The organism is Pseudomonas sp. NPDC087612, assembly GCF_044743505.1.
Taxonomy (GTDB): domain Bacteria; phylum Pseudomonadota; class Gammaproteobacteria; order Pseudomonadales; family Pseudomonadaceae; genus Aquipseudomonas.
Map to the genome: position 1 here is coordinate 501,725 of NZ_JBIUWO010000002.1, position 56,276 is coordinate 558,000.

Genomic DNA, 56,276 nt, shown 5'->3' on the forward strand with positions numbered 1-56,276 from the left:
GCGGGTTCTGCGGCGCCTGTGGCACGCACCTGTTGTACCGGCTGAAATCCGGCAATTTCGACGCGGTGTCGGTGGGTGTACTTGAGGGTGACACCGACTGGGTGTTCGATCTGCAGGTGTATGTCGACAAAAAGCCGGGCTACTACTGCTTCGCCAACCAGACTGAAGAAATGACCGCGGCGCAAGTTGAGGCCATGTTCAGCTAAGCGCCAGCAACCAGTCCTCGAACACCTGCGCCGCCGGCGAGCGCAGGGCCTGTTTGTCGTGCACCAGGTAGTCGGCTTGCCCGGTGTGCACGACAAACTCCGAGACCTGGCGGATCAGGCCGTTGTCGATCCGCTCGCGGGCCATGAACTCCCAGCCAAGGCCCACGCCCATCCCCTGCATCACCGCATCGAACACCAGGTTGACCTGGTTGAAGGTCACCGCATTGGCCGGCGCCTGGTAGCGCAAGCCCTGATGGCCGAACCAGTCCTGCCAGTCCAGGCAGTTCCAGGCCGAGGCATCCAGCTGGATCAACGGCAAGGCTTGCAACGCACTCAGTGACTGCACAGCGGGCAGGGCACGTTTGACGCTGGCGATCGGGTAGATGGCCTCATCGAACAACTTGCTGGCCTTGAGCGAGCTCCAGTGGCCATGGCCATAGAGAATGCCGAAGTCGTAATTGCCAATATCGCTTTCGCTGATTTCGTTGCTGGCATGAATGTTCACCGTCAGCTCCGGGTGCTGTTCGTTGAAGCGCAGCAGGCGCGGAAACAACCAGTACTGGGCCACCGCATGGGTGCAGATGACGCTGACGTTGCGGCTGCCGTGGCCGCTTTTAAGACGCAGCACATTGGCCAGCAGGCTTTCCAGCATGGGCTCGACGATGGCATTGAAGCCGTCGCCGGCCGCCGTCAATGCGATGCCCCGGGCGCGGCGCTCGAACAGCAGCGCGCCGAGGTGCTGTTCCAGCAGCTTGATCTGTTTGCTCACCGCGCTCTGGGTCAGGTACAGCTCGCTGGCCGCGCGGGTAAAGCTGCCGGTACGCACCACTGCCTCGAACGCGATCAGGGTGTCCAGGGGCGGCAGGTGACGGCTGAAGCGGCTCATGTGACGGTCCGGTCTGGGGAATGTCTGAATCATAAGGTCGATGCTTTCAGCGTGAAAGGTATTCCTGCAGGGAATGCCTGCATGCCGAATGATCTTTTGTCCGGGCGCTGTCCAGGCGTTAGCCTGCGCTCTTCTTAGATCAGGAGCAGGCGCGTGAAACGGGGTGTGGCGTATGCCGGGGTAGCCGGTGCGATGTGGGGGCTGGTATTGATGGTGCCGCAGCTGTTGCCGGAGTTCAGCCCGGTGCTGCTCAGCTGCGCGCGTTTCGTGCTGTTCGGCCTGGTGACCCTGGTGCTGGCGATTCCCATGCGCAAGGCCCTCGCACGCCTGACCCTGGGCGACCTGTGGATGATCGGGCGCCTGGCGCTGATCGGCAACCTGCTGTACTTCATCTGCCTGGTGGCGGCGATCCAGCGCCTGGGTGTAGCGCCGGCGTCGTTGATTGTCGGCGTACTGCCGCTGACCATCACCCTGTATGGCCGTCACGACAGCGGCGGGGTGGCGCTGCGCCAGTTGTTGCTGCCGCTGGGCCTGATCCTGGCCGGCATGCTGTGCATCAACCTGCAGACCTTTGCCCTTGAGCCGGGAGCGGTGGCCGACAAACTGGCCGGGGTGCTGTATGCCCTCGGCGCGCTGGCCTGCTGGACCTGGTACGCGGTGCACAACAGCCGTTACCTCAAGCAGTGCGGGCATTTCGACAGCCATCAATGGTCGGTGCTCAACGGGGTGATGACCGGCGTGTTGAGCCTGGTGCTGGTGGCGCTGCTGGCACTGTGGCAGCCGGCGCAGTTGCAGGTCGAGGCGGCGCCTGAGCGCTGGACGCTGTTCTGGCTGTACAGCCTGGGTTGCGCGGTGTTCGGCTCGTGGCTGGCGGCGCTGCTGTGGAATGCCGCGTCCAAGCGCATGCCAGTGACGTTGAGCGGCCAGTTGATCGTCTTCGAGACCCTGTTCGCTTTGCTCTACGCCTTCATCTGGCGTCAAAGCGGCCCGAGCCTGCTGGAGGGCCTGGCGATTGTCCTGGTGATCGGCGGCGTCTGCTGGTCGATGCGCCAGCACGAGCCGGGCAGGGTGGTGGTGACTGCCCAAGCTTGATCGCTGGCCTTGCAAAACCTCGCCAACCCTGCGAAAACGCTGGCCACCAAAGGTATATCCCGCTTCAACGAGGTCAAGCATGAGCAGCGAACTGCAAATCATCGATATCCAGCCAGGCGACGGCAAGGCCGTGGTCAAGGGCGCGCTGATCACCACCCAGTACACCGGCTGGCTCGCCGACGGCACGGAGTTCGACTCCTCCCACAGCCGCGGCAAGCCGTTTCAGTGCGTGATAGGCAGCGGCCGGGTGATCAAGGGCTGGGACCAGGGCCTGATGGGCATGCAGGTCGGCGGCAAACGCAAACTGCTGGTGCCGGCGCACCTGGGCTATGGCGAGCGCAGCATGGGCAAGATCCCGCCCAACTCCGACCTGACCTTCGAGATCGAGCTGCTCGAAGTCCTTACCCGCGACGATTGAGCGCCGTCGGTCTTAATTCAGCAACATCAAGGCGCTACAGTAGCTCTGGCTCAGGGCCGAGCGCTCAGGGATCGAACCAAATGGCATTCTTGCACTCTGAAGCATGCCCGATTCCACGGATGGAGCATCAGACAGGGATCCCCCCGCGGCTTCGGCCGCGGGGTGGCACAGGCGGGTCAGCCTCAACCCTTTTTGCTGTGAAGAGCCCTATGAAGTTGCCCTCCCTGTTCAAGCGTCACCGTCACGCTGCGTTGTCCCTTGCCCTGCTTGCCGGTGTCGGCCTGCTGGCCGTCGAGGCGCTGGAAAGCCGCGCAGCACCTGTGGACGGTGTGCAGACCCTGGTGTTCCTGCGTCATGCCGAAAAGCCCGGCGAGGGCCTGGGGCAGCTCAACTGCCAGGGCCTGAACCGCGCCCTGGACCTGGCCACCTTGCTGCCGGAGAAGTTCGGCAAGGCCGACTATGTGTTCGCGGCCAACCCGTCCCGGCACGTCGAAGAGGGCAGCAACGACGACGCCTACAGCTATATCCGCCCGCTGATGACCATCAGCCCCAGTGCCATCAAGCTCGGCCTGCCGGTGAACATCGACTTCGGCGCCAACGATACCGGCGATCTGGCCGACGAACTGCTGCAGGACAAGTACCGCAACGCCACCGTCTATACCGCCTGGTCCCACGGCTACCTGCCGGAACTGATCAACACCGTGGCCGGCAAGGCCCTCGGTGAAAAACGGGTGATCACCGACGACTGGGACGGCGAGGACTTCGACTCGATGTACGTACTGACCCTGACCTGGCACGACGGCAAGGCCAGCCTGCTCAGCCGCAACTACAAGCAGGGCCTGAACAACGGCGAGCACAGCTGCCCGAGCTGACACTCAGTTCAGCGCTTCGAACTGCCCCTTGGCCTCGCGCCATTCAAACACCTTGCCCAGGCAATAGCTGTTGGCTTCCAGCAGCACCTGGGTACTGCCGCCTTCAAGACGCACCTTGACGCTGTCGATACCCTGGCTGTAGCAACCGGGCAGGCCTACGTCGAGGGTTTGCACGCGCTTGCCGCTGGCCTTGTCGATGACCTCGATGGTCTTCACCCGGTCGTGGTCATCGGCCAGCGGAATCTGGAAATAGAAACGCTCGGTAGAGGCCGCCTGGGGCAGTGCCGCAGTGCCGGCAGGCCAGACCTGTTGATGACCGAAGTCCGCTACCAGGCGCAACTCCAGGGGAAGCTGCCGGGCATTGGCGTAGGCCGTCCAAGTGCCGAGTATCGGCTGGGTGGCGGCGTTGTCATCGGGGTTGTAGAACTTCAGCCGAGCGGTGGGCAGACCGGCGCCGTCCAGTTCGTCCATGAACAACTGGCGGCCGGCGTTGACCGAGCGCTTGAGGCGGATCGGCGTGCGGTAGCGGTCGTAAAAGTAGAAACCGTGCTTGTAGTCATTGGTTTTCTCGATCACCAGGGTGATCGCCTGCTTGCCCAGGGTGCCCTGGTAAACGGACTGGTAAGCCTGGGCGCCCAGGCTCAGGCCGAGCAACCCGGCGCCCAGCAGGCATTTGCCCAAGGTGTTCATTGGTTGCGCTCCCTGGCTTGTTGCTCGGTCTTGAGCTCATAGCGATTGCTGTCGGCTTGATACACGTAGTACTGCGGGTCTTGCCCTGCAGCACCGCCGCTGGCCAATTGCCCGACCGGGATGGCCTTGAAATCGGTCATACCGTCAGCGTTGAAGTCGGCAAAACTCAGGCTCGCAGTGCCCTGGAAAAACAGCGCCAGGTTATCGATGACCTGCACCGGCTGGCCGCTGGTGCGATCGAGGACAGTGATGCGATCGATGGTGCCGACATACTCGCCGGCGGCCTTGTGTGCATGCACGCGAAATAGCCGGCGGCCGTCCAGCGGCAGTTGCAGCAGTTCGCCCTGCCAGGACGAATCCTGACGGTCGCTGAAGCGGGTCACGCGCTTGAGCGCCAGCGCCTGTCGTTCGCGGTTGCGCAGATCAACCCGGGTGCCGGTCAGCTCGCGGTCGTGGCTGAAGGCAAACGGCTGAATCAGTAGCGCAGCGGACGGCAGCTCCGGGTTGTTGAAGATGTTGATCAACAGCGGCAAGCGATAGTCATGGGGCGTGCGCTCAAGCGGGATCAGCCACTGGCGCTGTTTATCAAGCCAGTAACCCTCGAGGGTCTTGTGCTGGGCGTCGTAGGTCAGGGCGACTTCAATGGCGGTGTCGCCCTGGGTGCCGCGATAGACGTGCACGGGCGGCACGGCCAGGACGGTGGCACTGGCGAACAGCGCGGCAAACGCAATGAAAAGTCGAACCATACTGCGATCCTTGCAAAGGTGGGGGCGCAAGGATGGGCTGCTTGTCAGCGCTTTTCAAGGCGAGACGCGCGGCTGACGTGGGCGATCTGTTCTTCGGCCCGTTCGCTGAACAGTTGCAAGAGGTCGTCGAGCGTGTGCGGCTGGCTTTCGTTGGCGCGGGTCAGGGCGTACAGGGTAATCGGCAAGGCCGGATCCAACGGCCGCACCAGCGTTTGCGCCGACCCTTGGGCGGTGAACGGATCGATCAAGGCCAGCCCGGCTCCGGATTCGACCATGGCCCGGGCCAGGGAGTAGGTCTGCACCCGGATGCTGGTGCGCGGCGCCGGCTCAAGGTTCTTCAGGTACTGGCCGACCTGGGCGGCCAGCGGGTCGCTGCTGCTCAGGCCGATCAAGGGCGCATCGGCCAGTTCTTCAACTGCCAGCGCCAAGCCCTGGCTGTCTGCGCTCCAGTAGCCTTTGGGGGCCAGTGCCACCAGCTTGCCGTGGGCCAGGGGCTGGACATTCAGGCCGGGGTGTTCGGGGTGGCGCAAGGTCAGGGCGACATCGATTTCGCGCATCAGCAACTGCTGCACCAGCTCGCGGCTGTGCAGGCTCGACAGTTCGCATTCGGACTGCGGGTGGCGCTCGGCCCATTGGCGGATCACCGGCGCAAACAACGCCAGGGCCAGCGCCGGCGTCGCCCCGATGCGCAGGCTCATGCCCGGTTGCCGGCGCAGGCTGGCGGCCAGGCGCCGCACCCCTTCAACGCTGTCGCTGACCTTGTCGACTTCGCGTTCCAGGGCCAGGGCCTCGGGGGTGATCTGCAACTTGCCGCGCACCCGCAGGAACAGCGGGAAACCCAGCTGCGCTTCGGCGTGTTGGAGTATTTTCGACACCGCCGGCTGGGTGACGTGCAGCAACTGCGCGGCGCCGCTGATGGAGCCAGTCTGGCGGATGGCCTGGAACACTTCGATATGACGCAAGCGCATGGGGTAGCCCATAACCTTTGTTTATGGTCTGCCCATTTTTATTCATTATCGTCAGGCTGTCACCGGGCCTAGTCTGAAGGCCTTCAGATTGGCGGATGAAAGCACATGGCACAGCGGGTAACGGTGATCGGCGGCGGCGTGATTGGTCTGGCAACGGCCTACGCGCTGGTGCGCGAAGGCTTTGCCGTCGATCTGGTCGAGGCACGCGAGGGCCTGGCGGGCGGCACCAGCTTTGCCAATGGTGGGCAGTTGTCGTATCGCTATGTCGCGCCGCTGGCCGATGCCGGGGTGCCGTTGCAGGCGCTGGGCTGGCTGCTGCGCAGCGAGTCACCGCTCAAGTTACGCCCGCGCCTGGACCTGGCGCAGTGGCGCTGGATGGGCGCGTTCATGGCGGCGTGTCGCAGTTCGGTCAATCGCACCAATGCCGCACATCTGCTGCGCCTGGCCTTGCACAGCCAGGGTACGCTCAAGCAATGGCGCGAGGACGATGGCCTGGACGGCTTTGCCTGGCGGCGCAATGGCAAGCTGGTGACCTTTCGTAATCGCGCAACCTTTGCCCATGCCCGCCAGCACCTGCTCGACCCGCAGGGCCAGCAGGTGCTGGATGCGCAGGAGATCCGCGCGCTGGAACCGGCCCTGGCCGATGCGCCGTTCATTGGCGGGGTGTTCACCGCGGATGAAGAGGTCGCCGATTGTCATCGTTTCTGCCTGGCCCTGGTCGAGCGCCTGCAGGCGTCGGGGCATTGCCGCCTGATGCTCGGGCAGGCAGTGACGCGCATCCGCCACAGTGGTGGGGTAGTGCAGGCGCTGGAGCTGGGCGAGCAGGTCGTGCCGGTGGAGCGCCTGGTGCTGTGCGCCGGGCACCGCAGCGCCAGCCTCGGCCTGCCGGGGCTGCAGTTGCCGATCTATCCGCTCAAGGGCTACAGCCTGACCGCACCGATCAAGGCCGGGCAGCGGGCGCCGCAGGTAAGCATCACCGACTACGACCGCAAAATCGTCTATGCCCGCCTCGATGACCAACTGCGCGTCGCCGCCATGGTCGACATCGTCGGCTTTGATGAATCGCTCGATCCGGCACGGCTGGCCAGCATGCGCCAGTTGGCCGGGGCGACCTTGCCCGATGCCGCCGACTACGCCCAGGCCCGCGAATGGGCCGGCATGCGCCCGGCCACCCCCAGCGGCGTACCGTTGCTCGGGGCCACGGCGTACCGCAACCTGTGGCTCAATCTTGGCCATGGCGCCCTGGGTTTCACCCTGGCCTGCGCCAGTGGCCAGCTGTTGGCCGAACTGATCGCGGGTCGCGCGCCGTCAATCGACCTGCACGGCCTGACCCCGCGGGCGGCCTGAACCGAACAAGAACAACAACCGCAAGGAGTGTCCCGATGTCGATTACCCGTTTGCACCGTCCTGCTCTGCTTGCCCTGTCATTGTGCTTCGCGCAGCCGCTGCTGGCGCAAACGCCGGCGCTCAGCGGCAGCCTGAAGAAAATCGCCGAATCCGGCAGCATCACCCTCGGCTATCGCGACTCGTCCATTCCGTTTTCTTATGTGGGCGACCACAGCGGCAAGCCCATGGGCTATTCGGTCGATCTTGCGGCTGAGATCGTCAAGCACCTGCAGGCCAAGCTGGCGGTGCCGCCGCTCAAGGTGCGCTACAACCTGGTGACTTCGCAGACGCGCATCCCGCTGGTGCAGAACGGCACGGTCGATCTGGAGTGCGGCACCACCGGGGTCACCGCCGAGCGGCAGAAGCAGGTGGATTTCTCCTATGGCTTTATTTTCGTCAAAGGCCAGTTGCTGACCAAAAAAGACAGCGGCATCCAGGGCCTGGATGACCTCAAGGGCAAGAATGTGGTCAGCACCGCCGGCACCACCAACGAGAAGTACCTGAAGAACTACAACCTGGAGCACCGGTTGGGGGCTTCGGTGATCAGTGCCAAGGACCACGGCGAGGCGTTCATGATGCTGCAGTCCGGGCGCGCGGCGGCGTTCTACATGGATGATGCGCTGCTGTACGGCGAGCGGGCCAAGGCGCGCAATCCGCACGACTGGGTGGTGGTGGGCGAGGCGCAATCGAAGGAGATCTACAGTTGCATGGTGCGCAAGGGCGATGACGGCTTGCTGGCGCTGGTCAATGAAGCGTTGGCGGATGTCTATCGCAGCGGGCGCATCGAGTCGATCTACAACCGCTGGTTCCAGCAGCCGATCCCGCCCAATGGCCTGAACCTGGAGTTTGCGATGACCAGTGAACTGAAGGGCCTGATTGCCAGGCCGTCGAGTGAGCCGGTGCAGTAGTTTCTGCGCTGTTATCAGGCCATCGGCGGCAAGCGCCGTTTCACCGGGGTCTTCTTGACGATCGCGGTGTTGGTCTCGGCGTGGCTGTTGAGCTTGTCCAGCACGGTATCGAGCTCTTCCATCGAGCGCACGTGCAGGCGCGCGATAAAGCAGTCATCGCCGGTGACCTTGTCGCACTCGGTGAACTCGGGGATGGCCATGATCTGCCGCTCCACTTCCTGCAGTTGCCCGGGCAGCGGCCGCACGCGGACGATGGCCTGTAGCTGGTAGCCGAAGCAGCGCGGGTCGATCTCTACCGTGTAGCCCTTGAGCACGCCACGCTCTTCAAGGCGGCGCAGGCGTTCGCTGACGCTCGGTGCTGACAGCCCGCTGAGCTGCGCCAGGGCCTTGAGCGAGCGCCGCGAGTCTTCCATCAGTGCCTTGATCAACAGTTGGTCGATATCGTCGGTCATACAGGCCTCGTTAGGCAAAATGCGAAAACTGCCTTGATAGTAAAGGTACAAGGTCAGTCTAGCCTGTTTTATCCACTGGAACGGTCGCCGCTGCCCTTGCCATAATTTGCCCATCGTCAAGGAGGTGAGTGATGGACAGTTCAATCCGCCGTGGGTCGTTCGAGATGGTCGCCGCGATGTTGATATCCGGGACCATTGGCTGGTTCGTGCTGGTGTCCGGGCAACCGGTACTGGATGTGGTGTTCTGGCGCTGTGTGTTCGGTGCTGGCACCTTGCTGCTGATCTGCCTGGCCATGGGCTTTCTCAAGCCCGGTATCCTGACCCTGGCCACCTTCGCCCTGGCGGTACTCAGCGGCGTGGCCATCGTCGGCAACTGGGTGCTGCTGTTTGCCTCCTACTCACGCGCCTCGATTGCAATCGGCACTGCGGTATACAACGTCCAGCCGTTCATGCTGGTGGGCCTGGCGGCGCTGTTTCTCGGTGAGAAAATCACCGCGCCCAAGCTGTTCTGGCTAGCGGTCTCCTTTGCCGGCATGCTGGCGATCGTCAGTGCCCATGGCAGCCAGGATGGCACTGGCAACGACTACCTGCTGGGCATCGCCCTGGCCCTGGGCGCGGCGTTTCTGTATGCCGTGGCGGCGCTGATCATCAAGCGCCTGAGCGGCACGCCGCCGCACCTGATCGCGCTGATCCAGGTGTGCACCGGCATCCTCCTGCTGGCGCCCTGGGCCAATACCAGTGGCCTGCCGGGCGACGTCGGTGCGCTGGCCAGCCTGGTGACCCTGGGCATCGTCCACACCGGGGTGATGTATGTGCTGCTGTACGGCGCGATCCAGAAGCTGCCGACTGCCTTGACCGGGGCGCTGTCGTTCATCTACCCGATCGCAGCGATTTTCGTCGACTGGTTCGCCTTTGGCCATCGCCTGGCGCCGCTGCAATGGCTGGGTGTGGCCGCGATCCTGCTGGCCGCGGCCGGCATGCAGCAAGGCTGGTGGTTCAAGCCTGCGCTCAAGGCCCCGGCGGTCAAGCCAGACTGACGGCTGCGCGATCGATCAGGGCGGCCACTTCGGCGGCCCTGGACACCAGCGAGGCATGGCTGGCCTCCAGGGTCAGCAGCTCCTTGGGCTGCAGGCGTTCTGCCATGAGTTTCTGGTTGTCCGGGTGGATCATCCGGTCCTGGGTCGAGAGCTGGTACCAGCTGGGTTTGTGCTTCCATGCGGGCTCACCGATGGTGTCACCGAAGGTGCTGGCCAGTGGCGCCTTCTGGGTCACGCTCATCACCAACCCTTCATCCTTACTCAGGTCCTGGCAAAAGCTTTCGTGCAGTTTGTCGGGTTTGATCCACAGGTAGCCATCGCCATCCGGTTGCAGGTTGGCTGCCGCTTGCGGCGGGTTCTTGGCGGTGATGGCGCCGGGGCTTTCGCCGCTGTCGGGGGCGAAGGCGGCGATGTACACAAGGCCGGCGACATTGGCCTGGTTGCCCATCTGGGTAATCACCGCACCGCCGTAGGAATGCCCGACCAGCAGCACCTTGCCGGGTATCGAGGCGACCATTTTGCGCGTGCGTTCAGCGTCATCGGCAAGCGAGGTCAAGGGCATCTCCACCGCATGCAGGTTGCGGTGGCCCAGGCGTGACAGTTCGAGGATGACCCGGCTCCAGTGGGCGGCGCCGCCCCAGAAACCATGGACCAGGACTATGGACGGAGTGTCGCTCATGATCGTTCTCCAGCACAGGGGTGGAATGCTAGTGTAGATGCTTGTGCTTGGCCCCGTTGCGGGGCGCCGCGCAACGCTGAAACGCAGACAGGGAGGTAGGCATGTTTTCCAGAATCAGTCTCGAGCAGTGGCGCGCGTTTGTCGCCACGGTCGAGTGCGGCGGCTATCTGCAAGCTGCCGAGCATTTGTTCAAGTCCCAGTCGGCGGTCAGCCATTCGGTCAATCGCATGGAGGCGCTGCTTGGCCAGGAGTTGTTCATCATTGAAGGTCGCAAGGCGGTGTTGACTTCCTTGGGCCAGGCGTTGCTGCCCCAGGCCAAGCATTTGCTCGGCGCGGCGCAAAAGCTTGAACAATTGGCCAACCAGTATCAGCCGGGGGTGCTCAGTGAGCTGGCGCTGGCGGTCGATGTATTGTTCCCGCTGGAGCTGCTGCAAGCAGGGTTGCAGGGGTTTTCGGCGACCTTCGAAAACTACCGGATTCGCCTGTACGAAACCGCGCTGTCCGGTGCGCGCGAACTGTTGGAAGACGGCAAGGTCGAGCTGGCGATCGCCAGCAGCCTTCCTGCCGGTTATGTGCACGAGTTGCTGCTGAACGTCAGGCTGGTTTGCGTGGTCGGCGCCGATCACCCGCTGGCCGCCAGCCGGGGCGAGCTGGGCCTGGCGGATTTGCATGCGCATCGGCAGGTGGTGATTCGTGACTCGGGCACCCGTTATCCGCAGAACAGCGGCTGGCTCGGCACCTCCCAGCGCTGGACGGTCAGCAGCCTGGCGGCGGCCTGTACCCTGGTCGAGCGCGGCATGGGGTTTGCCTGGCTGCCCGAGCACGCGATCATTGATGCGCTGGCTGCCGGGCGCTTGCATCGGCTGGCGTTGCAGCATCAGCGCCAGCGGGACGTGCCCTTGTACATCGGTTACCCCGAAGCACTGCGGCACAGTCCCGAGGTGCAGTTGCTGGTGCGGGTGATTGGTGAACACTGCCAGCAGTGCAACAGTCGTGCGCTCGCCTAGCCCTCGCTGTTGTCCAGGTTGGCGCGAATATCGCTGAAGACCTGGCGCAACTGCTCCAGGGTCATGCATTCAGACAAGCGAAAGCGCTCGGCGATCACCAGCGAAGGCACCGAACGCAAGTTCAGTTCACGGCCTTGCTGCAGGTCGCGCTCCAGCAAGGCAGGGGCGTCGTGTTCGAGGCTGTGGGCAAAAGCTTGCGGCTCGAAGCCGGCCTCTGCAGCGATGGCCAGTACAGTGGCCTTGTCACCGATATTGCGGTTCTTGACCAGGTGCGCCCACTGCAGGCGGTCGAACATCAGTTCGTGACCGGCATTGCCAGCCAGTGCGTGGGCCGCCTGGCAGGCGGTGGCGGCGAGCAGGCCGTTGGGGTATTCGAAGCTTTGCTCGCGCATGCCCGGGATATTGATGCGCTTTTCGTCCTCGGCGCGGGCGCAGGCCTGCCAGTGATCGAGGATGGTTTCCTTGGCCTGGGGCATCGAGCCGAAGCGCTGGATCATCGCCTCGCGGCTGCTTTGCAGGATGAAGCTGCGGTGCTGGATATCCAGCTCGAACTCAGCTTGCAACTGCTTGAGGCGCGGGGCCAGGACAAAGCACCAGGCGCAAACGACGTCGTGGAAGAACTCGATTTTCAGGGCAGGCATGGCAAGATTCCGTTAGTGAAGGTGCAGGCACTATCGGCAACGGCGTCGGGTAAAAAAAGCGACAAAAACCGGTCACATTCACCCATCGTGTTCATCAATGGCCGAACGGCCTGTTGTCACCGGCGGGGCAAGGTAGAATAGGCGGCTTTACCCGATTGAATCTGCCCATGACCTCTGTGATCGACACCCTCCAGCAGCACCTGCTCGCCGCCCTCGACCCGGCGCCGAGCGAAACCCGGCGCCTGTTCCATGGCCGCGGGCGCTGCTGGCCGGGGCTTGAGCAGATCACCGTGGACTGGCTGCAGGGGGTGTTGCTGGTGTCGCTGTTTCGCCAGCCGCCCGAGGGCCAGTTGCCGGCCCTGGAGCAGATGCTCCTGACGCTTGCCCAGGCGCCAGGCTGGTGCGGCCAGGCCATTCTGATTCAGCACCGCTACCTGCCGGACAGCCCAGGCCAGTGGCTGCTGGGTACCCCCAGCGAGCACTGGTTGATCGATGAGGACGGGTTGCGCTATCAGCTGGACCTGGGCCTCAAGCAGAACACCGGTCTGTTCCTCGACATGCGCTATGGTCGGCGCTGGGTGCGCGAGCAGGCGGCGGGCAAGCGCGTGCTCAACCTGTTCGCCTACACCTGCGGTTTTTCGCTGGCGGCGATTGCCGGTGGCGCCGAGCAGGTGGTCAACCTGGACATGGCGCGCTCGGCATTGAGCCGCGGGCGCGATAACCATCGGCTCAACGGCCATGACCTGGGCAAGGTGAGTTTTCTTGGCCATGAGCTGTTCAAGTCGTGGGGCAAGGTGCGCAAGTCCGGGCGCTATGACTTGATCATCATCGACCCGCCAAGCTTCCAGAAGGGCAGCTTTGTCCTGACCCAGGACTACCGCAAGATCCTGCGGCGCCTGCCGGAGTTGTTGAACGCCGGCGGCACGGTGCTGGCCTGCGTCAACGACCCGGCCGTTGGCCCGGACTTTCTCATCGAAGGCATGGCTGAGCAAGCACCGGAGCTGGCCTTCGTCGAACGTCTGGCCAACCCGCCGGAATTCCCCGATAGCGATCCGGCGGGTGGCTTGAAGGCGCTGGTGTTCAGGGCCCTTGTGTAGGAGCGGGCTTGCCCCGCGATGCGATGTGGCGGACAGAATGCTATCGCGGGGCAAGCCCGCTCCTACTTGGCTAAGCGCCGCCAGCCCAGCACCACACCGCTGACACTGAGCACCAGCCCGCCCAGGCTGAAGGCGATCATCCAGGCATCCCACAATGGCCGCCGTTGCAACAGCGGTAGCCAGTCCCAGCTGTGCAGCAACGAGAACAACCAGCGCGACACGCGCCGTGGCCGGTCCAGTACACCCAGCACTTCGCCGGTGTACAGGTCCAGGTGCAGCCAGGTCTGTTGCGGGTCTGCAAAGCGTACGCGCAACACTGGCAAACGCTTTTCCAGGTGGCCGAGCATGCTTTGCTCGGCCCGGGCGTAGTAGTAGAAGTCGTAGGCTTCAAGCTGCTCGCTGTGCATCTGGCCCTGGGGCAGGATCGCTTGTGCGGCGCGCTCCAGCACCTCCCGCGGCAGGCGTTCGAGCACCTGGCCGTCGGTCATCGACAGCACCCGTGTGCGCCCGGCGCCATCATGACCGACCAGGTACCCCGCACCCGCAATCAAGCGCCATTCCAGCTCACGGGCCTTGAAACCTTGCTGGTCGAACCGCGCCAGCGCCTCAGAGGCCGACAGCGGAAAAGCCGCCGCAGTCAATGGCCCGCCTTGATAGGCCGCAACGTTCAGCGGCACTGAACTGCTGAACAGCCGCCACGGGTTCATCGACATCAAGCCACTGAAGATCCAGGTGATCGCCAGCACGCCGAACAGCAAGCCGCCGATATGGTGCCAGCGGGCAAAGCCCCGGTAGGGCGAGCGCGAGCCACTGCGGTAGGGCTTGCGCAGGCGCCAGCGCAGGATCCCGATCACCGCGCCAAGCAGCGCCATCAGCGTACCGGCCAGCGACAGGCTGATCACCAGGTTGCTCCACAGGCCGTCGACGCCAATGCCGCGCAACGGATACAGCCAGTGCAGCCAGGCGCCGACCAGGTTCCAGCCGCGCTCCAGGGCGCTGGCATCGCGCACCACTTCGCCGGTATGGCCGGAGATGTACAGCAGGGTGCGTTCGCCATCGTCGAGCTGCACTCGTTGCAGCGGGCGCTCGGCGTCGAGGGCGCGCGAGTGGCTCCACAGGTCTTCGCTCACCACCCCGGCATAACGGGCTGTTGCCTGCGGATCGTATTGATGCGCACTGGCCAGGGCCTGTTCGCGATCGATCGCCTGCAGGCGCTGGCCCGTGCGGGCGTCTACCGCCACGCTGGCCCGGCCTGGATAGCTGAACAGGTAGCGCGGCGTGCCGGCCACCGTGCTCAGGCGGATGCTGGCCGGGGTGCGCTCGGCATCGGCACTGCGCAGGGCAGTGCCGAGGTCGACGCAGCAATCCTGAACGCGCAACTGCGGCAGGTGAGCGTAGTGCTCGCGCGGGGTCAGCTTGGGGTAGCCGACATACAGCATGACCATCCCCGAGAAGAACCACAGGGCCATGAACAGGCATAAGCCGATGCCCAGCCAGCGGTGCCACAGGTACAGGTAACGTTTCATCGGCGGCGTCCTAGAAGCGCGTCTGCACGGCCAGCTCCAGGGTGCGCGGGGCACCGAGGTAGAGCATGCTCGAGGAGGTCCAGCGGGCATACACCTCGTCGGTCAGGTTGCGCACCCGGGCCGTGATGCGCGTGTCGTCATCGACCTTGAAACCGACGAAGGCACCGAAGATCGTGTAGGCCGGCGCGTAGCGGGTGTTGGCCGCGTCGGCATACACCGAAGACACGTAGCGGCTGTCGGCACCGATTTGCCAGCTCGGGTCGATGTCGTAGGTCAGCCACAGGTTGGCGACCCGCTCGGGGATGTTGGTCGGGGTATTGCCCTTGCGCGAGATCGAGCGACCGCCGACGTTCTCGTTGAACTCGTCGTACTGGGCGTCGACGTAGGCAAAGTTGCCCTCGGCCAACAGCTTCGGTGTGACGTGCAGCGAGGCGGCCACTTCTACCCCGCGCGAGGTCTGCTTGCCCACCGGCTGGGTGACGCTGGGGTTGGCGGCATCGGCGGTGGCGAGGTTCTTGCGCTCGATCTGGTAGGCGGCAACGGTGGCGGCGCCGCGGCCATCGAGGAAACTGAACTTGCTGCCCACTTCCAGCTGCTTGCCGGTGCTCAGGTCGAAGTCGCGTACGGTGGCAAAACTGGCTGTGCTGAGCATGCCCGAGGGCGGGTCGGCGGCGGTGCTGTACTGCACATAGACGTTGGCCGCCGGGGTCAGCTCGTAGACCAGGCCGATGCGCCCGGTGGTGGGCTCGTAGCTGCGCTGGAAGTCCAGCGGGTTGTTGGCATCGACCGTGCGGTAGTTGTGCACATCGAGGTCGATATGGTCATAGCGCAAACCGGTGAGCAGCGACAGGCGCTCGGTCAGTTGCAGGCGGTTCTCGACGAACGCCGCCCAGGTGTCGACGGTGTTCTCGCGGTTCTTCTGAAAGCCCGGGACCATGCCCTTCAGGTCATAGAAATGCCCGGGTTCGAAGCTGGCCGGATCGACACTGTCGAAAATACCGGTGATCGAGCGCGGGTAGGTCATCTGCACGTTGTGGTTGTAGTCCAGGCCCGCCGACCACTGGCTGTTGAGGCCGAACAACTGGCCCTCGTGCAGCAATTCGAAGCGGTTGCCGTTGAGCTCCTGGTCATGGCGTTGCAGCAGCGCGTTGGAGCGGTTGACCCGGCTGTTGTCGGCGTTGTAGGCGTAGGTTTCGAGGTTACGAAAATCACGCTCGGTGTTGTAGTGGTAGAGGGTGTTGCGCAGCGAGGTGTTGTCGTTGAAGCGGTACTCGGTGATTGAGCGCAGCCAGCGCACGCGCTGCTCGTAGCGGCCGTCCTCGACGTTGTAGTTTTCGAAGCGGCGGCTCTCGTCGACCTTCATTTCGCCGCCCAGCGGGTTGAGCACCGGGCTGCCCCAATAGGGGCTGTCGACCGTTTCGTTCTGGTACTCCACGGCCAGGGTGTGGGACAGCTGGTCGTTGATGTCGGTGAGCAGCGAGAACGCCACGGTCCAGGCATCGCGCTCTTCGCGATCGACATAGCCGTTGCTCTTGCTGTGGCTGAAATCCAGGCGTGCGTAGTTGCGGATGCCATCGCCGTCGTTGAGCGCATGGTTGAAGCCGAACGAGGTCTCGCTGCTGTCGTAGGAGCCGTACTTGATCCTGCCTTCGTTGAAGTTCTCGTCGCGGCTGGCCAGTTTGCTGATGTAGTTGATCGAGCCGCCGACGGCGCCAGCGCCAAACAGGAAGCTCGACGGCCCGCCGACGGCTTCGACGCGGTCATAGATCCAGCTGTCGACCGGGCGCGCGGCAACCGAGTCGTACTGCACGCTGATGCCGTTGAACAGCTGGGTGATCTGCCCCCCGGAAAACCCCCGGTAAGCCACCGAGCCTGCCGAACCCGGTGGTGAGGCGGCGGTCATGCCGGGCACGCCGTTAAGCGCGTCCTGGGTGGTCTGCGCGCCGCGTTGCTCGATCTGCTGGCGGTTGACGATGCTCACCGAGGCCGGGGTTTCCCGCGGGGTGAGGCCAAGGCGCGAAGCGGTTTGCGACGGGGTGTCGAGCAGCACGCCGTCTTCGGCGTCGGCGCGGCTGTTGATACGCAGGTCGGGCAGGGTCAGCGGCGCCTCGGCCACAGCGTGGAAGGGCAACGCGCACAGCAGCGCCGCGCAACCGTAAAGGCGATAGGAGTAGGGCATGAATCACACTCTGGAAATTGAGCCAGCGGCCGCCTGCACCTGTCAGGCAGGCACAGCAAAAAACGGCCGGTTTCGGGCAGCCCAAGCGGCTGCCAGGAGGTTCAAGCCAGAAGCGGGGAGGCGCGGGGGTTGGCGGCCGGCCAGCAATATCGCGGCGGCGCCTTGCTGCGCAGTTCACGGTGATAGCGACGTACCCGGGTAACCGCCAGCAGCCAGCCGATGACCAGTACCAGGCCCAGGCAAACCACGGCGGCAGCGCACACCGGGCAGGTCTGCATGCTGTCCCAGCCGGCCACCGTCTGATCGCCGAAATCGCTTTTCAGCGTCGGCCCGGCGCTGCCCATGGCCGAGCAATAGGCGCCGCCGATACCGTTGAGTTGCAGGCCCATCATCTGCCCGTGACCGATACCGCAGGCGAACAGATTGAACAGGACACAGAAGTACAAGGTCCAGGCAATCAGCGGGCGGTCGGCGGGGGCGCGGTTCATGGCCGCGACTTTAGCACCGATGGCCGCTGGGGTTAAAGCAATCAGGCCGGTTCTTCAGCGACTTTTTGCGGTGGCGGATTGTATTGCGCAAAGCTCACGTCGTCGGTCTGGTCGACGCGCTTTTTCAGCCGTTCGTTGAAGGCGCGATTGACCGCATATTGCCCGCCGGAGCTGGTGCGAAACTGCGCGGTCAAAGTGATGCCGTTGAGGTTCATGCTGTCGACCCCGAACACCTGCAGCGGCCCTTGCAGGCTGTGGCGCAGCAGCGGGTCTTCGCTGATCGACTGGCCGACTTCGCGGATCAGTTTCAGCGCGCTGTCGACGTCGGTCTGGTAGCTGAACTGAACCGAGAAGAACGCATAGGCGAACTGCCGTGACTGGTTGGTGACCGCCTTGATCTGGCCGAACGGTACCGAGTGCACGAAGCCCTTGCCATCACGCAGGCGCAAGGTGCGGATGGTCAGGCTCTCGACCGTGCCGGCATGCCCGGAATCGAGCACCACCCAGTCGCCGATGGCGATGGTGTCTTCGATGAGGATGAACAGCCCGGTGATTACGTCCTGCACCAGTTGCTGGGAGCCGAAACCGATCGCCAGGCCGACCACCCCGGCGCCGGCCAGCAAGGGCGCGACGTTGATGCCCAGGTTGGCCATGGTGGTGATGGTGCAGATCACCACCAGGATGATCTTGATGGCATTGCGCAGCATCGGCAGGATGGTTCGCACCCGGGTGCTCGGCTGGCGCGACGAGCGCCGCCCCACCGTAGGCTTGAGGGCTTCCTGGATCGCCGTGTCGATCACCACCCACAACAACCAGGTGACCAGCAGGATCAGGCCGATGCTACTCAGTGAGTCACTGATCGCCCGGCCCAGGCTGTTGCGCAGGGCAAAATCGAGCACCGAAAAGCCCCAGATGCGCCCCAGCAGCTCGATGAAGGCCACTGCCATGGCGATGCGCAGCAGCGCGTGGGCAAGGTTGCGCAGCAGTTCCTTGTACGGACGCAGGCGTTGCCCGGGTTCGATGTCGTGGGCCTTGAACAGGTGCTGCAAGGTGGTGCTGAGAAACAGCGTGGCGATCAGCAAAATGGTGGTCAGCAAAGCGTTTTGCAGGGCCTTCTGGCTCTCTTCGCCGGCGCCGATCAGGGTGATGGCCGAGACCAGGATCATCATCAGGATCGGCAGGTACCAGAGCCAGGAAAAGATCCGCAGGGTTTCCTGCACGGCGCGGTGCTGCAAGCGCTCCTTGAGCGCGCGGTTGCGGATCAGGTGCGCCACCGGGCGGCGCAGGCGAATCACCAGGACGGCGAACGCCAGGGTCGCCAGCAGGCCGGTGATTACCGCCACGCTGCTGGTGATGTTGCCGCCCAGTTGCCGGGCGATCTGCGGGCTGGTCAGGGCATCGCTCCAGGCCGCCAGAAAGCCGATCATGAACAGCGGCCGAGGCGCCAGCTGGCGAATGATGCGCACCGCCGCGCGCTTGTGGCCGGTGTCGAACAGGGTGATCAGGCACAGGATGATCGAGGTCGAGAAGATACCGCTGCTGGTGGCATAGGCCAGGCTCAGGCCCAGGGCGCGGCCTACCGACGGCTCCAGGTAGTGGCTGACGTACAGCGTGGTCGGCAGGCTGGCCAGGGCCGGCAGGGTATAGGGCAGCAGGTAGCCGAGCAGTTTCTGCAGGCGCGGGCGTTGGCGCAGCGGGCGGCTGTTGTTGCTGCGATGGGCCAGCAGGCGGCCGAGGTTGCTGAGCACCGCGAAGGCGACCAGCCAGGTGATGCTCAGCAGGGCGAAATCGCCGAGCAGGTCGAGGCCATCGCGACCGGCGTGGCGGTTGACCAGTTGATCGACTTCATTGACGGCGCGGTCGGCGCGCAGGCGCCAGCTGTCGAACAGGTGGCTGTCGACATTCAGTTCCGAGCTGACATCGTCCAGGCCATCGGCAATGGCGCCGAGCAGGCCGCCCTGGACCACGGGTTCAGGTTCAGGTGTGGGTGCGGCGGGCGAAGGTTCGGCGGCGAACAGCTGGCTGCTCAACAGGCAACTGAACAGCAAGGTGAGTAAAGATCGGGTCACTGGGCACTCCTTGAGCCGTGGATGACGGAAAGGGTAGTCAATGAACTGATCAGCAAATGGGAGGGTAAGTTCGATAGGGGGTGAAGCAATCGCGGGTCAAGTCGAGGCGTCACCTCGACTGACCCGCGATGAGGCCATTACTGCCCGGTGTAGATCTGGTCGAAAATCCCGCCATCGTTGAAATGGGTTTTCTGCACGGTGCGCCAGTCACCGAAGGTCTTCTCGACCGAGAGGAAGTCGACTTTCGGGAAGCGGTCGGTGTACTTGGCCAGCACCGCTGGATCACGCGGACGCAGGTAGTTGTTGGCGGCGATTTCCTGGGCCTCAGGCGACCACAGGTATTTCAGGTATGCCTCGGCGGTGGCGCGGCTGCCTTTCTTCTCGACCACCTTGTCGACCACACTCACCGGTGGCTCGGCTTCGGCGGAGACGCTTGGGTAGATGACTTCGAACTGGTCACGACCGAACTCGCGGGCGATCATTTCGGCTTCGTTCTCGAAGGTCACCAGCACGTCGCCGATCTGGTTGGTCATGAAGGTGGTGGTGGCGGCGCGGCCACCGGTATCGAGCACTGGCGCCTGCTTGAACAGCTTGCCGACAAAGTCCTTGGCCTTGTTCTCGTCACCGCCGTTCTTCAGCACATAGCCCCAGGCCGAGAGGTAGGTGTAGCGGCCGTTACCGGAGGTTTTCGGGTTTGGCACAATGACCTGGACGCCGTCTTTGAGCAGGTCGGGCCAGTCTTTCAGGGCCTTGGGGTTGCCCTTGCGCACGATGAACACAGTGGCCGAGGTGAACGGCGCGCTGTTGTTCGGCAGGCGCGTGACCCAGTTGTCCGGCACCAGCTTGCCGTTGTCGGCCAGGGCATTGATGTCGGTGGCCATGTTCATGGTGATGACGTCAGCCGGCAGGCCGTCGATTACCGAACGGGCCTGCTTGCTCGAGCCACCGAACGACATCTGCACGGTGATCTTCTCTTTGTGCTCGGCTTCCCAGTGCTTCTGGAACGCGGCGTTGTAATCCTTGTAGAAGTCGCGCATCACGTCGTACGAGACGTTTAGCAGCGGCGCCGGAGCAGCCTGGGCCACGGAGCCGAAGGCGAGGCTTGCGGCCAGAAGCGAGGCACTGAAGAGTTTTTTCACTGCGCATTCCTTGTTCGAGTTAGCGTTAAAGGCATTATGCCAGCGACTATAACGGTTGGGCTTTAGGCGCTAAAAGATTAAAAAGTGCTTTGCTTATTCCATTTTTTTAAACAGCGCATTGCCGCAGCGCGAGCAGAACGCCGCGCCGTGCTCGTGGCTGTTTTTCCGGCACACCGGGCAGTCGTGCTGTAGCTGTTCGCCGCGCATGGCGTTGGCAAGCTCGGCGGTGAAAATCCCGGTGGGCACGGCGATGATCGAGTAACCGGTGATCATCACCATCGACGACAACACCTGGCCCAGCGGGGTTTTTGGCACGATGTCGCCAAAGCCGACCGTGGTCAGGGTGACGATCGCCCAGTAGATGCCCTTGGGGATGCTGGTAAAGCCATGCTCGGGACCTTCGACCACATACATCAGGGTGCCGAACACGGTGACCAGGGTCGAGACGCTGAGCAGGAACACGATGATCTTCTGCTTGCTGCCGCGCAGCGCCGCGAGCAGGTAATGGGCCTGCTTGAGGTAGGGGCTGAGCTTGAGCACGCGAAAGATCCGCAGCATACGTACGACGCGGATGATCAGCAGGTATTGGGCGTCGCTGTAGTACAGGGCGATGATCCCCGGGACGATCGCCAGCAGGTCGACCAGGCCATAAAAACTGAAGGCGTAGCGCAAGGGCTTGGGCGAGCAATACAAGCGGATCAGGTACTCGACCAGAAAGATCGCGGTAAAGCCCCACTCGACGGCCGCCAGCAACCCGGCATAACCCTGGTGCACCTCGTCGATGCTGTCGAGGATCACCGTTACCAGGCTGGCGAGAATGATCAGCAGGAGGATCTTGTCGAAGCGCCGGCCGGCCGTGGTGTCGGTTTGAAAGACGATGACGTAGAGCCGCTCGCGCCAGCTCGAAGGGGTGTCCATAGGCTCGTTCCAAAGGCAGATGGGCAGAGCCTAGGGGCTGCACCTCAGCTGTGCAAGCGACGCCGGCTGTGGGATGCCGGCAAGCGCAGCAGGCGGCCACCGGCGTGCAGCAGCCAGCAGGCGAGAATGAACGGCGCGGTCAGGCCGGCGACCGGCAGCAGGCTCACCGCTGGTTGCAGGGCAATTGCCAGGACGATGGCCAGCAGCGGCAGCCAGGGCCGCTGGCGTTCCTGGCTGAAGGCCAGGGCGGCGAGGGCGGCATTGAAACCGAACAGGCCGTTGTAGGCCGCCGTGGCTTCGCCACCGATCAACGCCACGCTGCCGCCGATGGCCGAGCCGAGCAGGGCCCAGACGGCGGCGTAGCGATTGGAGATCAGCAGGCCGAGGGTGATCAGCACGCCGGCCAGCGGCTGGTCGAGCAAGAAGATCTGCCCAAGGCCGCGGGCCAGGGCGAACAGCGGGTTGGCCTCGACACTGGTGCTGGTGGCGCTGGCGGGTTCGGCCATGGCCAGCGCCATCCAGCCAAGCAATACGAATGGCGCGGTGTAGGCGGGCAGCAGTTGCCTGGGGCCGCGCTTGAGCCACTGGTGCACGAGCATGCTGCTCAGGCCGCCAGCGGCGATGATCAGTGGCGGCAGAATCGCCGACCAGGGCAGGGCATAGCTGATCAGCAGGCCAATCAGCACGCCGTTGTAGCTGTACAGGCCGGCCTGGCGGTCAGTGCGGTTGTAGCCACGGCGCTGGGCAGTCAGCAGCCCGGCGAGGGCCCCGAGCAGCGCGCCGCCGACCAGGTCGGGCGCGGTCAGGGTGATAGCCAGCAGGCAGCACAGGCCACACAGCGGATTGCGCTGCAGCAGCACCTGGCTGAAGCCGTTGAGCAAGGCAGTGGCCCAGTCGGGGCACGGGTTGACGAAATTCTTGGTGTACATGGGGGCAGTCTGGGTTGATGTGGAGTGGGGAGCCTCTTTGGGCCGGGTTGTCCCACCTGGGGTTTGTGTTGCATTCATCGCGGGTCAAGCCAGCTCCCACAAACCTGTGGGAGCGGTCTACCTCAGATCAAGGTCTCGATCCGCAGCGTGTTAGTCGACCCCGGCTTGCCAAAAGGCACACCGGCAGTGATCAACAGCGTGTCGCCGCGGCTGGCCATGCCCTGGGCCTGGGCGATCTCCAGGGCGGTGGAGCAGATCTCGTCGACCTGGCGCAGGCGATCGTTGACCACCGAATGCACACCCCAGGCCACGCTCAGGCGTCGGGCGGTGGACAGGTTGGGCGTCAGGTTGAGGATCGGCGCCCGTGGCCGCTCGCGTGCGGCGCGCAGGGTCGAAGCCCCCGATTCGCTGTAGTTGACCAGCACCGCCACCGGCAGGATGCCGCTGATGCGGCGGATCGCGCAGCTGATGGCGTCCGACACGGTGGCTTCGGCTTTTGGCCGACCAACGTCGAGCTGGGCCTGGTAATCCGGGCCGTTCTCCACCTGGCGGATGATCTTGCTCATCATCTGCACCGCTTCCAGCGGGTAGTCGCCCGAAGCGGTTTCGGCCGAGAGCATCACCGCATCGGCGCCTTCGGCCACGGCGTTGGCGACGTCGGTGACTTCGGCGCGGGTCGGGGCCGGGGAGAAGCGCATCGATTCGAGCATCTGCGTGGCCACCACCACCGGTTTACCCAGTTCGCGGCAGGTGTTGATGATGCTCTTCTGGATCTGCGGCACGCTTTCGGCCGGCACTTCCACGCCCAGGTCGCCACGGGCAACCATGATCGCGTCGCTGAGCTCGGCAATGGCGCGCAGTTGGGTCACCGCCGAGGGCTTTTCGATCTTGGCCATCAGGTAGGCACGGTCACCGATCAGCTGGCGCGCTTCGACGATGTCTTCCGGGCGCTGCACGAACGACAGTGCCACCCAGTCCACGCCCAGCTCCAGGCCGAAGCTCAGGTCGCGGCGGTCCTTGGCGGTCAGCGGGCTGAGGTCGAGTACCGCTTGCGGCACGTTGACGCCCTTGCGGTCGGACAGCTCGCCGCCGTTGAGCACTTCGGTCTCGATTGCGTCGCTGTGCTTGGCGGTCACCCGCAGGCGCAGCTTGCCGTCGTCGAGCAGCAGGTCCATGCCCGGCTCCAGCGCAGCGATGATTTCCGGGTGCGGCAGGTTGACCCGCTCAAGCGTACCCGGGGTGCTGTCCAGGTCCAGGCGCAGGGCCTGGCCGCGTTGCAGCTGGACCTTGCCCTCGGCAAAACGGCCGACGCGCAGTTTAGGCCCCTGCAGGTCCATGAGGATGCCCAGCGGGTAGTTGAGCTGGCTCTCCACCTCGCGGATCCACTGGTAGCGCAGGGCGTGGTCTTCGTGCTCGCCGTGGCTGAAGTTCAGGCGAAAGATGTTCACCCCGGCCTCGACCAGTTGGCGGATGTCATCGATGCCCTTGATCGCAGGACCGAGGGTGGCAAGGATTTTGACTTTTTTATCAGGCGTCATGTCAGGCACTCTCGAGAATCAGGATGGCGCGAAAATCGTTGACGTTGGTCCGCGTCGGCTCGGTAACGATCAAGTCATCGAGCGCGGCGAAGTAGCCGTAGCCATTGTTGTTGTCCAGCTCGTCACTGGCCGACAGGCCCAGGGCCGCGGCGCGGGCGTAGCTGTCCGGGGTCATCAGTGCGCCGGCGTTGTCTTCGGAGCCGTCGATGCCATCGGTGTCACCGGCCAGGGCATAGACCCCGCGCAGGCCCTTGAGGCTTTCGGTCAGGCTCAGCAAAAACTCGGCGTTGCGCCCGCCACGGCCATTGCCGCGCACGGTCACGGTGGTTTCGCCACCGGAGAGGATCACGCAGGGTGGCGACAGCGGCTGGCCGTGCTGGACGATCTGCCGGGCGATGCCGGCATGGACCTTGGCCACCTCGCGCGACTCGCCTTCGAGGTCGCCAAGGATCAGCGGGCTGAAGCCGGCCTGGCGGGCTTTGACCGCTGCCGCTTCCAGCGACTGCTGGGGCCGGGCGATCAGCTGGAAGTGGCTGCGGGCCAGGGCCGGGTCGTCGGCCTTGACGGTCTCGGAGGCCGGGTTGTTGAGCCAGGCGGTGACCGCAGCAGGCGCTTCGATGTTGTAGCGCTTGAGGATCGCCAGGGCTTCGGCCGAGGTGCTCGGGTCGGCCACGGTGGGGCCGGAGGCAATGACCGTGGCCAGATCCCCGGGTACATCGGAAATCGCATAGGTATAGACGGTGGCCGGCCAGCAAGCCTTGGCCAGGCGCCCGCCCTTGATCGCCGAGAGGTGCTTGCGCACGCAGTTCATCTCGCCGATGGTGGCGCCGGATTTGAGCAGGGCCTTGTTGATCTGTTGCTTGTCGGCCAGGGTCAGGCCTTCGGCAGGCAGCGCCAGCAGCGCCGAACCACCGCCGGAGAGCAGGAAAATCACCCGGTCGTCAGCCGTGAGGTTGCTGACCATTTCCAGTACCCGCTTGGCCACGGCCAGGCCGGCGGCATCCGGGACCGGGTGGGCGGCTTCGACCACTTCGATTTTCGAGCAGCTGGCGCCATGGCCGTAGCGGGTAACCACCAGGCCGGAAACCGGGCCCTTCCAGGCGCGCTCGACGACTTCAGCCATGGCCGCGGCAGCCTTGCCGGCGCCGATGACGATGACGCGACCGCTGCGGTCGCTGGGCAGGTGGGCTTCAAGGACCTGGCGGGGATGCGCGGCATCGATGGCCGTGGCGAACAGCTCGCGCAGAAAGTGTTGCGGATCGACCGACATGGCAGGCTCCAATCTTATTGTTTTTCAGAATCAAAAACGCCCCTGGGCCCGCCTCCGTGCAGGCCGACCCAGGGGCGCTGAAAGCGGCAAGCTTCAAGCTCCAAGCCGCAAGATAAAGCGGATCGACGCGCGGCCTGCTTTTACTTGCAGCTTGAAGCTTGCAACTGGCCTCTTACTCTTCACCGCGGATCGAGAAGTTGGCCATGTGCTCAAGGCCCTTGATCAGCGCCGAGTGGTCCCAGTTGGCGCCGCCGATGGCCGCGCAGGTGCTGAACACTTGCTGGGCGTTGGCGGTGTTGGGCAGGTTGATGTTCAGTTCCTTGGCACCTTGCAGGGCCAGGTTCAGGTCTTTCTGGTGCAGGCTGATACGGAAGCCCGGGTCGAAGGTGCCCTTGATCATGCGCTCGCCATGCACTTCGAGGATTTTCGACGAAGCGAAGCCGCCCATCAGTGCTTCACGCACCTTGGCAGGGTCGGCGCCGTTCTTGGCGGCGAACAGCAGCGCTTCGGCCACCGCCTGGATGTTCAGGGCGACGATGATCTGGTTGGCGACCTTGGCGGTCTGGCCGTCGCCGCTGCCGCCGACGCGGGTGATGTTCTTGCCCATGACCTGGAACAGCGGCAGGGCGCGTTCGAAGGCGTTCGGGCAGCCGCCGACCATGATGCTCAGGGTCGCGGCCTTGGCACCGACTTCACCACCGGACACTGGCGCGTCGAGGTAGGTGGCGCCGGTGGCTTTGATCTTCTCGGCGAAGGCTTTGGTGGCGGTTGGCGAGATCGAGCTCATGTCGATCACCACCTTGTTCGGGCCGACGCCCTGGGCCACGCCGTTGTCGCCGAACAGCACTGCTTCAACCTGCGGGGTATCGGGGACCATGACGATGATGAATTCAGCTTCCTGGGCCACTTCTTTCGGGTTGGCCAGGGCTACGGCGCCGGCGGCGACCAGGTCGGCAGGCGCGGCGTCGTGGTGGGTCGAGAGGAACAGGCTGTGACCGGCTTTTTGCAGGTTCTGCGCCATTGGGCGGCCCATGATGCCGGTGCCGATAAATCCGATTTTAGCCATGAGAAATGCCTCTTGTAATTGTTGGATGCAGGGCACTGTAGGAGCGGGCTTGCCCCGCGATTCGATAGTGGCCGTACCGCCGCTATCGCGGGGCAAGCCCGCTCCTACAGGGAATCCTTAAATCGCGTTATGGGTCTTCAGCCAGCCAAGGCCCGCTTCGGTGGTGGTCAGCGGCTTGTATTCGCAGCCCACCCAGCCCTGGTAGCCGATACGGTCCAGGTGTTCGAAGAGGAAGCGATAGTTGATCTCGCCAGTGCCCGGCTCGTTGCGGCCGGGGTTGTCGGCCAGCTGGATGTGGTTGATCTTGGCCAGGTTGCTCTGCACGGTACGGGCAAGATCGCCCTCCATGATCTGCATGTGGTAGATGTCGTATTGCAGGTACAGGTTGCTGCTCGCCACCTCGGCCTGGATCTCCAGCGCCTGTTTGGTGGTGTTCAGGTAGAAGCCCGGGATGTCGCGGGTGTTGATCATTTCCATGACCAGCTTGATCCCGGCGGCCTGCAGCTTGTCGGCGGCAAACTTGAGGTTGTCGACGAAGGTCTTGCGCACCGTGGCGCAGTCCGGGCCTTGTGGACGGATGCCGGCCAGGCAGTTGACCTGGGTGTTGCCCAGCACCTGGGCGTAGGCGATGGCCAGATCGACACCGGCGCGGAATTCCTCGACACGGGCCGGGTCGCAGGCGATGCCGCGATCACCCTTGGCCCAGTCGCCGGCCGGCAGGTTGAACAGCACCTGGGTCAGGCCGTGGGCATCGAGCTGCTGCTTGATTTCAGCCGAGCTGAAGTCGTACGGGAACAGGTACTCGACACCGCTGAAGCCGGCGTCGGCAGCAGCCTTGAAACGGGCGAGGAAGTCCTGCTCGGTGAACAGCATGGACAGGTTGGCGGCGAAACGTGGCATGGTTGTCTCCTTGCAAAAAGGGGCCCTGTGCACCCGGCAGCAGGGCCTTCGCAGCGATCAGTCGAGCAGGGAAATCGCGGTTGGCGCGTCGTTGCCGACCAGGGCCAGGTCTTCGAATTCGTTGACCGCGTTGATTTCGGTGCCCATGGAAATGTTGGTCACGCGCTCGAGGATAACCTCGACCACCACCGGTACCCGGAACTCTTCAGCCAGCTTTTGCGCCTTGAGCAGGGCCGGGGCGATCTCGCCAGGCTCGGTCACGCGCAGGGCCTTGCAGCCCAGGCCTTCGACCACGGCGACGTGATCGACGCCATAACCGTTGAGTTCCGGCGCGTTGACGTTCTCGAACGCCAGCTGCACACAGTAATCCATCTCGAAGCCGCGCTGGGCTTGGCGGATCAGGCCCAGGTAGGAGTTGTTCACCAGCACGTGGACGTAGGGCAGGTTGAACTGCGCGCCCACTGCCAGCTCTTCGATCATGAACTGGAAGTCATAGTCGCCCGACAGTGCCACGACCTTGCGAGTCGGGTCGGCCTTGACCACGCCCAGCGCCGCAGGAATGGTCCAGCCCAGCGGGCCGGCCTGGCCGCAGTTGATCCAGTGGCGCGGCTTGTAGACGTGGAGGAACTGTGCGCCGGCGATCTGCGACAGACCGATGGTGCTGACGTAGCAGGTGTCCTTGCCGAACACCTGGTTCATTTCCTGGTAAACGCGCTGCGGCTTGACCGGCACGTTGTCGAAGTGGGTCTTGCGCTGCAGGCTCGACTTGCGCTGCTGGCAGTCTTCGAGCCAGGCGCTGCGGTCCTTGAGCTTGCCGGCGGCTTTCCACTCGCGGGCCACTTCCAGGAACACGTCCAGGGCGGCGCCAGCGTCGGAAACGATACCCAGGTCCGGGGTGAACACGCGGCCAATCTGGGTCGGCTCGATGTCGACGTGAATGAAGCGGCGGCCTTCGGTGTAGACGTCAACGGAACCGGTGTGACGGTTGGCCCAACGGTTGCCGATACCCAGCACCACGTCGGACTTGAGCATAGTGGCGTTGCCGTAGCGGTGCGAGGTCTGCAGGCCGACCATGCCGACCATCAGCGGGTGATCGTCAGGGATGATGCCCCAGCCCATCAGGGTCGGGATCACCGGGATGCCGGTCAGCTCGGCGAATTCCACCAGCTTGTCGCAGGCATCGGCGTTGATGATGCCGCCACCGGCAACCAGCAATGGACGCTCGGCAGTGTCGAGCATGGCCAGGGCTTTCTCGACCTGGACACGGTTGGCCGCAGGCTTTTGCACCGGCAGCGGCTGGTAGGCATCGATGTCGAATTCGATCTCGGCCATCTGCACGTCGAACGGCAGGTCGATCAGCACCGGGCCTGGGCGGCCGGAGCGCATTTCATAGAAGGCTTTCTGGAACGCATATGGCACCTGGCCGGGTTCCAGAACGGTGGTCGCCCACTTGGTCACCGGCTTGACGATGCTGGTGATGTCGACGGCCTGGAAATCTTCCTTGTGCATGCGGGCACGCGGCGCTTGGCCGGTGATGCACAGGATCGGGATGGAGTCGGCCGAGGCACTGTACAGGCCGGTGACCATGTCGGTGCCGGCAGGGCCGGAGGTGCCGATGCACACGCCGATGTTGCCGGCCTTGGTGCGGGTGTAACCCTCGGCCATGTGCGAGGCGCCTTCAACGTGACGAGCGAGGACGTGATCGATACCGCCGACTTTCTTCAGGGCCGAGTACAGGGGGTTGATGGCTGCACCCGGAATGCCAAACGCGGTTTCCACACCTTCGCGGCGCATCACCAGAACGGCTGCATCAATTGCTCTCATTTTGCTCATGGTTTTGTGCCTCTTTGATTTTGTAATTGTATACAAATGGCTTTTCACCAGAGTGTATTCACGCCAGGCGACTCTGGTCAATCCATTTTCATCGGCGATCGGCGCTTTCGTCGGGAAGCCTTTAAAAATGGCGTTTCGTCAGAATTGGTTCATCGCGTCGAAATTATTGTATACAAAAATATTCGCCATTGTGTTCTATTTGTTCTATTGATTTTTACACCTGCCCTCGGGCTTCTAACAACAAGAGGACCTTTCCATGAACGCTTTGACCCTGAAAGTCGCTGTCAGCCTGGTGAACGCTGCGCTGGTGGCCGGGCGCAAGATCTCCTCCGCGCCGCTGACCGTGGCGGTGCTGGACAGCGGCGGTCACCTGCTGGCCCTGCAGCGTGAAGACGGCGCCAGCCTGCTGCGCCCGCAAGTGGCGATGGGCAAGGCCTGGGGCGCAATTGCCCTGGGCAAGGGCTCGCGCCTGCTGGCGCTGGACGCGCAACAGCGCCCGGCGTTCTTCGCCGCGCTCAATGGCCTGGGTCAAAGCCCGGTGGTGCCGGCGCCGGGTGGGGTGCTGATTCGTAATCAGCAAGGCGTGGTGCTGGGAGCGATCGGTATCAGTGGCGATACGTCGGATATCGACGAGCAGTGCGCGATCAGTGCGATCGAGGAGGCGGGGTTGACGGCGGATGCCGGTGTAGCGGCTTAAGGCCTATCGCGGAACCTGTGGGAGCTGGCTTGCCAGCGATCGAGCGCAAAGCGCTCGCTGGCCTCATCGCTGGCAAGCCAGCTCCCACAGGGATCTCGGCAAATTTGCCTAAGCGTCCGGCTCACAGCCCTTGAGCACCAAACGAATGATGGTCTGCGCCGCCGCTTCATAATCGCTGTCATCGAGCTTGGCCTTGCCGGTGACCACCGAGATCTGCCAGTCGAAGTCGGCGTAGGTCTGGGTCGCGGCCCAGATGCTGAACATCAGGTGGTGCGGGTCGAGCGGGGCGATCTGGCCGCGGTCGATCCACGCCTGGATGCACTCGATGTTGTGCCGGGCCTGGTCGTTGAGCTGCTCGACCTGGCTCGGGCTCAGGTGCGGCGCGCCGTGCATGATCTCGCTGGCGAACACCTTGGAGGCGAACGGCAGATCGCGGGAGATGCGCACCTTGGAGCGGATGTAGGCGCTCAGCACTTCTTTGGGATCGCCGTCGGCATTGAACGGTGTCGACGCCTGCATGATCGGTTCGATGATGCTTTCCAGGACCTCGCGGTAGAGGTTTTCCTTGGACTTGAAGTAGTAATAGACGTTGGGCTTGGGCAGGCCGGCCTTGGCCGCGATGTCGCTGGTCTTGGTGGCAGCGAAGCCCTTGTCGGCAAACTCTTCACTGGCCGCGCGCAGGATCAGTTCTTTGTTGCGCTCGCGAATGCTGCTCATGGTTGACGCTGTTCCTCGTGTCTGGCCGCTGGCGGCACCCGGGCCTGGGAGGGCGGTTGCGCATGGTAGCACCGGGTTCGCAAGCGGCTCAAGGTGGCGACTTTGAGCTAGACTGTGGCCCTCTCAACCCGCTGGAATCAGGCAAACATGGCAGGAAGCAGTCTTCTGGTATTGATCGACGATATCGCCACGGTACTCGACGATGTCTCGGTAATGACCAAGGTCGCGGCAAAAAAGACCGCAGGGGTGCTGGGCGACGACCTGGCGCTCAATGCCCAGCAGGTTACCGGCGTGCGCGCCGAGCGGGAAATCCCGGTGGTCTGGGCGGTGGCCAAGGGCTCGTTCCTCAACAAACTGATCCTGGTGCCGGCGGCGCTGTTGATCAGCGCCTTCATCCCCTGGGCGGTGACGCCGCTGCTGATGGTTGGCGGTGCGTTCCTGTGCTTTGAAGGCTTCGAAAAGCTCGCGCACAAGTTCCTCCACAGCAAGGAGCAAGACCAGGCCGAGCATGCGGCGCTGACCGAGGCGGTGGCGGACCCGGCAGTCGACCTGGTGGCCTTCGAGCAAGGCAAGATCAAGGGCGCGGTGCGCACCGACTTCATCCTTTCGGCCGAGATCATCGCCATCACCCTGGGCGCGGTCGCCCATGCGCCGCTGACCCAGCAGATCATCGTGCTCTCGGGCATCGCCATTGTCATGACCATCGGTGTTTATGGCCTGGTGGCCGGCATCGTCAAGCTCGATGACCTGGGCCTGTGGCTGACCCAGAAGGCTTCCAGCGCCGCCAAGGCGATCGGCAACGGCATCCTGCGCGCGGCGCCTTACATGATGAAAAGCCTGTCGGTGATCGGCACGGCGGCGATGTTTCTGGTCGGTGGCGGGATTCTGGTGCACGGCGTGGCGCCGCTGCACCATGCCATTGAAGCCTTCAGCGCAGGCCGCGGCGGCGCCTTGACCGGCGCCTTGCTCAACGCCGGCGTCGGTATCGTTGCCGGCGCCGCGGTACTGGCGGTGGTGGCGGTCATCGGCAAGCTCTGGCGTGCTGCCAGAGCCTGATGCCGCGAGGTTCGATCAGTTCTTCAGTGCTGTGCGCTCGTTGGCTGCGGGCAGCCAGTCGAGCAGGTGGTGGGTGAAGCCGTAGCTGGCGACCTGATAGTAGGCGATTGCGCGCTGGATCAACGGGTCATTGGTGCTGCTGTTCACTTCCTGGCTTTCACCCAGCGCCTGGTTGTGGCGGCGCAAGCCGTCACGCGGGCTGAGGATAGCCAGGTCCTGGCCGTTGAACAGGCCCAGGTGCTGGTAGTTGCCGATCAGCACCCGCGGTGGCAGGCGGTCATCGAGCATCAGGTCGCGACCGAAGAAGGTCGAGGTGTAGCTCATGTTCAACAGGCCCAGCAGGGTCGGTGCGAGGTCGATCTGGCTGGCCAGTTTTGACTCCTCGCGCGCTTCGATCAGCTTCGGGGCGTAGATGAACAGCGGGATCTGATAGTTGCTGACCGGGAGGTCCTCCTTGCCGGCGCTGCCCGCCGTGTGATCGGCGACAAAGATGAACAGGGTGTTGTCGAACCAGGGTTTGCTGCGGGCCTGTTGCCAAAAGCGCCCGATGGCATGGTCGGTGTACTTCACCGCGCCATCGCGGCCGTTGCCTGACGGAATATCGATACGGCCATCGGGGTAGGTGTAGGGGCGATGGTTGGAGGTGGTCATCAGTTGCAGGAAGAACGGCACCTGGTTGTCGTGGTCGGCGTCCGCCAGTTTTAGCGCTTGGGTGTACAGGTCTTCATCGGACATGCCCCAGGCATTCTTGAAGCTGATGTCGGCTTCGGCAACGCTGCTCTGGTCGACGACCCGGTAGCCGTTGCCGCTGAAAAACGCGTTCATGTTGTCGAAATAGCCGCGCCCGCCGTAGACGAACACGCTGTCATAGCCGACTTCGGCCAGTTGCTGGCCAAGGCTGGCGAAGCCGCTTTCACGGCCGATGCGCTTGACGATCGAACGCCCGGGCGTTGGCGGCATCGACAGGGTGATCGCCTCCAGGCCGCGGTCGGTGCGCGTGCCGGTGGCATAGAAGTTGTTGAAGTACAGGCTCTGCTTGCGCAGTGCGTCGAGGTTGGGGGTAAGGTTGCGGGTATCGCCGTTGCTGCCCAGGTACTTGGCGCTCAGGCTTTCGATGGTGACCAGGACGATATTCGGCGTGCGCGGGCTACCCGAGGCAGTGATTTCCCGGCGAATGCCCATGGGCTCCTGATCGTCGAAGCGCGCGTTAGGCTCTTGCAGTTCAGCGCGAATCAGCTGGGTGGATTGGCTTTCGCTGAGGCTGCCGTAGAACTGTGAATAGTCCAGTTCGTTGTTGCGAAACGCGGCAAAGAACTGGTACGGCCCGTTGCTTGCAAGTTCTCGGGCGTAGGCATTGCCACCCTGGCCGCGAGGCATGTCCTGGTTGATCAACAGCGCGCAACAGCCAACCAGCAGTGCCAGGCCAGCAAGGTTGGCAAGGCGTTTACGCCAACTGGGCAAAGGTGCATCCAGGGCCTGGCGCAACGGTTTGGCAATGGCCAGGGTCACTACCAGCGCGACCAGTGCCAGTACGCTGAGAATCAGGCCGATGGGGTAGGACTCGAGGATGTTGTTCAGTACCTCATCGGAGTACACCAGGTAGTCCACGGCGATAAAGTTGAAGCGCACGCCGAACTCGTCCCAGAACAGCCATTCGGCAACGGCGACGAACAGCATGATGAATACGCTGGCGAACATCACCACTCGCAGCAACCCGCGATGCGCCCGCAACCGCCATAGCGGCGGCGGGCACAGCAGCAGGTAGACGGCCAGGGGCAGGGCGGCATAAATCAGAAAGCCCAGGTCATAGACCAGGCCGGTGGTAAAGATCGAGAAAAAATGCCCCCCGGCTTCACTCAGGTGAGTGAAGTACAGGGCGCTTCTTGTCAGTAAGAAAATAACCAGCCACAACGACGTTAATAGCAGTAGATAGCGCACCGGCGCTGAACGTGTAGCGTGCATGGCGTTTGCCTTGTTATTGCAGGGGAAGTGGGGCGGCAAACTAACGCTTGAAATGAGAAAAAATTGTCAAATAAATGCAGTGAAGAAGTTTGTCTGTGGTTTATAGTGATGGTTCTTTCATGCCGCAAGGATGCGCACGAGGCGCTAATGATAATCGCCCCTGATAACTAAATAAGGAGCCCATGAATGCCCTTCAGAACATTGACCTACGATGTCTTTCACTTGGGCTTGTACATGGCCACTGCATTGGCCTGGACCAGCCTGTGCGTCATGGTTTTGCTTTGCGCGCGCAGGCGTCGCTTTGCTTCTGTGCCGGGCAGTTGCCTGGGCGTGGCTGGGCTGGGCGTGCTGGTCTGCCTGGGTATTCTGTTGGCAGATGTGCTGCGCCTGATCGATCACCGGGCGGTGGTGTTCAGTTTGTTGACGTTTGGGGTTATAGCACCGGGGCTTGCGGCCGCTGGTTTGTATTTGCGTCTGAATGTGCGGCGCGCGAGTATCGGTTGAATTTGTTTATAGGAAAATTCCCTAGTTGATGTAAGAGTTTTCCGAAGTTTGATTTGCTTATCAAAAGTTGCGCCCGTGCAAGGCGCAACTTTGTATCCGTGCGGATCAGAAGTGCGCTTTGACCAGGAAGCTGGCCGTGTTCTGATCGGTATCAAAGGCATCGCTGTCCTTGATGCCGTATTTGTTCTTCCAGTAGTCGTATTCGAAACCGACATACAACTGCTTCTCGCCCCAGTTCAGCGCCTTGCCCAGGTCGTATTTGACCTGCGGGTTGAAGTGCAGGTTGGCGTGGTAGGTACCACGGCGGCTGGTGGCATCGTTGTCGACGACCCAGTCCATGAAACCATCGATGAGGATGTCGGACTTGCCCACGGGAATGGTGTAGGACCATACCGGGGTGATCTGCCAGACGTTGTCACCGGCGCGGCTGCCTTCGGTGTGGCGCTGGTAGAAGTTCAGCTGGAAGTAATCAAAGCCCGGGATGTCCAGGTCGAAACCCGGGCCGATCAGGTAGGACTCGGTGTCACCTTCGCCAAACTCGTAGGTCATGGCCAGCAGCACGTCCTTGACCGGGCCGAAGGCCAGCTTCTGGTCGAAGATCTTGCCGAAGGACAGGCGCGGGCTGATCTCGCCGTAGTAGGTGTTGGGGCCGTTGTTGAAGTCCTTGTCGCCGTTGTAGAAGATCTTGTCGACGAAGATGAAGTTGTCGCCGTACTTCCAGGCATCGGCGTGCTCGAAGGTCACGGTCTGCTGGATCGACGGGTTGACGGCGAAGTTCTTGCCCCACAGGTAGGTCAGGCTGTTGTTCTGCCATTGCAGCAGGTCACCGGCGCTGGCGCCGGTGCTGGCCGCCAGCAGGCCGCTGGCGAGGATCAGGCTGTTGGTAATACGCATCGCGTAGTTGCTCCCTTGATTGATTCTGTGTCGGTGCTCTGGTGTGGCACCTTTTTGGTAATTACTTGTCTTCTGAGTCAGTTTTTTTCGATTGGCCACAGCTGTTTGGCAAGAGCTGGGCCAACTTTTCGGGGCTGGCTCAACAATCCTGCTCGACGTCAGACTGAACAGATGAAAAGGGTATTGCTGGATGGCGTGACGCTTGCCAACCGCCCGAATTCATTGACTGAGCGGTCAGCAAACGCAGACAGGATCCGTCCTGCCCTGAGCGAGGGGGCGCGCAGATTACTGGCTTGCGCGCCGGTCCTCAAGTGCTCCGTCCTGGAGCAGGTGTGGCAAAAACTGTGCGTTTGGTCAGCTTTTAGAAGTGAACCTTAACCAGGGCGCTGGTAACGCTCTGGTTGGTGTCGAGCTTCCCACTGTTCTCGATACCGTATTTGTCTTTCCAGTAGCTGTATTCGATACCTACGTACAACTGCTTGGCGCCCAGGTTCAGGGCCTTGCCCAGGTCGTATTTGACCTGCGGGTTGAACTGCAGGTTGGCGTGGTAGGTGCCGCGCCGGGTTTGATCGTTGTCCACCACCCAGTCCATGTAGCCATCGATCAGCACGTCGGACTTGCCCACGGGGATGGTGTAGGAAAAGGTTGGGGTAATCTGCCAGACACGATCACCTGGGCGGCTGCCTTCGGTGTTGCGCTGCATGATGTTGAGGGTGAAGTAGTTGAAGCCGGGAATCGCCAGGTCAAAGCCGGGGCCGATCAGGTAGGCCTCGTTGTCGCCTTCGCCCGACTCGTAGGTCATGGCGATCAGTACGTCCTTGATCGGACCGAACTCGAATTTGCGATCGAAGATCTTGCCTAGCGACAGCCGCGGGCTGAACTCACCGTAGTAGGTGTTGCTGCCTTTGTTGCGGTCGGTACCGCCGTTGTAGAAGATCTTGTCGATGAACAGGAAAGTGTCGCCGTACTTCCACTTGTTGGCGTGTTCGAAGGTCAGCGTCTGCTGGATCGCCGGGTTGACCTGGAAGTCCTTGCCGTAGAGGTAGGTGAGGCTGTTGGTGTGCCAGAGCAGCAAGTCCCCTGCGGCGGCTGGCAAGGTGGCCAGCAGACTGCTACCCAGCAGGAGGGAAGTGGTGATGCCTTTCATGTTGTGATTCCCGGCTTTGTTATTGTTGGTTTTCGGTTTTTTGGCGCGAAGCGCCCCGGCCGACCCGCTCCCACGGGTCGACGGCCTTGCATGTTGCTCGGGTGACGCCGGGCGGCAAGCGCCGCCCAAAGGCTCAGTGCTGGTGGGCGGTATCGTTGTGGGCAGCGCGCTCGGCGCCACCGAGGATGTTGAACAGCAAGTTGAGGATCAACGCGCTGACGGTGGCCATGGCAATGCCGCTATGGGTGATCGGTTCCATCCACTGCGGCATCTGTGCAAAGAATTCGGGGCGCACCACCGGGATCAGGCCCATGCCGACGCTGACGGCCACCAGCAACTGGTTACGACGGTCGGCGATGTCGGCTTCCTGGAGGATCTTGATGCCGGTAGCGGCGACCATGCCGAACATGGCAATCGAGGCGCCGCCAAGTACTGCTGGCGGAATCGAGGCAATCAGGAACGCCGCTTTTGGCAGCAGGCTGAGCAGGATCAGAAAACCTCCGGCAACTACCGTAACGTAGCGGCAACGCACGCCGGTCATCTGCACCAGGCCGATGTTCTGGGCAAACGAGGAGTGGGTGAAAGTGTTGAAAAAGCCGGCCACGAACGATGCGCCGGCATCGCACATCAGGCCACGGCGCAGCATGCCCGGGGTGACTTCACGGTCGGTGACCTTGCCCAGGGCGAGGAACATGCCGGTGGACTCGACAAAGATGATCACCACCACCAGGCACATCGACAGGATCGGCGCCAGGCTGAAGGTCGGCATGCCGAAGTGTAGCGGGGTGACGACCTGGACCCAGGGCGCTTCGCTCAGGCCGGTGAGGTCGACCATGCCGATGGAGCCGGCAATGATGTAGCCCAGGCCCATGCCGATCAGCACCGAGACATTGACCCAGAAGCCACGCATGAAGCGGTTGATCAGCAGGATGGTGGCCAGCACCAGGCCGGCGACGATCAGGTACACGGGGGAGCCGAAGGGTGCGGCATCGGCGCCGCCGCCGGCCCAGTTGACGGCAACCGGGAACAGCGACAGGCCGATCGAGGTGATGACCGTGCCGGTCACCAGGGGCGGGAAGAAGCGCACCACCTTGGACATGAACGGCGCGATGATAATGCCGAAGAAGCCGGCGGCGATGGTCGCGCCGAAAATCCCCTGCAGGCCGACGCCGGGCATGCCGGCCATGGCCACCATGCTGCCGACCGCGGCAAAGCTTGCGCCCATCATCACCGGCATGCGGATGCCGACAGCACCAATGCCGAACGACTGGACGATGGTGGCGACACCAGCGACCAGCAGGTCGGCATTGATCAGGAAAGCGACTTCTTCACGAGAAAGTCCGGCGGCTTGACCGATGATCAGCGGCACGGCAATCGCGCCTCCGTACATCAGCAACACATGCTGCAGACCCACCAGGAACAGTTGGAACAGGGGCAGTGGCTGTCGTGGGGGCGCAACAGGGATGTACGCCTTGCGTGACTCGGACATGCAACACCTCGGTTTTGTTTTTATTCTTGGAGCTGCAAGCTTCAAGCGCCAAGCTTCAAGAAGAAGCAGGAGGTCGCGCTTGGCTTGCAGCTTTTTTTTGCTTGCCGCTTACAGCTGGCAGCTTGCGGCTGCCTTAGTTGGTCGGTGCTCCCTTGGCGACCCAGGCGCCAATCAGTTCACGTTCCTGCTGGGTCATCTGCGTGATGTTGCCCAGGGGCATGATCTGCGTGGCTACCGCTTGCGCCTGGATGCGCGCGGCCTGTTGCTGGATCTGCTGCGGGGTATCGAGCATCACCCCGGCAGGGGCGGCGCTGAACAGCGGGCTGGTCGGCTTGGCCGAATGGCACACCGCGCAGCGTTCCTGGATGACGCTGTGGATCTTGTCGAAACCGGCATCGTCGAGCTTGGCGGTGGCCTCGGCCGGGGTAGCAGCAGGGGCGGCTGGCTGGGCAGGGGCGGCAGCTTGTTCGGCGGCTTTCTCGGCAGCGGTCTTGCCACCCAGGGCGGTTTCCGGCAGCGGCTGGTACTCAACCTTGGCGGCGGCCTGCTGTGGCGCAGTCGGCATCGGCGCAGGGCCGGTAACGTAAGCCAGGCAGATCATCGCCAGGGCGCCGACCGGCAGGGTCCAGGCGTACTTGTTGCTGTCATGACGGGTGTTGAAGTAGTGACGCACCAACACCGCAGCCACCGCGATACCGCCCAGGATCAACCAGTTGTACTGGCTGCCATAGGTGCTCGGGAAGTGGTTGCTGATCATGATGAACAGCACCGGCAGGGTGAAGTAGTTGTTGTGTCGCGAACGCAGCAGGCCCTTGGCTGGCAGCAGCGGGTCGGGGGTCTGGTTGGCTTCGATGGCGGCCACCAGCTGACGCTGGGCCGGCATGATGATGCGGAACACGTTGCCGACCATGATGGTGCCGATGATCGCGCCGGTGTGCAGGTACGCGCCGCGGCCGCTGAACACCTGGCTGAAGCCGTAGCAGGCGGCAATGACCAGCACGAACAGGACCAGGCCGAGCAGGCCAGGGCGCTTGCCCAGTGGCGAGTCGCAGAGGAAGTCGTAGATGAACCAGCCGGCGATCAGCGAACCGACACCGATGGCAATCCCTTCACCACCGCTCAGGGTGCTGCCAGGGGCCAGCAGGTAGAGGGTCGGGTTCCAGTAGAACACCAGGCACAGCAGGGCGATACCCGACATCCAGGTGAAGTAGGCTTCCCATTTGAACCAGTGCAGGTTCTCCGGCATTTTTGGCGGAGCCAGCTTGTACTTCTCCAGGTGGTAGATCCCGCCACCGTGAATCGCCCAGAGATCGCCGGACAGACCGTCGCGCGGGTTGGCCCGGTTGAGGTTGTTTTCCAGCCAGACAAAGTAGAACGACGCGCCAATCCATGCCACGCCAGTGATCATGTGAACCCAACGCACGCTCAGGTTCAGCCATTCCAACAGATGTGCTTCCACAGTCTTTACCTCTACCCTGGCACCCTGTAGCCGGGCGCTCAGGTCTTCTCTTATTGGTGGGGGGCGAGGATCAATTGCTCATCCTCATTGAAAAAATGCTCATCGCAGTTGTTGCCAGTGCCACTGCGATCAACCACCAGGAAGTCATCCCGCTTTTCGATCGTCAGCACCGGGTGGTGCCAGACGCCGCGATGGTAATTGATGCCCTGCCTTCCATTACTGATGAAGGCACGGACCAGGCCTGATACAGGTGCATCGCCAACGGGCGCGACCACGATCAGAAAGGGGTTGCCGAGCAGCGGAATGAAAGCCTGGCTGCCCTGCGGATGGCGCTCCAGCATGCGTACGGTCAGGGGCATGTCCTGCGCATCGGCGCGGAAGATGCTGATGATCGCCTTGTCGTCGGGTTGTGCGGTTTCGACCGTGGCCAGACGATGGAAGCGCATGGTCGAGCCGTTGTTGATCATGAAGTGGTCGCTGCCGTCGGTTTCGATCACGTCACCGAAAGGGGCGAAGGCTTCTTTGCTCAGGGGCTCAATCACTAAAGTGCGCATGCGGATTCTCTTTATTCTGTGTTGTGGAGGGTGCCGTTGTGGCGCCGGTCAGGCCCTGGGTACGCTCGCGTCGCGCACTCGGGCCAGCCCGGCGGTCGACGCCCTTAAAGCTGCAGCAGGCGGAACAGGGCAATCAGGTTGATCTGCGCCAGCGCTTCCTTGAACTCGGCCTCGACCGAGTTGTGGATGCGCTTTTCAAAGGCGGCGAGGATCTGGTGCCGGTTGCTGCCTTTGACCGCCATGATGAACGGGAACTTGAACTTCTCTTTGTAGGCATCGTTGAGCACGGTGAAGCGCTCGAACTCTTCGGCGGTGCACTGGTGGATACCGGCGCCGGCCTGTTCATTGGTGCTCGATTCGGTCAGCTCGCCCTGGATCGCGGCCTTGCCGGCGAGGTCCGGGTGAGCATTGATCAGCGCAAGCTGGGCGGCGTGGTCGGCGCTCAGGAGGATGTCGCTCATGCGCTGGTGCAGGGCTTCGATCTGGTCGGCTTCGTGCAACTGGCCGAGGTCGTAGGCCTTTTCGGCAACCCAGGGCGAGTGTTCGTAGATGTCGGCGAAGGCTTCGACGAACGCTGTGCGATCCAGGGTCGAAGGCTTCAGGGTCTTGAATGCGGTCATTAGGCGTTCTCGGCTTGGAAAGGGTGGGTGGCATGCCAGTGACGGGCGATGTCCACGCGCCGGGCGAACCAGACCTGGTCATGGCTCTTGGCGTACTCGACGAAGCGCTTGAGCGCAGCCAGGCGCGCCGGGCGACCGATCAGGCGGCAGTGCAGGCCGATCGAGAGCATTTTCGGTGCCTCGGCGCCTTCTTCGTAGAGCACATCGAAGGCGTCCTTGAGGTACTGGAAGAACTGCTCGCCGCAATTGAAACCCTGTACCTGGGTGAAGCGCATGTCGTTGGTGTCCAGGGTGTAGGGGATCACCAGGTGCGGCTTGTCGGTGGGGTTGTTGCGTTCCCAGTAGGGCAGGTCGTCGTCATAGGTGTCGCTGTCGTAGAGGAAGCCGCCTTCCTCCATCACCAGGCGCCGGGTGTTCGGCCCGGTACGGCCGGTGTACCAGCCCAGCGGCCGTTCACCGGTGAGTTCGGTGAGGATGCGGATGGCTTCGAGCATGTGCTCGCGTTCCTGGGCCTCGTCCATGTTCTGGTAGTCGATCCAGCGGTAGCCGTGGCTGCAGATCTCGTGGCCGGCTTCGACCATGGCGCGGATCACGTCCGGATGGCGCTGGGCGGCCATGGCCACGGCGAAGATGGTCAGCGGTACGCCGGTGTCCTTGAACAGCTTGAGCAGGCGCCAGACGCCGGCACGGCTGCCGTATTCGTACAGCGATTCCATGCTCATGTTGCGCGCGCCCTGCAGCGGCTGGGCGGCGACCATTTCCGAGAGGAAGGCTTCGGACTCTTTGTCACCGTGAAGGATGTTGCGTTCGCCACCTTCTTCGTAGTTGAGCACGAAAGACAAAGCAATGCGGGCATTCCCCGGCCAGCGCGGATGAGGTGGGGTGTTGCCGTAACCGATCAGGTCGCGAGGGTAATCAGCGCTCACTGCAGTCTTCCTTCTTGTACGTGAATACGGAGGGCGTGGGCACCCGGGTAGGGTATCGGCCACGACGATGGAATGATTGTATACAACTTTGTTTGCGATTTGTAAGCCTGTTTTTTCGCTTTTCTTTGCCTTTTTGGCCACTCCCACCTCTATAAGGAGCCCTGCAAGAAACCTGCCTGATCGGTCAGCTAATGACGGACGCGTCGGCCATTGGCGTGGTTTTGCGACTGATGGCCTATTTACAGGGGATGAGCGGCGTGCCAGGAAAGAATACCGAATTATTGTGTACAATTTCATAGAAAAATGTCTTAATAATCCGACAGCCGCACGTTGTCGGGCTTCCTGACGCTGGCGTGCGGGTATTTTTTGCCCACAGATAGAACAGAGGCGAGCAAGCAATGGGACGTTTGACCACGCATGTACTGGATGCCGCTCATGGCTGCCCTGGCAGCTCGATCAAGGTCGAGCTGTACCGGGTCGAAGGCCAGCAGCTGGAACTGGTGAACACTACCCTGACCAACAGCGATGGCCGTTGCGACGCACCGCTGCTGCAAGGCGATGATTACCGCAGCGGCGTTTACCAGCTGCAGTTCAGCGCCGGCGACTACTACCGTGCCCGCGGCGTACAACTGCCCGAGCCTGCTTTTCTTGACGTGGTGGTACTGCGTTTCGGCATCAGCGCCGAACAGGATCACTACCACGTGCCGCTGTTGATCTCGCCGTACAGTTACTCGACCTATCGTGGAAGCTAGTTGGTCGCTAGAAGAATCTTCGTAGGTCCCTTGCCCGCTCACACTGCGGGCTTTTTTTTGCCTGTGATTTTTCTGCGGCCTCATCGCGGGTGTAGGAGCGGGCTTGACCCGCGATAGGTCCCTCACACACAACAAAAAGCCCCACCCGAAGGTGAGGCCCTTGTCTCGCAATCGCCTTGTTTACAGGAACACGAACTTGGCAATGAAGATCGCCGTCAGCACCCACAGGCTGGCCGAGATCTCCTTGTAGCGTCCGGTCCCGGCCTTGAGCACCACATAGGTGATAAAGCCCAGGGCGATACCGTCGGCGACCGAGAAGGTCAGCGGCATCATGATCGCGGTGACGATCGCCGGGATGCTGTCAGTGGCTTCATCCCAGTTGATGTGGGCCATGCTGCCCATCATCAGCATCGCCACATAGATCAGCGCGCCAGCCGTGGCGTAGGCAGGAATCATCCCGGCCAGCGGGGCGAAGAACATGGCGGCGATAAAGAACAGGCCGACTACCACCGCAGTCAGCCCGGTACGGCCGCCGGCGGCGACACCTGCCGCGCTCTCTACATAGCTGGTCACCGGCGGTACACCAACCACCGCGCCGAACACGCTCGAGGCGCTGTCTGCTTTAAGCGCCCGTGACAGGTTCTCGATGCGCCCGTCGGCATTCACCAGGCCGGCCCGCTGGGCCACGCCCATCAGGGTGCCGGCGGTGTCGAACATGTGCACGAAGAGGAAGGCAAACACCACCGCGATCATGCTGACGTTGAACACCCCGGCAACATCCATGGCCATCCAGGTCGGTGCCAGGCTCGGCGGCAGCGAGAACAAGCCGCCGTACTCGACCAGGCCCAGGCCCCAGCCGGCGAGGGTGACGCTGATGATGCTGATCAGGATCGCGCCGAACACCCGGTGATAGCTGAGCACCGCGATCATCAGAAAGCAGATGGCTGCCAGCAGCGGGCCGGGCTCGTGCAGCGAGCCGAGCTTGATCAGGGTCGCCGGGCTGTCGACGACAATCCCTGCGGTTTTAAGACCGATCAGTCCGAGGAACAATCCGACGCCGGCACCCATGGCATGGCGCAGGCTGACCGGAATGCTGTTGAGCAGCCATTCGCGCACCCGCGACAAAGTCAGCAGCATGAACAGCACCCCGGAGACAAACACCGCGCCCAGCGCGGCTTCCCAGGTGTAGCCCATGGTCCCGACCACGGTGTAGGTAAAGAAGGCGTTCAGGCCCATGCCCGGTGCCAGGCCGACCGGCCAGTTGGCGTACAGGCCCATCAACAGGCAGCCGAGGGCGGCAGCGATGCAGGTGGCGACAAACGCCGCACCGTGATCGATGCCGGCATCGGCCATGATGTTGGGGTTGACGAAAATGATGTAGGCCATGGTGATGAAGGTGGTCAACCCGGCGATCATCTCGGTTTTGACGGTGGTGCCATGTAGCTTGAGTTTGAAAATCCGCTCCAGCCAGCTCGTTTCGAGCGGTGGGGCAAGATCCAGCGTAGGGGCGTCGGATTTGCGGCTTTCCACAGCGTGTACTCCTCAAGTCTTTTCTTGTTTTCCAGAACCAGTCCTGCGCACGCACTGGGGGGCTCTGTGAGGCGGATGGGATGGCAGGCCACCGGACCGTTTGTTGACTTCTGGGTCAGGAAGTTGCACGGATGGATTATGCGTTTGTATACAAAGAATGCAAATAATGTTTTCGTTGTTGTGGCCAGATAATTTGCAGGCGTAGCTATAAAGGCCATCGGCACCTGCAGAAATCCCTGCGGCTGTGTACAATGTGCCAATACCTTAATCGTTTAATTTTCTTACCAGGACTTGCCATCGCCCCTCTGGCTGGTATTACAGTCAGGGTCCGACTGGCGGATCTCCGTGCTCGAGTGCCCATGAACGAACAGCTGCAACCTCTCAAGAAACCAGTGCGTACCGGCAAGGCCGGTCGTAGCGGAACCCAGGACGATATCGTCTACGCGCACATTTTCGAGGCCATCCTCGAGCAGCGTCTGGCGCCGGGTACCAAGTTGAGCGAGGAAGCCCTGGGCGAGATCTTCGGCGTCAGCCGCACCATCATCCGTCGCGCGCTGTCGCGCCTGGCCCACGAAAGCGTGGTGCTGCTGCGGCCCAACCGCGGCGCGGTAGTGGCCAGCCCGACGGTCGAAGAGGCCCGCCAGGTGTTCTTCTCGCGGCGCATGGTCGAGCGCGCGATCACCGAGCTTGCGGTCGAGCACGCCACCGCCGAGCAACTCAACGAACTGCGCCAGATGGTCCGCGAAGAGCGCGACAGCTTCTCCCGTGGCGATCGCGGTGCCGGCATTCGCCTGTCTGGCGAGTTCCACCTGAAACTGGCGGAAGCGGCGGGCAACGCCCCGTTGATCAGCTTCCAGCGCAGCCTGGTGTCGCAAACCTCGCTGATCATCGCCCAGTACGAAAGCGGCAACCGCTCGCACTGCTCCTACGACGAGCACATGCAGCTGATCGACGCCATCGAGGCCCGTGACGTCAACCAGGCGGTGAGCCTGATGATGCACCACATGGACCACATCGACAGCAAGCTCAACCTCGACGAAGACAGCGCTTCGGATGACCTGCACGCGGTGTTCTCGCACCTGCTGCAAACCAAGAAGCGGGGTGGGGTCGCACCGCTCAAGGGTTGAAGGCCAGTAACATCAAATCGCGGGGCAAGTCGAATCGTCGCACCGCCGCTCCCACAGAGCTCCTGTGGGAGCGGGCTTGCCCCGCGATGCGTTTCAGGCCACTGGCAGGTTATCCAGCCTCTGCTAGATTCTCACCTGATCCACCGCAAACCTTCATCAAGCAGTTGGGCTTGCGCGCTTTGCGTAGAACTTCAACTACTTGAGGACTGGTGTATGTCGATGCCCCTGAGCAAACGCATGGGTGCTGAACTGATCGGGACATTCTGGCTGGTGGTGGGTGGCTGCGGCAGTGCGGTGATCGCCGCCTCGTTCCCCATTGGTATCGGCCTGGTCGGAGTGGCCATGGCCTTCGGCCTGACCGTGCTGACCATGGCTTTCGCCATTGGCCATATTTCCGGATGCCACCTCAACCCCGCAGTGTCGGTCGGGCTGGTGGTGGGGGGGCGGTTTCCACTCAAAGACCTGCTGCCCTACGTCATCGCCCAGGTGATCGGGGCAATTCTCGGTGCGGCGGTGATCTACTTCATTGCCAGCGGCAAGGCCGGTTTCGAGTTGTCGGCGGGGCTGGCGTCCAACGGCTATGCCGAGCATTCCCCCGGCGGCTACTCATTGGCGGCAGGCTTTGCCAGTGAAGTGGTGATGACCGCGATGTTCATCCTGATCATCATGGGCGCCACCGACAGCCGTGCCCCGGCAGGCTTTGCGCCGATTGCCATCGGCCTTGCGCTGACCTTGATCCACCTGATCTCGATACCGGTCACCAATACCTCGGTAAACCCGGCGCGCAGCACCGGGCCGGCGATTTTCGTCGGTGGCTGGGCGTTGCAGCAGCTGTGGTTGTTCTGGGTCGCGCCGCTGATCGGGGCGGTGATCGGCGGCGCGCTGTACAAGGGGCTGTTCCGCGAGCCTTAGCGCTGATGCACGCAGCGCCCGGCAGCGAAGGTCTGCTTGACGGTGCGGTCATCGCCCAGGGTCATGAGCACGAACAGCGTCTCGTCGATGCTGTTGGACTGCTGGATGCGGTAGTCCATCAACGCCGTGGCCTTGTAGTCGAGGACCACAAAGTCAGCATCGTTGCCCGGCTGCAGGCTGCCGATACGGTCATCCAGGCTCAGCGCCCGGGCGCCGCCCAGGGTTGCCAGGTACAGTGACTTGAACGGGCTCAGGCGCGCGCCCTGCAACTGCATGACCTTGTAGGCTTCGTTCAGGGTATTGAGCAGCGAGAAGCTGGTGCCGGCGCCGACGTCGGTGCCCAGGCCGACCTTGACCTTGAACTTCTCGGCCTGCGGCAGGTTGAACAGGCCGCTGCCGAGGAACAGGTTGGAAGTCGGGCAGAAGGCCACGGCCGAGCCGGTTTCGGCCAGGCGCTGACATTCGTCGTCGCACAGGTGTACGCCGTGGGCGAACACCGAGCGCTGGCCGAGCAGCTTGTAGTGATCGTAGACGTCGAGGTAGCCCTTGCGCTCCGGGAACAGCGCCTTGACCCAGTCGATCTCCTTGAGGTTCTCGCTCAGGTGGGTGTGCATGTACAGGTCGGGGTATTCGCCCAGCAGCTGGCCGGCCAGGGCCAGTTGCTCCGGAGTGCTGGTCGGCGCAAAACGCGGGGTCACTGCGTAGTGCAGGCGGCCCTTGCCATGCCAGCGCTCGATCAGCGCCTTGCTTTCTACATAACCGGATTCGGCGGTGTCGGTCAGGTAGTCCGGGGCGTTGCGGTCCATCATCACCTTGCCGGCGATCATCCGCAGGTCCAGGCGCTCGGCTTCTTCGAAGAAGGCATTGACCGATTCCGGGTGCACGCTGCCGAACACCAGGGCGGTGGTGGTGCCGTTGCGCAGCAATTCCTCGACGAAGATTTTCGCGACTTTGTCGGCATGCGTCTTGTCGGCGAACTGCTTTTCGCAGGGGAAGGTGTAGGTGTTGAGCCAGTCCAGCAGCTGCTCGCCGTAGGAACCGATCATGCCGGTCTGCGGGAAATGGATATGGGTGTCGATAAAGCCCGGGGTGATCAAGGCGTCCTGATGGTGCTCGACCTCGATGTCGGCGGCCAGGCTCGGCAGCAGGTCGCGGGCATGACCGACAGCGCTGATCTTGCCGTTGTCGATCACCAGCAGGCCGTCTTCGAAATACTGATAGGAGGCTTCGACGCCTACTTCAGCAGGGTCGGCGATGCTGTGCAGGATGGCGGCACGGTAGGCTTTGCGGGTTGCGCTCATAGGGCTCTCGTCATATGGCTTGGCTGCGCCGTGATGGCGGCAGCAATTGGGCAATGGGGCCGGCGTTGGCAGCGTTGTTGTGCTGGCCAAAGCTTGCGTTGTAGGTGGCAATGATTTCTGCGGCAATCGACACGGCAATCTCGATCGGCAGCTTGCCCTTGACCTCGGCGATGCCCATCGGGCAACGCATGCGCTGCAGGCGCTCCTCGGCAAAGCCGCGCTCGCGCAGGCGATGCTCGAACTTGACGCGTTTGGTCTTCGAGCCGATCAGGCCGAACCAGGTGAAATCATTGCGCTTGAGGATCGCCGCGGTCAGTTCCAGATCCAGTTGATGGTTATGGGTCATGACGATGCAGTAGCTGCCAGCGGGCAGCTCATCGACTTCATCCACCGGCTCTTCACTGACGATCTTGCTGACCCCGGCGGGAATGCTCTCGGGGAATTCCTGCTCGCGCGAATCGATCCAGCGCACCTTGCAGGGCAGGGCGGCGAGCAAGGGTACCAGAGCGCGGCCGACATGGCCTGCGCCGAAGACGGCAATCTGCGCCTGAACCTGGCCCATCGGCTCAAACAGCAGCACGGTGGCACCGCCGCAGCACTGGCCGAGGCTGGCGCCGAGGCTGAAGCGCTCCAGATGCGGCGCTTCGCGGCGCTCGGCGAGCATTTGCCGGGCGATATGCATGGCCTTGTATTCCAGGTGGCCACCGCCGATGGTGTCAAACAACTGCTCGGCGCTGACGACCATCTTCGAGCCGGCGTTGCGCGGCGTCGAGCCGCGCTCTTCGATGATGGTCACCAGTACGCAGGGCTCGCCGCGGGACTGCAGGTCGGACAGGGCGTTGATCCAGGTGTGCATGTTCAGTTACCTATGTGGTGCCTGTTCTGGCCTCATCGCGGGTCAAGCCCGCTCCCACAGTAGTCCACTGTGGGAGCGGGCTTGACCCGCGATTGGCGCCCTACGGAGCGACTGTCTCAACCTCGGCAGCAGCCTGCTGCGCCGCCAGCGCCTTGCGCATCTGCTCGCAGCCCCAGAGCACCCGCTCCGGCGTCGCTGGCGCATCGATCAGCGGATGCACGCGGTAATCGCCAAGGCTGGCCACGGCGTCCTTGATCGCGCACCAGGCGGCAATGCCGAGCATGAACGGCGGCTCGCCCACGGCCTTGGAATGGAACACCGTGTCTTCCGGGTTCTTGCGGTTTTCCACCAGTTTCACCCGCAAATCCACCGGCATATCCGCTACCGCCGGGATCTTGTAGCTGGCCGGGCCGTTGGTCATCAGCTTGCCCTTGGCGTTCCACACCAGCTCTTCGGTGGTCAGCCAGCCCATGCCCTGGATGAAACCACCCTCGACCTGGCCGATGTCGATGGCCGGGTTCAGCGAGGCGCCGACGTCGTGCAGGATGTCGGTGCGCAGCATCTTGTACTCGCCGGTCAGGGTGTCGACGATCACCTCGGCGCAGGCTGCGCCGAAGGCGAAGTAGTAGAACGGCCGGCCGCGGGCCTGGCTGCGGTCGTAATAGATCTTCGGGGTCTTGTAGAAACCGGTGCTCGACAGCGACACCTGGGCGAAATAGGCCTGTTGTACCAGCGCTTCGAAACTGAGGATTTCATCGCGCACGCGCACATGGCCGTTACGGAATTCGACGTCCTCTTCACTGACCTTGTACTGGCGTGCGGCAAATTCGGTCAGGCGCTGCTTGAGGATCTCGGCGGCATTCTGCGCCGCCTTACCGTTGAGGTCGGCGCCGCTGGAAGCCGCGGTTGGCGAGGTGTTGGGCACCTTGTCGGTGTTGGTCGCGGTGATCTGGATACGCTGGAAATCCACCTGGAACACTTCGGCTACCACCTGCGCGACCTTGGTGTTCAGGCCCTGGCCCATCTCGGTGCCACCGTGGTTCAGGTGAATGCTGCCATCGGTGTAAATATGCACCAGGGCGCCGGCCTGGTTGAGGAAGCTGGCGGTGAACGAGATGCCGAATTTTACCGGGGTCAGCGCCAGGCCTTTTTTCAGGATCGGGCTGTTGGCGTTGAAGCGGCGGATCGATTCGCGGCGCTCGGCGTAGTCACTGCTGGCTTCGAGCTCGGCAGTGATCTCTTCGAGCATGTTGTGCTCGACGGTCTGGTAGTAGTGGGTGACGTTGCGCTCGGTCTTGCCGTAGTAGTTGGCCTTGCGCACCGCCAGCGGGTCGAGGGCCAGGTGGCGGGCGATATGGTCCATCACCTCCTCGATGGCGACCATGCCTTGCGGGCCGCCGAAGCCACGGTAGGCAGTGTTGGAGGCGGTGTTGGTCTTGCAACGGTGGCCGTGGATGGTGGCGTCGCCGAGGTAATAGGCGTTGTCGGCGTGGAACATCGCACGGTCGACGATAGAGGCCGAGAGGTCCGGCGAGCAACCGCAGTTGCCGGCCAGGTCGAAATTGATGCCATGCAGGCGGCCGTTGTCATCGAAGCCGACGTCGTACTCGATATAGAACGGGTGGCGTTTGCCGGTCATCAGCATGTCCTCGACCCGCGGCAGGCGCATCTTGGTCGGCTGGCCGGTGAGGTGGGCGATCACCGCGCACAGGCAGGCGGGGCTTGCCGCCTGGGTTTCCTTGCCGCCGAAACCGCCGCCCATGCGGCGCATGTCGACGACGATGTTGTTCATCGGCACGTCGAGCACTTCGGCCACCAGCTTTTGCACTTCGGTGGGGTTCTGGGTCGAGCAATAGACGATCATCCCGCCGTCTTCGGTGGGCATCACCGAAGAGATCTGGGTTTCCAGGTAGAAGTGCTCCTGGCCGCCGATGTGCAGGCTGCCCTGCAGGCGGTGCGGGGCGCTGGCCAGGGCGCTGACCGAATCGCCGCGCTGGTGGGTGTGGCTGTCGAGCACGAAGTGCTTCTTGCGCAGCGCCTCGACCACGTCCAGCACCGGCTCCAGATCTTCGTACTCGATGATCGCGGCCATCGCCGCGCGGCGCGCGGTATCCAGGTCACGGGCGGCGACGGCAACCACAGGCTGGCCGACGAACTCGACGGTGTCGATTGCCAGCAGCGGGTCGCCGGGCAGCAGCGGGCCGATGTCCTTGAGGCCCGGCACATCTTCATGGGTGATGGCGATGCGCACGCCCTCGAAGGCGTAGCAGGGGCTGGTGTCGATGCTCAGCACCCGGGCGTGGGCGCGGTCGGACAGGCGCGCATACACATGCAACTGGTTGGGAAACTCCAGACGGTCATCGATGTACACCGCTTCGCCCGACACATGTTTGTCGGCACTGTCGTGCTTGAGGCTGCGGCCGACCCCGGTGGTCAGGTCCTGGCTGAACAGTTCTGCCATTTCGGCCTGGCTTTTGGCGACGTGATGGTTAGACATAAGCGGTCACCCGAGTTTCGATGTGCGGCGTTTGCAGTTCGATGAAGTACTTGCGCAGCAGGTTCTGCGCGCTGAGCAGGCGGTATTCCTTGCTCGCCCGGAAATCCGAGAGCGGCGTGAAGTCTTCGGCCAGGGCCTGGCAGGCGCGCTCGACGCTGGCCTGGTTCCAGGCCTTGCCGACCAGCGCCGCTTCGCAGGCGCGGGCGCGCTTGGGAATCGCCGCCATGCCGCCGAAGGCGATGCGCGCTGCGCCGACAACACCGTTCTCGATACGCAGGTTGAATGCCGCGCAGACTGCCGAGATGTCATCGTCCAGGCGCTTGGACACCTTGTAGGCGCGGAACGCCCAGTCGGCGCGGGCCCGTGGCACGATGATCTTCTCGATGAACTCGCTTTCCTGACGCGCGGTGATCCGGTAGTCGATGAAGTAGTCTTCCAGGGCCAGGGTGCGGGTGTTGTCACCTTTGCGCAGGACGATCTGCGCATCCAGGGCAATCAGCAGGGGCGGCGAGTCGCCGATCGGCGAGGCGTTGCCGATGTTGCCGCCCAGGGTGCCCTGGTTGCGGATCTGCAGCGAGGCGAAGCGGTGCAGCAGTTCGCCAAAATCCGGGTATTCGCGGCTCAGGGCGTCGTAGCAGTCGGTCAATGGCGTGGCCGCGCCGATTTTCAGGTGTTCGGCTTGAGTGTCGATGCGCTTGAGTTCGGCGACGTTGCCGACATAGATCATCACCGGCAGGGTTTTGTGGAACTGGGTGACTTCCAGCGCCAGGTCGGTGCCGCCGGCCAGCAAGCGGGCTTCGGGGTGCGAACCGTACAGCTCGGCCAGGTCGGCCACGGTCAGCGGCACCAGGCAGCGCTTGTCGCCGCTGTTGAGCTCGCCGGTTTCGCTTGGGGCGATGGCTTTGAGGCGAGCGATGGTCTGCGCTTGGCCGCTGTCGAACTGATCCGGCTGGGCCTGGCAGCACGACTGCTCGGCGGCGGCGAGGATCGGCCGGTAGCCGGTGCAGCGGCAGAGGTTGCCGGCCAGGGCTTCCTGGGCCTTGTGCAAATCCGGTGCGTCGCTGTTCTTTTGCAGGGCGAACAATGACATGACAAAGCCCGGAGTACAGAAGCCGCATTGCGAGCCGTGGCAATCGGCCATGGCCTGTTGCACGCTGTGCAGCTTGCCCTGGTGCTTGAGCCCTTCGACGCTGATCAGCTGTTTGCCGTGCAGCGAGGAGACAAAAGTCAGGCACGAGTTGAGGCTGCGGTAGCGAATGTGCTCGCCGCCGTCCTCGCCCTCGGCCAGCTCGCCGACCACCACGGTGCAGGCGCCACAATCGCCGCTGGCGCAGCCTTCCTTGGTACCGGACTTGCCCAGGTGTTCGCGAAGATACTCGAGCACGGTCAGGTTGGGGTCCAGGGCATGCTCACTGCGCAGCTCCTGGTTAAGTAGAAACTGGATCACGGGAAGGCCTCACAAGCGACTTATTGTTGTTGAGCGGACTGTAAGCAGACTTGATTTTCAGGTCAACAATTTTCTGACCTTTGGGTCAGGAAATTTCTCGTGGCGCTTCCGCCCTTTCACAGGTGCTCTGTTATGAGCATAGTTGGCCCTGTGTGAAGCGAATCTTTTGCGCCAATCATGCCAACTTCTGCCTTACGGCCACTGCGCGGCGCAGGGGCAAGTGCGCTACAATTCGGCGCTTGTGCACAGTTCAATGATTTTGAAGGAAAACCATGACGTTCAAGGCGCCGGACAGCCTCTCCGAGCAAATTGCCCATTACCTGGCCGAGCGGATCATCCGCGGCGAGCTCAAGCCCGCCGAGCGGATCCAGGAGCAGAAGGTCACTCAGGCATTGAATGTCAGCCGTGGCTCGGTGCGCGAGGCGCTGTTGATCCTCGAACGCCGCCACCTGGTGACCATCCTGCCGCGCCGTGGCGCCCATGTGACCGAGCTCAATGAGCACAATGTGCGCAGCCTGTGCACGCTGATGGGCGAGCTGTACAACCTGCTCGGCAACGCCGTGGCCCTTAACTGGCGCAACGATGGCGATTTGCATCCGTTCCTCAAGATCCAGCAGCGCCTGACCGGCGCGTTCGAGCGCCAGGACATCCGCGCCTTCGTCGATGAAAGCTTCGCGGTGATGCGCGCCGCCTATCCGTTTGCCAACAATCCGTACCTGCAGGAAACCGTCGAGAACCTGCAGCCGGCCATGAGTCGTACCTATTACCTGGCGCTGGACCAGCGCAAGGCCAACATGAACGACTTCCTGGTGTTGTTCGCCAACCTGCTCGAAGCCGTGGTGGCCCGAGACCAGGTGCGTATCCGCACGGTATTGGCCGAGTACTGCCAGCGCAGCTGCGAGCTGGTGCTGGCGGCGCTGGCGACTGCCTGAGCATGCGCTTAAAGTGCATTCGCCTAGCCGGGTTCAAGTCGTTCGTCGACCCGACCACGGTCAACTTCCCCAGCAACATGGCGGCGGTGGTCGGGCCCAATGGCTGCGGCAAGTCCAACATCATCGACGCGGTGCGCTGGGTGATGGGCGAAAGCTCGGCGAAAAACCTGCGTGGCGAGTCGATGACCGACGTCATCTTCAATGGCTCGACCAGCCGCAAGCCAGTGAGCCAGGCCAGTATCGAACTGGTCTTCGACAACTCCGACAGTACCCTGGTCGGTGAGTACGCGGCGTATGCGGAAATCTCCATTCGCCGCAAGGTGACCCGCGACGGGCAGAACACCTACTACCTCAATGGCGCCAAATGCCGGCGCCGGGACATTACCGATATCTTCCTCGGCACCGGCCTGGGCCCGCGCAGCTATTCGATCATCGAGCAGGGGATGATCTCCAAGCTGATCGAAGCCAAGCCCGAGGACCTGCGCAATTTCATCGAAGAAGCGGCGGGCATCTCCAAGTACAAGGAGCGCCGGCGCGAGACCGAGAACCGCATCCGCCGTACCCACGAGAACCTCGAACGCCTGACCGACCTGCGCGAAGAGCTCGAGCGCCAGCTCGAACGTCTGCATCGCCAGGCCCAGGCGGCCGAGAAGTACAAGGAATACAAGGCCGAGGAACGCCAGCTCAAGGCGCAACTGGCAGCCCTGCGCTGGCAGGCCTTGAACGATCAGGTCGGCCAGCGCGAAGCGGTGATTGGCGATCAGGAAGTGGCCTTTGAAGCGCTGGTGGCCGAACAGCGCAATGCCGATGCCAGCATCGAGCGCCTGCGTGATGGCCATCACGAGCTGTCCGAGCGTTTCAACCTGGTGCAGGGGCGTTTCTATTCGGTTGGCGGCGATATCGCCCGGGTCGAGCAGAGCATCCAGCACGGCCAGCAGCGCTTGCGCCAGTTGCAGGATGACTTCAAGGAAGCCGAGCGCGCGCGCCTCGAAACCGAGTCGCACCTGGGCCACGACCGCACGATGCTCGCCACCCTGGGCGAAGAGCTGCAGATGCTCGAACCCGAGCAGGAGCTGACCCTGGCCGCCGCCGAAGAGGCCGCCGCCACCCTGGAAGACGCCGAAACCACCATGCACGGCTGGCAGGAGCAGTGGGACAGCTTCAACACCCGCTCGGCCGAACCGCGGCGCCAGGCCGAAGTGCAGCAGGCGCGCATCCAGCAGCTGGAAACCAGCCTCGAGCGCTTGGCCGAGCGCCAGCGCAAGCTTGGCGAAGAGCGCGACCAGCTCAGCGCCGACCCGGAAGACGCGGCAATCCTCGAACTGGGCGAGCAGGTGGCCAGCAGTGAATTGCTGCTCGAAGAACTACAGCTAGAAGAGCTGCAGGTCGTCGAGCAGCTAGAAACCCTGCGCGAACAACTGCAGCAGGCGGTGCAGGCCCAGCAGCAAGCCCAGGGCGAATTGCAGCGCCTGGGCGGCCGCCTGGCTTCGCTCGAAGCCTTGCAGCAGGCGGCACTCGACCCCGGCACCGGCACCGCGCAATGGCTGCGTGAGCAGGGCCTGGAGCAGCGTCCGCGCCTGGCTGAAGGCCTGCGCGTCGAGCCGGGTTGGGAACTGGCGGTGGAAACCGTGCTCGGCGCCGACCTGCAGGCGGTAGTGGTCGAAGACTTCAATGGCCTGGACCTCAGTGCCTTCGATCAGGGCGAGTTGCGCCTGCTCGCCAGCCGTGGCGAAGGCGTGCGTATTCCCGGCAGCCTGCTCGACAAGGTCGAGGGGCGCATCGACCTGGCGCCCTGGCTCGGCCAGGTCAAACCGGTGGAGAGCCTCGATCAGGCCCTGACCCTGCGCGCTCAGCTGGCAGACGGGCAAAGCCTGATCAGCCGTGACGGCTACTGGGTTGGCCGGCACTTTTTGCGTGTTAGCCGCGCCAGCGACGCCCAGGGTGGCGTACTCGCCCGTGGCCAGGAACTGGAGCGCCTGGGCCAAGAGCTGCAAGAGCATGAAGCGGCGCTGGAGCTACTGGAAACCAGATTGCAGGAACTGCGCGAGCAGCAGCAAGAACTGGAAGAGCGCCGCGAGCAGTTGCGTCGCAGCGCCCAGGACCAAGCGCGCCAGCAAAGCGAGCTCAACGCCAGGCTCTCGGCCGGCAAGGCCCGCGCCGAGCAGTTGAGCCTGCGCCGCCGGCGCCTGGAAGAAGAGCTTGCCGAGCTGCTTGAGCAACGCAGCATTGAGCACGAAAACCTCGGTGAGTCGCGCCTGCAACTGCAGGAAGCCCTCGACCTGATGGCCCAGGACACAGAACAGCGCGAATTGTTGCTGGCCCAACGCGACAGCCTGCGCGAGCGCCTCGACCGGGTGCGCCAGGAAGCCCGCCAGCACAAGGACCACGGCCACCAGCTGGCCGTGCGCCTGGGGTCGCTGCGCGCCCAGCACGATTCCACCCGCCAGGCCCTGGAGCGGCTGGAGCTGCAGTCCGAGCGCCTGAGCGAAAAACGCGAACAGCTGACCCTGAACCTGGAGGAGGGCGAGGCACCGCTCGAAGAGCTGCGCCTCAAGCTTGAAGAGCTGCTGGAAAAGCGCATGAGCGTCGACGACGAGATGCGTCAGGCGCGCCTGCACATGGACGAAGCCGACCGCGAGCTGCGTGATGCCGAAAAACGCCGCACCCAGGCCGAACAGCAATCGCAACTGTTGCGTGGCCAGCTCGAGCAGCACCGCCTGGAGTGGCAAGGGCTGAGCGTGCGGCGCAAGACCTTGCAGGAGCAACTGCTCGCCGACGGTTACGACCTCGACGGGGTGCTGGCGACCCTGGGCGAGCAGGCCAGCGAGCAGGAAGCCGAACAGGAGCTCGAACGCATCGATGCGCGTATCCAGCGCCTGGGTGCGATCAACCTGGCGGCCATCGACGAGTACCATCAGCAGTCCGAACGCAAGCGCTACCTGGATGCCCAGGACGCCGACCTGGTCGAAGCCCTGGACACCCTCGAGAACGTCATTCGCAAGATCGACAAGGAAACCCGCAACCGCTTCAAAGATACCTTTGATCAGATAAATGCCGGATTACAGGCACTTTTCCCAAAAGTTTTCGGTGGTGGCAGCGCTTACCTGGAACTGACGGGCGAAGATCTACTCGATACAGGGGTGACGATCATGGCGCGGCCACCGGGCAAGAAGAACAGCACCATCCACCTGCTCTCGGGCGGTGAGAAAGCGCTGACCGCCCTGGCCCTGGTATTTGCCATTTTCAAGTTGAACCCGGCACCGTTCTGCATGCTCGATGAAGTCGATGCGCCACTGGACGATGCCAACGTCGGGCGTTACGCCCGGCTGGTGAAAGAGATGAGCCAGACGGTGCAGTTCATCTACATCACCCACAACAAGATTGCCATGGAGATGGCCGATCAACTGATGGGCGTGACCATGCATGAACCGGGGTGTTCACGGCTGGTGGCGGTGGATGTGGAGGAGGCGATGGCCATGGTCGACGCCTGATTTGAAGCAATAACGCGTGAACCTGCGGTAAATGGCCCTGTCAGTTGCGACAGACGGTGTAAAGTTATCTTTGGTCGTGCTAGCTTAATGTCACTTATTTTTTTGCGTGGGTAAAACGCCTGTCAGAACATAGAGTTGGCGCCACGTTTTAAAGGGGTTTAAACCCTTTATTTTTCAGCATTTTTTACAGAGGCACGGGATTACATGGAAATCGGTCTGCGCGAGTGGCTGATCGTCATCGGCATTATTGTCATTGCCGGTATTCTTTTTGACGGCTGGCGCCGCATGCGCGGCGGCAAGGGCAAGTTGAAATTCCGTCTGGACCGCAGCTTTTCCAACCTGCCGGACGATGACAGCTCCCCTGAAGTGATCGGTGAGCCGCGCGTGCTCGACAACCACAAAGAGCCAGCGCTGGACGAGCACGATCTGCCGTCGATGAGTGCCGGGCGTGAGCGTGAGCGTGAAC

The 56,276-nt window shown here is 63.0% G+C and carries 51 protein-coding genes (2 of these 51 running past the window's edge); 18 read left to right on the forward strand and 33 right to left on the reverse strand.

Going from position 1 to position 56,276, the window contains the following annotated elements; genetic code table 11:
• A protein-coding gene (locus tag ACIOVF_RS06005; protein WP_401288160.1) for a GFA family protein crosses the window boundary here: on the forward strand, positions 1 to 206 show its 3' portion. Its footprint begins 202 nt before the window's first position; the window shows 206 of its 408 coding nt (coding positions 203–408); its start codon lies beyond the left edge, outside the window; it ends in the stop codon at positions 204 to 206.
• On the opposite strand, the gene ACIOVF_RS06010 is transcribed toward ACIOVF_RS06005, so the two are convergent.
• Positions 199 to 1,092, reverse strand: coding sequence for a LysR substrate-binding domain-containing protein (locus ACIOVF_RS06010; RefSeq protein WP_045200356.1), 894 nt, complete (start codon positions 1,090 to 1,092; stop codon positions 199 to 201). The two genes, ACIOVF_RS06005 and ACIOVF_RS06010, sit on opposite strands and share 8 nt — an antisense overlap.
• Before the next feature lie 153 nt (positions 1,093 to 1,245).
• On the opposite strand from ACIOVF_RS06010, the gene ACIOVF_RS06015 reads away from it, so the two are divergent.
• From ACIOVF_RS06015 to ACIOVF_RS06025, 3 genes are all read left to right on the forward strand, one after another.
• Complete coding sequence (locus ACIOVF_RS06015) at positions 1,246 to 2,184, forward strand: DMT family transporter (protein WP_258610104.1); 939 nt, start codon at positions 1,246 to 1,248, stop codon at positions 2,182 to 2,184.
• A 79-nt stretch (positions 2,185 to 2,263) separates the two neighbouring features.
• Positions 2,264 to 2,602 carry an FKBP-type peptidyl-prolyl cis-trans isomerase gene (locus ACIOVF_RS06020; RefSeq protein ID WP_401288164.1) on the forward strand — a complete coding sequence of 113 codons (339 nt, stop codon included), beginning with the start codon at positions 2,264 to 2,266 and terminating at the stop codon, positions 2,600 to 2,602.
• Between the two features lie 209 nt (positions 2,603 to 2,811).
• The gene (locus ACIOVF_RS06025; protein WP_045200362.1) at positions 2,812 to 3,474 is read left to right on the forward strand and encodes a hypothetical protein; all 663 of its coding nucleotides are present in this window, start codon (positions 2,812 to 2,814) and stop codon (positions 3,472 to 3,474) included.
• Between the two features lie 3 nt (positions 3,475 to 3,477).
• On the opposite strand, the gene ACIOVF_RS06030 is transcribed toward ACIOVF_RS06025, so the two are convergent.
• Genes ACIOVF_RS06030 through ACIOVF_RS06040 form a run of 3 tightly spaced genes read right to left on the reverse strand, consistent with a single transcriptional unit; the run spans position 3,478 to position 5,878 of the window.
• Complete coding sequence (locus tag ACIOVF_RS06030) at positions 3,478 to 4,164, reverse strand: hypothetical protein (protein WP_401288167.1); 687 nt, start codon at positions 4,162 to 4,164, stop codon at positions 3,478 to 3,480.
• On the reverse strand, positions 4,161 to 4,910 hold the full coding sequence (locus ACIOVF_RS06035) for a hypothetical protein (protein WP_401288170.1): 750 nt from the start codon (positions 4,908 to 4,910) through the stop codon (positions 4,161 to 4,163). The genes ACIOVF_RS06030 and ACIOVF_RS06035 overlap by 4 nt, the downstream gene beginning before the upstream one ends.
• Before the next feature lie 44 nt (positions 4,911 to 4,954).
• Entirely contained in the window at positions 4,955 to 5,878 is a 924-nt protein-coding gene (locus ACIOVF_RS06040) for a LysR family transcriptional regulator (protein WP_213602043.1), read from the reverse strand.
• 105 nt (positions 5,879 to 5,983) lie between these two features.
• Between ACIOVF_RS06040 and ACIOVF_RS06045 the strand changes: the two genes are divergently transcribed.
• Entirely contained in the window at positions 5,984 to 7,225 is a 1,242-nt protein-coding gene (locus tag ACIOVF_RS06045) for a D-amino acid dehydrogenase (protein WP_401288173.1), read from the forward strand.
• Between the two features lie 35 nt (positions 7,226 to 7,260).
• Complete coding sequence (locus ACIOVF_RS06050; RefSeq protein WP_177329173.1) at positions 7,261 to 8,172, forward strand: transporter substrate-binding domain-containing protein; 912 nt, start codon at positions 7,261 to 7,263, stop codon at positions 8,170 to 8,172.
• A gap of 14 nt (positions 8,173 to 8,186) precedes the next feature.
• On the opposite strand, the gene ACIOVF_RS06055 is transcribed toward ACIOVF_RS06050, so the two are convergent.
• A complete protein-coding gene (locus ACIOVF_RS06055; RefSeq protein ID WP_045200368.1) occupies positions 8,187 to 8,624 on the reverse strand; it encodes an Lrp/AsnC family transcriptional regulator in 438 nt (145 codons plus the stop codon).
• A gap of 131 nt (positions 8,625 to 8,755) precedes the next feature.
• Between ACIOVF_RS06055 and ACIOVF_RS06060 the strand changes: the two genes are divergently transcribed.
• Positions 8,756 to 9,661 (forward strand): DMT family transporter, encoded by a 906-nt coding sequence (locus ACIOVF_RS06060; protein ID WP_093385546.1) that lies wholly within the window; start codon positions 8,756 to 8,758, stop codon positions 9,659 to 9,661.
• Here the strand turns inward: ACIOVF_RS06060 and ACIOVF_RS06065 are convergent.
• Entirely contained in the window at positions 9,648 to 10,340 is a 693-nt protein-coding gene (locus ACIOVF_RS06065) for an alpha/beta hydrolase (protein WP_045200372.1), read from the reverse strand. The two genes, ACIOVF_RS06060 and ACIOVF_RS06065, sit on opposite strands and share 14 nt — an antisense overlap.
• 101 nt (positions 10,341 to 10,441) lie before the next feature.
• Here ACIOVF_RS06065 and ACIOVF_RS06070 point away from each other — a divergent pair, with 101 nt between their 5' ends.
• Positions 10,442 to 11,347, forward strand: coding sequence for a LysR family transcriptional regulator (locus tag ACIOVF_RS06070; protein ID WP_213602038.1), 906 nt, complete (start codon positions 10,442 to 10,444; stop codon positions 11,345 to 11,347).
• Here the strand turns inward: ACIOVF_RS06070 and ACIOVF_RS06075 are convergent.
• On the reverse strand, positions 11,344 to 11,988 hold the full coding sequence (locus ACIOVF_RS06075; RefSeq protein WP_213602037.1) for a DsbA family protein: 645 nt from the start codon (positions 11,986 to 11,988) through the stop codon (positions 11,344 to 11,346). The genes ACIOVF_RS06070 and ACIOVF_RS06075 overlap by 4 nt on opposite strands.
• 167 nt (positions 11,989 to 12,155) lie before the next feature.
• On the opposite strand from ACIOVF_RS06075, the gene ACIOVF_RS06080 reads away from it, so the two are divergent.
• Entirely contained in the window at positions 12,156 to 13,085 is a 930-nt protein-coding gene (locus tag ACIOVF_RS06080; protein WP_401288180.1) for a class I SAM-dependent methyltransferase, read from the forward strand.
• 62 nt (positions 13,086 to 13,147) lie between these two features.
• Here the strand turns inward: ACIOVF_RS06080 and ACIOVF_RS06085 are convergent, their stop codons facing one another.
• The 12 genes from ACIOVF_RS06085 to gcl all read right to left on the reverse strand — a co-directional run bounded on the left by ACIOVF_RS06085 (position 13,148) and on the right by gcl (position 28,940).
• A complete protein-coding gene (locus ACIOVF_RS06085) occupies positions 13,148 to 14,611 on the reverse strand; it encodes a PepSY domain-containing protein (RefSeq protein WP_401288183.1) in 1,464 nt (487 codons plus the stop codon).
• A 10-nt stretch (positions 14,612 to 14,621) separates the two neighbouring features.
• Positions 14,622 to 16,790 carry a TonB-dependent receptor gene (locus ACIOVF_RS06090; protein WP_401288186.1) on the reverse strand — a complete coding sequence of 723 codons (2,169 nt, stop codon included), beginning with the start codon at positions 16,788 to 16,790 and terminating at the stop codon, positions 14,622 to 14,624.
• Between the two features lie 101 nt (positions 16,791 to 16,891).
• Positions 16,892 to 17,278 carry a DUF2946 domain-containing protein gene (locus tag ACIOVF_RS06095; RefSeq protein WP_093385520.1) on the reverse strand — a complete coding sequence of 129 codons (387 nt, stop codon included), beginning with the start codon at positions 17,276 to 17,278 and terminating at the stop codon, positions 16,892 to 16,894.
• A 41-nt stretch (positions 17,279 to 17,319) separates the two neighbouring features.
• Positions 17,320 to 19,347, reverse strand: a complete 2,028-nt coding sequence (locus ACIOVF_RS06100; protein ID WP_401288188.1) for a mechanosensitive ion channel family protein — start codon at positions 19,345 to 19,347, stop codon at positions 17,320 to 17,322.
• 137 nt (positions 19,348 to 19,484) lie between these two features.
• On the reverse strand, positions 19,485 to 20,486 hold the full coding sequence (locus ACIOVF_RS06105; RefSeq protein WP_123568109.1) for a sulfate ABC transporter substrate-binding protein: 1,002 nt from the start codon (positions 20,484 to 20,486) through the stop codon (positions 19,485 to 19,487).
• 93 nt (positions 20,487 to 20,579) lie between these two features.
• Positions 20,580 to 21,404, reverse strand: a complete 825-nt coding sequence (locus ACIOVF_RS06110) for an ion transporter (RefSeq protein ID WP_045200389.1) — start codon at positions 21,402 to 21,404, stop codon at positions 20,580 to 20,582.
• Between the two features lie 44 nt (positions 21,405 to 21,448).
• Positions 21,449 to 22,333: an urea transporter gene (locus ACIOVF_RS06115; RefSeq protein WP_401288193.1), complete on the reverse strand. Its 885-nt coding sequence runs from the start codon at positions 22,331 to 22,333 to the stop codon at positions 21,449 to 21,451.
• A 122-nt stretch (positions 22,334 to 22,455) separates the two neighbouring features.
• A complete protein-coding gene (gene pyk / locus ACIOVF_RS06120) occupies positions 22,456 to 23,871 on the reverse strand; it encodes a pyruvate kinase (RefSeq protein ID WP_045200392.1) in 1,416 nt (471 codons plus the stop codon).
• Between the two features lies 1 nt (position 23,872).
• Entirely contained in the window at positions 23,873 to 25,141 is a 1,269-nt protein-coding gene (locus ACIOVF_RS06125; RefSeq protein WP_045200395.1) for a glycerate kinase, read from the reverse strand.
• A gap of 172 nt (positions 25,142 to 25,313) precedes the next feature.
• The gene (locus ACIOVF_RS06130) at positions 25,314 to 26,207 is read right to left on the reverse strand and encodes a 2-hydroxy-3-oxopropionate reductase (RefSeq protein ID WP_045200397.1); all 894 of its coding nucleotides are present in this window, start codon (positions 26,205 to 26,207) and stop codon (positions 25,314 to 25,316) included.
• A gap of 117 nt (positions 26,208 to 26,324) precedes the next feature.
• Entirely contained in the window at positions 26,325 to 27,107 is a 783-nt protein-coding gene (gene hyi, locus ACIOVF_RS06135; protein WP_093385501.1) for a hydroxypyruvate isomerase, read from the reverse strand.
• A 57-nt stretch (positions 27,108 to 27,164) separates the two neighbouring features.
• A complete protein-coding gene (gene gcl / locus ACIOVF_RS06140) occupies positions 27,165 to 28,940 on the reverse strand; it encodes a glyoxylate carboligase (protein WP_045200404.1) in 1,776 nt (591 codons plus the stop codon).
• Between the two features lie 256 nt (positions 28,941 to 29,196).
• Here gcl and ACIOVF_RS06145 point away from each other — a divergent pair, with 256 nt between their 5' ends.
• Complete coding sequence (locus tag ACIOVF_RS06145; RefSeq protein WP_045200407.1) at positions 29,197 to 29,637, forward strand: heme-binding protein; 441 nt, start codon at positions 29,197 to 29,199, stop codon at positions 29,635 to 29,637.
• A 108-nt stretch (positions 29,638 to 29,745) separates the two neighbouring features.
• Here the strand turns inward: ACIOVF_RS06145 and ACIOVF_RS06150 are convergent, their stop codons facing one another.
• Complete coding sequence (locus ACIOVF_RS06150; RefSeq protein ID WP_010225109.1) at positions 29,746 to 30,354, reverse strand: TetR/AcrR family transcriptional regulator; 609 nt, start codon at positions 30,352 to 30,354, stop codon at positions 29,746 to 29,748.
• A 147-nt stretch (positions 30,355 to 30,501) separates the two neighbouring features.
• Here ACIOVF_RS06150 and ACIOVF_RS06155 point away from each other — a divergent pair, with 147 nt between their 5' ends.
• Positions 30,502 to 31,410 carry a DUF808 domain-containing protein gene (locus tag ACIOVF_RS06155; protein WP_045200409.1) on the forward strand — a complete coding sequence of 303 codons (909 nt, stop codon included), beginning with the start codon at positions 30,502 to 30,504 and terminating at the stop codon, positions 31,408 to 31,410.
• A gap of 15 nt (positions 31,411 to 31,425) precedes the next feature.
• Here ACIOVF_RS06155 and ACIOVF_RS06160 read toward each other — a convergent pair whose 3' ends face one another.
• The gene (locus ACIOVF_RS06160; protein WP_401288199.1) at positions 31,426 to 33,372 is read right to left on the reverse strand and encodes an LTA synthase family protein; all 1,947 of its coding nucleotides are present in this window, start codon (positions 33,370 to 33,372) and stop codon (positions 31,426 to 31,428) included.
• A gap of 186 nt (positions 33,373 to 33,558) precedes the next feature.
• Here ACIOVF_RS06160 and ACIOVF_RS06165 point away from each other — a divergent pair, with 186 nt between their 5' ends.
• Positions 33,559 to 33,876 carry a hypothetical protein gene (locus ACIOVF_RS06165; RefSeq protein WP_045200412.1) on the forward strand — a complete coding sequence of 106 codons (318 nt, stop codon included), beginning with the start codon at positions 33,559 to 33,561 and terminating at the stop codon, positions 33,874 to 33,876.
• Between the two features lie 105 nt (positions 33,877 to 33,981).
• Here ACIOVF_RS06165 and ACIOVF_RS06170 read toward each other — a convergent pair whose 3' ends face one another.
• The 7 genes from ACIOVF_RS06170 to puuE all read right to left on the reverse strand — a co-directional run bounded on the left by ACIOVF_RS06170 (position 33,982) and on the right by puuE (position 40,965).
• Entirely contained in the window at positions 33,982 to 34,770 is a 789-nt protein-coding gene (locus ACIOVF_RS06170) for an outer membrane protein OmpK (RefSeq protein WP_045200414.1), read from the reverse strand.
• Between the two features lie 361 nt (positions 34,771 to 35,131).
• Complete coding sequence (locus tag ACIOVF_RS06175; protein ID WP_045200416.1) at positions 35,132 to 35,917, reverse strand: outer membrane protein OmpK; 786 nt, start codon at positions 35,915 to 35,917, stop codon at positions 35,132 to 35,134.
• A 133-nt stretch (positions 35,918 to 36,050) separates the two neighbouring features.
• Complete coding sequence (locus ACIOVF_RS06180) at positions 36,051 to 37,406, reverse strand: nucleobase:cation symporter-2 family protein (protein ID WP_401288204.1); 1,356 nt, start codon at positions 37,404 to 37,406, stop codon at positions 36,051 to 36,053.
• 133 nt (positions 37,407 to 37,539) lie between these two features.
• Complete coding sequence (locus ACIOVF_RS06185) at positions 37,540 to 38,865, reverse strand: urate hydroxylase PuuD (RefSeq protein ID WP_401288207.1); 1,326 nt, start codon at positions 38,863 to 38,865, stop codon at positions 37,540 to 37,542.
• 50 nt (positions 38,866 to 38,915) lie between these two features.
• Positions 38,916 to 39,419 (reverse strand): ureidoglycolate lyase, encoded by a 504-nt coding sequence (locus ACIOVF_RS06190; protein WP_045200421.1) that lies wholly within the window; start codon positions 39,417 to 39,419, stop codon positions 38,916 to 38,918.
• A gap of 104 nt (positions 39,420 to 39,523) precedes the next feature.
• Positions 39,524 to 40,039 (reverse strand): 2-oxo-4-hydroxy-4-carboxy-5-ureidoimidazoline decarboxylase, encoded by a 516-nt coding sequence (gene uraD, locus ACIOVF_RS06195; RefSeq protein WP_123568128.1) that lies wholly within the window; start codon positions 40,037 to 40,039, stop codon positions 39,524 to 39,526.
• Entirely contained in the window at positions 40,039 to 40,965 is a 927-nt protein-coding gene (gene puuE / locus ACIOVF_RS06200) for an allantoinase PuuE (protein ID WP_045200424.1), read from the reverse strand. The genes uraD and puuE overlap by 1 nt, the downstream gene beginning before the upstream one ends.
• Positions 40,966 to 41,363: 398 nt before the next feature.
• On the opposite strand from puuE, the gene uraH reads away from it, so the two are divergent.
• Positions 41,364 to 41,717 carry a hydroxyisourate hydrolase gene (uraH, locus tag ACIOVF_RS06205; RefSeq protein WP_010225132.1) on the forward strand — a complete coding sequence of 118 codons (354 nt, stop codon included), beginning with the start codon at positions 41,364 to 41,366 and terminating at the stop codon, positions 41,715 to 41,717.
• A gap of 180 nt (positions 41,718 to 41,897) precedes the next feature.
• Here uraH and ACIOVF_RS06210 read toward each other — a convergent pair whose 3' ends face one another.
• On the reverse strand, positions 41,898 to 43,247 hold the full coding sequence (locus ACIOVF_RS06210; protein WP_045200426.1) for an NCS2 family permease: 1,350 nt from the start codon (positions 43,245 to 43,247) through the stop codon (positions 41,898 to 41,900).
• A gap of 359 nt (positions 43,248 to 43,606) precedes the next feature.
• Between ACIOVF_RS06210 and ACIOVF_RS06215 the strand changes: the two genes are divergently transcribed.
• Both ACIOVF_RS06215 and aqpZ read left to right on the forward strand, forming a co-directional pair.
• Positions 43,607 to 44,374: a GntR family transcriptional regulator gene (locus tag ACIOVF_RS06215; protein WP_036994364.1), complete on the forward strand. Its 768-nt coding sequence runs from the start codon at positions 43,607 to 43,609 to the stop codon at positions 44,372 to 44,374.
• A gap of 219 nt (positions 44,375 to 44,593) precedes the next feature.
• Entirely contained in the window at positions 44,594 to 45,286 is a 693-nt protein-coding gene (aqpZ, locus tag ACIOVF_RS06220; protein ID WP_401288245.1) for an aquaporin Z, read from the forward strand.
• On the opposite strand, the gene guaD is transcribed toward aqpZ, so the two are convergent.
• From guaD to xdhA, 4 genes are all read right to left on the reverse strand, one after another.
• On the reverse strand, positions 45,283 to 46,587 hold the full coding sequence (gene guaD, locus ACIOVF_RS06225) for a guanine deaminase (RefSeq protein WP_401288214.1): 1,305 nt from the start codon (positions 46,585 to 46,587) through the stop codon (positions 45,283 to 45,285). The genes aqpZ and guaD overlap by 4 nt on opposite strands.
• A 10-nt stretch (positions 46,588 to 46,597) precedes the next feature.
• Complete coding sequence (xdhC, locus tag ACIOVF_RS06230) at positions 46,598 to 47,443, reverse strand: xanthine dehydrogenase accessory protein XdhC (protein WP_045200432.1); 846 nt, start codon at positions 47,441 to 47,443, stop codon at positions 46,598 to 46,600.
• Positions 47,444 to 47,543: 100 nt separating this feature from the next.
• Positions 47,544 to 49,940, reverse strand: coding sequence for a xanthine dehydrogenase molybdopterin binding subunit (xdhB, locus tag ACIOVF_RS06235; RefSeq protein ID WP_213602027.1), 2,397 nt, complete (start codon positions 49,938 to 49,940; stop codon positions 47,544 to 47,546).
• Complete coding sequence (gene xdhA, locus ACIOVF_RS06240; RefSeq protein ID WP_401288217.1) at positions 49,933 to 51,387, reverse strand: xanthine dehydrogenase small subunit; 1,455 nt, start codon at positions 51,385 to 51,387, stop codon at positions 49,933 to 49,935. The genes xdhB and xdhA overlap by 8 nt, the downstream gene beginning before the upstream one ends.
• 272 nt (positions 51,388 to 51,659) lie before the next feature.
• Here xdhA and ACIOVF_RS06245 point away from each other — a divergent pair, with 272 nt between their 5' ends.
• The 3 genes from ACIOVF_RS06245 to zipA all read left to right on the forward strand — a co-directional run.
• The gene (locus tag ACIOVF_RS06245; RefSeq protein ID WP_045200438.1) at positions 51,660 to 52,319 is read left to right on the forward strand and encodes a GntR family transcriptional regulator; all 660 of its coding nucleotides are present in this window, start codon (positions 51,660 to 51,662) and stop codon (positions 52,317 to 52,319) included.
• A gap of 2 nt (positions 52,320 to 52,321) precedes the next feature.
• On the forward strand, positions 52,322 to 55,810 hold the full coding sequence (gene smc, locus ACIOVF_RS06250) for a chromosome segregation protein SMC (RefSeq protein ID WP_401288220.1): 3,489 nt from the start codon (positions 52,322 to 52,324) through the stop codon (positions 55,808 to 55,810).
• A gap of 204 nt (positions 55,811 to 56,014) precedes the next feature.
• Positions 56,015 to 56,276, forward strand: the start of a protein-coding gene (gene zipA, locus ACIOVF_RS06255) for a cell division protein ZipA (RefSeq protein ID WP_045200443.1). The gene runs 608 nt beyond the window's last position; 262 of the gene's 870 nt are visible here — the first part of the coding sequence; its start codon is at positions 56,015 to 56,017; its stop codon lies beyond the right edge, outside the window.

Bases quoted from the DNA above. Each gene is read 5' to 3' on its own strand.
- ACIOVF_RS06075 (WP_213602037.1), bottom strand. From the start codon at position 11,988: ATGCCTGCCCTGAAAATCGAGTTCTTCCACGACGTCGTTTGCGCCTGG.
- ACIOVF_RS06035 (WP_401288170.1), bottom strand. From the start codon at position 4,910: ATGGTTCGACTTTTCATTGCGTTTGCCGCGCTGTTCGCCAGTGCCACC.
- ACIOVF_RS06180 (WP_401288204.1), bottom strand. From the start codon at position 37,406: ATGTCCGAGTCACGCAAGGCGTACATCCCTGTTGCGCCCCCACGACAG.
- smc (WP_401288220.1), top strand. From the start codon at position 52,322: ATGCGCTTAAAGTGCATTCGCCTAGCCGGGTTCAAGTCGTTCGTCGAC.
- gcl (WP_045200404.1), bottom strand. From the start codon at position 28,940: ATGAGCAAAATGAGAGCAATTGATGCAGCCGTTCTGGTGATGCGCCGC.
- xdhC (WP_045200432.1), bottom strand. From the start codon at position 47,443: ATGCACACCTGGATCAACGCCCTGTCCGACCTGCAGTCCCGCGGCGAG.
- ACIOVF_RS06170 (WP_045200414.1), bottom strand. From the start codon at position 34,770: ATGCGTATTACCAACAGCCTGATCCTCGCCAGCGGCCTGCTGGCGGCC.
- aqpZ (WP_401288245.1), top strand. From the start codon at position 44,594: ATGCCCCTGAGCAAACGCATGGGTGCTGAACTGATCGGGACATTCTGG.
- ACIOVF_RS06060 (WP_093385546.1), top strand. From the start codon at position 8,756: ATGGACAGTTCAATCCGCCGTGGGTCGTTCGAGATGGTCGCCGCGATG.
- uraD (WP_123568128.1), bottom strand. From the start codon at position 40,039: ATGACCGCATTCAAGACCCTGAAGCCTTCGACCCTGGATCGCACAGCG.
- ACIOVF_RS06215 (WP_036994364.1), top strand. From the start codon at position 43,607: ATGAACGAACAGCTGCAACCTCTCAAGAAACCAGTGCGTACCGGCAAG.
- pyk (WP_045200392.1), bottom strand. From the start codon at position 23,871: ATGACGCCTGATAAAAAAGTCAAAATCCTTGCCACCCTCGGTCCTGCG.
- ACIOVF_RS06070 (WP_213602038.1), top strand. From the start codon at position 10,442: ATGTTTTCCAGAATCAGTCTCGAGCAGTGGCGCGCGTTTGTCGCCACG.
- uraH (WP_010225132.1), top strand. From the start codon at position 41,364: ATGGGACGTTTGACCACGCATGTACTGGATGCCGCTCATGGCTGCCCT.
- ACIOVF_RS06045 (WP_401288173.1), top strand. From the start codon at position 5,984: ATGGCACAGCGGGTAACGGTGATCGGCGGCGGCGTGATTGGTCTGGCA.
- ACIOVF_RS06090 (WP_401288186.1), bottom strand. From the start codon at position 16,790: ATGCCCTACTCCTATCGCCTTTACGGTTGCGCGGCGCTGCTGTGCGCG.
- ACIOVF_RS06040 (WP_213602043.1), bottom strand. From the start codon at position 5,878: ATGCGCTTGCGTCATATCGAAGTGTTCCAGGCCATCCGCCAGACTGGC.
- ACIOVF_RS06175 (WP_045200416.1), bottom strand. From the start codon at position 35,917: ATGAAAGGCATCACCACTTCCCTCCTGCTGGGTAGCAGTCTGCTGGCC.
- ACIOVF_RS06115 (WP_401288193.1), bottom strand. From the start codon at position 22,333: ATGTACACCAAGAATTTCGTCAACCCGTGCCCCGACTGGGCCACTGCC.
- ACIOVF_RS06020 (WP_401288164.1), top strand. From the start codon at position 2,264: ATGAGCAGCGAACTGCAAATCATCGATATCCAGCCAGGCGACGGCAAG.
- ACIOVF_RS06050 (WP_177329173.1), top strand. From the start codon at position 7,261: ATGTCGATTACCCGTTTGCACCGTCCTGCTCTGCTTGCCCTGTCATTG.
- hyi (WP_093385501.1), bottom strand. From the start codon at position 27,107: ATGCCACGTTTCGCCGCCAACCTGTCCATGCTGTTCACCGAGCAGGAC.
- ACIOVF_RS06150 (WP_010225109.1), bottom strand. From the start codon at position 30,354: ATGAGCAGCATTCGCGAGCGCAACAAAGAACTGATCCTGCGCGCGGCC.
- ACIOVF_RS06025 (WP_045200362.1), top strand. From the start codon at position 2,812: ATGAAGTTGCCCTCCCTGTTCAAGCGTCACCGTCACGCTGCGTTGTCC.
- ACIOVF_RS06110 (WP_045200389.1), bottom strand. From the start codon at position 21,404: ATGGACACCCCTTCGAGCTGGCGCGAGCGGCTCTACGTCATCGTCTTT.
- guaD (WP_401288214.1), bottom strand. From the start codon at position 46,587: ATGAGCGCAACCCGCAAAGCCTACCGTGCCGCCATCCTGCACAGCATC.
- ACIOVF_RS06165 (WP_045200412.1), top strand. From the start codon at position 33,559: ATGCCCTTCAGAACATTGACCTACGATGTCTTTCACTTGGGCTTGTAC.
- ACIOVF_RS06065 (WP_045200372.1), bottom strand. From the start codon at position 10,340: ATGAGCGACACTCCGTCCATAGTCCTGGTCCATGGTTTCTGGGGCGGC.
- ACIOVF_RS06155 (WP_045200409.1), top strand. From the start codon at position 30,502: ATGGCAGGAAGCAGTCTTCTGGTATTGATCGACGATATCGCCACGGTA.
- ACIOVF_RS06190 (WP_045200421.1), bottom strand. From the start codon at position 39,419: ATGCGCACTTTAGTGATTGAGCCCCTGAGCAAAGAAGCCTTCGCCCCT.
- xdhB (WP_213602027.1), bottom strand. From the start codon at position 49,940: ATGTCTAACCATCACGTCGCCAAAAGCCAGGCCGAAATGGCAGAACTG.
- ACIOVF_RS06080 (WP_401288180.1), top strand. From the start codon at position 12,156: ATGACCTCTGTGATCGACACCCTCCAGCAGCACCTGCTCGCCGCCCTC.
- ACIOVF_RS06125 (WP_045200395.1), bottom strand. From the start codon at position 25,141: ATGTCGGTCGATCCGCAACACTTTCTGCGCGAGCTGTTCGCCACGGCC.
- ACIOVF_RS06030 (WP_401288167.1), bottom strand. From the start codon at position 4,164: ATGAACACCTTGGGCAAATGCCTGCTGGGCGCCGGGTTGCTCGGCCTG.
- ACIOVF_RS06130 (WP_045200397.1), bottom strand. From the start codon at position 26,207: ATGGCTAAAATCGGATTTATCGGCACCGGCATCATGGGCCGCCCAATG.
- ACIOVF_RS06055 (WP_045200368.1), bottom strand. From the start codon at position 8,624: ATGACCGACGATATCGACCAACTGTTGATCAAGGCACTGATGGAAGAC.
- ACIOVF_RS06095 (WP_093385520.1), bottom strand. From the start codon at position 17,278: ATGAACCGCGCCCCCGCCGACCGCCCGCTGATTGCCTGGACCTTGTAC.
- ACIOVF_RS06160 (WP_401288199.1), bottom strand. From the start codon at position 33,372: ATGCACGCTACACGTTCAGCGCCGGTGCGCTATCTACTGCTATTAACG.
- ACIOVF_RS06245 (WP_045200438.1), top strand. From the start codon at position 51,660: ATGACGTTCAAGGCGCCGGACAGCCTCTCCGAGCAAATTGCCCATTAC.
- ACIOVF_RS06085 (WP_401288183.1), bottom strand. From the start codon at position 14,611: ATGAAACGTTACCTGTACCTGTGGCACCGCTGGCTGGGCATCGGCTTA.
- ACIOVF_RS06145 (WP_045200407.1), top strand. From the start codon at position 29,197: ATGAACGCTTTGACCCTGAAAGTCGCTGTCAGCCTGGTGAACGCTGCG.
- ACIOVF_RS06010 (WP_045200356.1), bottom strand. From the start codon at position 1,092: ATGAGCCGCTTCAGCCGTCACCTGCCGCCCCTGGACACCCTGATCGCG.